Here is a 56,524-nt window from a genome sequence, read left to right as displayed (position 1 = left end):
TGGAACAGGCTCGGCTTGATCCCGTAGGAGGGCGCTCGCGCCTTGATGAAGCTCATCGCCGTTTCCGCCGATTCCTTCATCACGTCGCCCAGCTTGCCGGTCAGCTTGATCGCGCCCTTGCCGGGCACCGTCACGCTCTCGATGGTCAGCAGCTCGCCGCCCACTTCAGTCCAGGCGAGGCCGGTGACCGCACCGATCTGGTTTTCCTCTTCGGAAAGGCCATGACGGTACTTCTGCACGCCTGCGAATTCGTGGAGGTTCTCCGGCGTGATCGTCACGCTGGTCGCCTTGCCTTCCAGGATCTGGCGCAGTGCCTTACGGGCGAGCTTCGCGATCTCACGCTCCAGCGTGCGTACGCCCGCCTCACGGGTGTAACGCTGGATCAGCGCACGCAGGCCTTCCGGCGTCAGCGTGAACTCGCCTTCCTTCAGGCCATGCGCCTCGATCTGCTTGGCGATCAGGTGCCGCTCGGCGATCTCGACCTTCTCGTCCTCGGTGTACCCTTCGAGGCGGATGATCTCCATGCGGTCGAGCAGCGGCTGCGGCAGGTTCAGCGTGTTTGCCGTGCAGACGAACATCACGTCGCTGAGATCGATGTCGATCTCGAGATAATGGTCGTTGAACTTGCTGTTCTGCTCCGGGTCGAGCACCTCGAGCAGCGCCGAGGCGGGATCGCCACGGAAGTCCTGGCCCAGCTTGTCGATCTCGTCGAGCAGGAACAACGGGTTCGCCGCACCGGCCTTTTTCAGGTTGGTGACGATCTTGCCCGGCAGCGAGCCGATATAGGTTCGGCGATGGCCGCGGATCTCGGCCTCGTCCCGCACACCGCCGAGCGACTGGCGGATGAACTCGCGCCCGGTCGCCTTGGCGATCGACTTGCCAAGCGAGGTCTTGCCAACGCCCGGTGGGCCGACGAGACACAGGATTGGCCCCTTCAGCTTGTTGGTGCGTGCCTGAACCGCGAGATACTCGACGATCCGGTCCTTCACCTTCTCCAGCGCATAATGATCCTCGTCGAGGATCGCCTGCGCAGCGGCGATGTCCTTCTTCAGTTTCGACTTCTTGCCCCACGGCAGGCCGAGCAGCACATCGAGATAGTTGCGCACGACAGTCGCCTCGGCGCTCATCGGCGCCATGGTCTTAAGCTTCTTCAGCTCGGCTGTCGCCTTGGTGCGCGCTTCCTTGGAAAGCTTCAGCGTCGCGATCTTCTGCGTCAACTCGGCGACCTCGTCCTGATCGCCGTCCTCGCCCTCATTGCCGAGCTCGCGCTGGATCGCCTTTAGCTGCTCGTTGAGGTAATATTCGCGCTGCGTCTTCTCCATCTGGCGCTTGACGCGGCTCTTGATCTTCTTTTCGACCTGCAACACGCCGAGCTCGCCCTCCATGAAGGCGAACACCATTTCCAGCCGGCGCGCGGGATCGATCTCGACCAGCAGCGACTGCTTGTCGGCGACCTTGATCGAGATGTTGCCGGCAACCGCATCGGCCAGGCGCGAAGCGTCCTCGATCTCGCCAAGCTGCGAGGCCGTCTCGGCCGGCAGCTTGCGATTGAGCTTCGCATAATTTTCGAATTGATCGATCACCGATCGCATCAGCGCGGACACTTCGGTGCCCTCCGCCTCGACGTCGTCGATCATCGCCACTTCGGTGGTCATGTAGCTACCGGCATCGGTCAGCCCGCCCAGCCGGCCGCGCTGCTTGCCCTCCACCAGCACGCGCACGGTGCCATCGGGCAGTTTCAGCAATTGCAGCACGGTGGCGGTCACGCCGATATCGTACAGGTCGTCGGCTTTGGGATCGTCCTCGGCCGGGTCGAGCTGCGCGACGAGAAAGATCTCCTTGTCGGCAGCCATCGCCGCCTCCAGCGCGGCGACCGACTTGTCGCGGCCGACGAACAGCGGCACGATCATGTGCGGAAAAACAACGATGTCGCGCAGTGGCAGAACGGGGAAGGTCTGGGTCATGCAAACTCCGGTGCCGCTTCGAACAGGCGGCATTCCTCGTTTATATGGGGAGTGTGTCCAATCCATCAATCGTCGCGAGATGATCGTGGGGCAAAGCGCCCCGTCACGGCATTTCACGCCCGCATGATCGCTTCTTCATCGTGGCTCGCTGCGGCCCTGCTTCTTTCATCAGGTCCGCCCCTCGCTGCGGCCGGCCTGCCACAGAAAGGCGAGCCGCCCCTTACCGCGCAGACGCAGGTCTCCGGCGGCCCCCGCCCGGCCGAGCAGACTGCGCTCATCTTCGATCACGCCGACCTCTCGATCGAGGTGCGCCCCAAGCAGCACCGCATCGAGGGCTCGGCGCTCCTCTCCTTTACCGCGCGTTCGCCGCTGACGCGCCTGATCATCGATCTCGATCGCAATCTGCCCGTCTCCGCCATCGCGATCGACGGCGAGGCGCTGCCCCGGCGCGCCTGGTCCAATCCGGAGGGCCAACTGGTCATCACCCTCCCGCGCCCGCTCGCTGCCGGGGAGAAGGTCAGCGCGCGGATCAACTATGGCGGCACCCCGCACGTCGCGCTCAACGCGCCATGGGACGACGGCATGGTCTGGTCCACCACCCCCGACGGGCGACCCTGGATCGCCAGCACGACGGAGGGCTATGGCTGCGACCTCCTGTGGCCCTGCCTCGATTTCCCGACCGGCGAGCCAGCAAGCGTCGACCTCCACATCACTGTGCCGCCAAGGCTGAAGGCGCCCTCCAACGGCCGGCTCATCAACGTCGAAACCTTTCCAGACGGTCGCACCCGCTGGAACTGGCAGGCGCGCCAGCCCAATACCTACGCCATCTCGCTGGCGGTCGGCCCGTTCGAGGAGATCACCGGCAGCTACACGAGCCGCTACGGCAACACGATCCCGCTGCACTACTGGCATCTGCCCGGCAAGGCGGCCGAGGCGCGCGCACTGTTCGCCGAATTCGCCCCCACGCTCGATTTCTTCGAACAGGTGATTGGCCCCTACCCCTTCGCCGACGAAAAGCTTGGCGTGGTCGAGACGCCGCACATGGGCATGGAGCACCAGACCATCAACGCCTACGGCAACAACTACGCCAAGGCGCCCGAGGGGTTCGACTGGCTGTTCCAGCACGAGTTTGCGCACGAATGGTTCGCCAACCAGATGACGGCGGCGAATTGGGACGATTACTGGCTCCACGAAGGTTTTGCGCAATATATGCAGCCGCTCTACGGCCGCTGGCGCGAGGGTGAGGCACGCTATCTCATCATGCTCGAGCCGCAGCGCAACCGGATCACCAATGCCGCACCCGTCGTCCGCGACAAGCTGCTGACGGAGGAGGAGGTGTACGAGCCGAGCAAGGGCGGCGCGGGCACCGACATCTATTTCAAGGGCGCCTGGACACTCCACACGCTTCGCTGGCTGATCGGCGACCGCGCCTTCTTCGCCGCCACCCGCCGCCTCGTTTACGGCCGCCCCGATCCGAAGCCCGGCAACTTCAGCCCCCGCTACGCCTCGACCCGCGAGTTCGAGGCGTTGGTACGGGAGGAGTCAGGTCGCGATCTCGGCTGGCTCTTCAACGCCTACCTGCGCCGCGCCGCTTTGCCCGAGCTGGTGCAAACGCGCGAGGGCAACCAGCTCACGTTCGAATGGCGCGCCGGCGGCCCCTTCCCGATGCCGATTGACGTGCAGATCGGCGACCGCATCGAGCATGTGGCAATGGAGGATGGCCGCGCCGTCGTCACCATACCAGCTGGCGCGCATGTCGTGATCGACCCCATGGCCCGGGTGCTGCGCCGCTCCGAGGCGGTGGAACGTTTCCAGGCGTGGCAGGCCCGACCGACAGCGGCCGCTCGCCAATAAAGTCCATCAATACGCAGCGACACCGCCGCATCGCGTCCAATTCACCCGTGCGCGGCCAGGGGAGCGGCAGTGTGAAAGCTGAAGCTATTTCTTAGCGTCGCGGCGCTTCGCCTGCATTTCGCGCAACTCCGCAATTTTGGCGGCTATCTCAGGCTCGCCACAGATCCCCCGATCGAATGCATTCAGCGCCTTCAGGCGAATACAGGCTGACGCCACCTCCTGCCGAGGAATCATGTCGAGCGGTTCGAGGCTCGCATCGCCACGCTTGATCACGTTGCGCAGCTTGGAAAGATAAATGTCCCAGCCTTGTTTTTCATCAGTCCGGGCAAGCGTTTCCTCCGCCTGCCGCCGCAAGCGTTCCGCTTTGCCAAACTGCCTCATCTGGCGGGCGGCATTCGCAGCGCGTGCCTGAAGCCACATCTTGTCCTTGGCGGCAATCGCCGCATCCAACGCACCCACTTTGCTGATGAATGTGTCCTGATACCGCCCCAGTCGCGGATCGCCTTTATTGTCGCCCTCTCCGGCCAACTCGCCCGGCGACACTTGCCATATAGCGGAAAGAAGTAATCCGAGCGCCTGCGGCTTGGGTCGACCCAGTGCCGTGGCTAGCCAGTAAGCACGATAATAGGTCGTATCCGCCTCGATCAAACGCTTGTATTCGGCGGTTGTTATCAGGCCGGCGAGCTTCTGTGTCTCTGCTTTTGAAAACGTATCGAACGCGATCAGTTTATTACTCGGGCATTCGGGAGGCGGAAACGGGAAATGCAGATAACTGTAGGGCCGACCATCGGGTCGCTCGCCGTAGGTGCTGTACATTGACGGCTGCCATGCCGCGAATTGCTCGCCGCCTACCGGACAGGTCATGTACTGCGGGCCGCCATGAAGCGGCGGCAGTAGCGCTGGCGGCTCGGCCGGGGCAGCTTGCAAGAGCAATGCGAGCAACAGCAACCTTCACCTCCCAGTTGGTCCCTGGCGGTGGAGACTATGACGTCAGTTGCGCCGCCACAACGCCGATTTGCGCATGATCATCGCTACAGCCACGCCCATCCGCCTTGACCCCGTGGTTCGGTCGGGAAGCAGGACGTATTTCTCCACGCAAAGCCGCCGCGGCTGAGCAAACAGCCCTCACCCGAACAGCCGCTTGAGGCTGCGCTTCAGCATGACGAACTGCCACAGCGTCCGCCCATGTTCCTCGCGCCCCGCACGATGCGCCTCTGCCATCGTGCGCAGCGCCTGCATGTCGAACCAGCCGGTATCCGCCAGCACGCGCGATCGTGACAGCGCCGCGGCCTCGCCGGCCAAGGCGCCGCGAAACCACGCGCTCACCGGCGTGACGAAGCCCATCTTGGGCCGATAAAGGATCTCGCGTGGCAGATAGCGCTCCATGGCTTTCTTCATCAGCCATTTGCCCTCGCCATGCCGCAGCCGCATGGCCGCGGGCAGCCGCGCGGCGAAGGACACTAATCGATGATCGAGCAGCGGCTCGCGCGCTTCCAGGCTCACCGCCATGCTGGTGCGATCCGTCTTCGCCAGGATGTCGCCGGGCAGCCAGATTTTCATGTCGGCATATTGCGCCCGGTCGACCGGATCGCGCGCCGGCGCATCGCGCATCGCCGCCACATAGCGGTCCTCCGCGCGATGCCCGCCCAGCGCCCGGCGCGCCGCATCGCTGAACAGCCGCGCGCGCATCGACGGCGTGGTAACGCCCACTGACCGCGCATACGCCTCCGCCCCATCGTCGGCGAGCGCCAGCAGCGTCGTCTTGGCGCGCAGCGGCCGCGGTGCCCAATCCGCCTTGGGATAGAGCCGCCCCAAGGTGCCGAATACCTGGCTGCGCAGCGAGGACGGTAGCAGGCCGCGCACCCGCTCCTCCGCCGCCTGGAAGCGATAACGGCGATAGCCCGCCATGATCTCGTCCGCACCATCGCCGGACAACGCCACCGTCACCTTCTCGCGCGCCAACGCGCACACCTGATAGGTTGCCAGTGCCGACGCATCGGCAAACGGCTCGTCGAACGCGGCCACCAAGGTGTCGATGAGGCCGAAATCCTCCGCATTCACCACGCGCGTGGCGTGATCTGTTCGGAAGCGGGCCGAAACGGTCTCGGCATAGCGCCGCTCGTCATGCCCCGCTTCGGCAAAGCCGATGGTGCAGGTCTGCACCGCGCGCGGGCTCGCCTCCGCCATCAGCGCGACCACTGCCGAGCTGTCGACGCCGCCCGACAGGAAAGCGCCAAGCGGCACATCGGCGACCAGCCGCGATCGCACGCCCTCGCGCATGTGCGCGACCAGCTCTTCCTCCAGCGCCCTGGCCGATCCGCTCGCCCGATCGGCGAAGGAGACATCCCACCATTGCACCGGCGCCGGCACCGGCTTGCCCCGCTGCACCAGCAGATAATGCCCGGCCGGCAGCTTGCTGACCCCAGCGACGATGCACGCGTCGTCGGGAACATAGCCGAACGCCAGATAATCCTCGATCGCCCGCACGTCGGGCACCCGGCGCAGCAGCGGATGCGCGAGTAACCCCTTCAATTCGGAAGAGAACGCCAGCGCCCCGTCCGCCAACCGCGCGTAATGGAGCGGCTTCACCCCCATCCGGTCGCGCGCCATGAACAATTGCTGCGTGCGCGCATCGTGGATGACGAAGGCGAACATGCCGTTCAGCCGCTCCAGCATCGCCGGACCCCAGGCCGCCCAGGCGGCGAGCAGCACCTCGGTGTCGCCGCTGGTGCCAAACGCCCAGCCCTTCGCGCCGAGCTCGGCGCGCAGCTCGTGATAATTGTAGATGCACCCGTTGAAGAGCAGCGAGAGCGCCCCGCTCGCATCGTGCATCGGCTGCGGCGAGCCCTCCACGTCGATGATCGACAACCGCCGATGCCCCAGCCCTACGCCGGGCGCAGTCCACACGCCCTCCCCATCAGGGCCGCGCAGCGCCATCGCATCGGTCATCGCCCGGATGCGCGCGGGATCGACGGGCTTCGGCGTCTCGGGATAATAGAGCCCGGCAAGGCCACACATCAGCGCATCACCTCGCCCGACACCTGCTCGATCGACCCCAGCGCTGCACGAAACCGCCGGATCGCCGCCGTGGCGTCCTGCCCCTGCCGCTCCTCGGCCGACAGATGCACCGCCACCGCCGCCGGCTCGCCGCCGATCAGCCGCGCCTTCAGCGTCGCGAGCTTCACCATCACCGGACTGGCCGTCACCGCGCCCGCCACACGGTACCAGGTCACCACAACGCGCTGCACCGGCCCCGGCGCCGTGATTCGCATCGCCGAACCACCGTCGATCGGCGCGAGCGACGCGACCCGCACCCAGCGGTCGCTCTCGCGCAGCACGCCGGTGCCATAGGTGATCACTTCCTTGCCCTCTTCCTGACGCGCGAACACGGCGATCGCCAGGTCCACCGCATGGCCGCGCCCGTCGACGTAGCGGCCGATCAGATTGTGGTCCGCCGCCGGATAGAAGGGCTGCCACGGCGCCCGCTCGCTCAGCGGCGCGCGCTGCCATCCCGGCACGTCGGGCAGATGAAGCTGCGGCGGCAGCGCTTGCGACCGTCCGCCGATCGTCGCCGCCCAGCCGACGAACAGCGCCGCGCTCGCCACCACCAGCGCCGCTGCGCTCAGCGGCCCCGCCACATACCGCCGCGGCGCCGGCAAAGCGGCCGGATCGAACGCCGGCTCATCGGGGGCGCGGTCGAACCAGCGCCAGCCACCCGCCATCACCGCCGCCATCACCAACGCGAAAAACACCCAACCATAGACGATGTGGTCGAAGCCGGTCGCCGCCTCCAGCCCGACGATCTGCGCCGCCAGGATCGTGCCGAACGCGCGCACGCCATTGGCCAGCACCGGCACGACCAGCGCCACGCCCATGAACACCGCCCGCCGCCGCCACGAACGAAAGCAGGTGCTCGCCACCAGCGCGGCAAACGCCACCATCGACAGTACGAACTTCGAGCCCGAGCAGGCCTCCGCCACCTCGAAATAATAAGGACCCGCATGGATCAGCACGCCCTCGACCGCCGCCGGCACGCCTGACAGGTGCAGCAGCGGCATGACGATCGCCACCGTTACTTGCTGCAACGGGGGCTCCAGCCACTCGCCGAACGGCACGGCGAAGAAGGCGTAAGCCAGCGGAAACAGCAGCGCCCGCCCGACATGCGGCCCCAGGATCGTCACCACCGCACCCTGCAGCGTGATGATTAGCCCGAACTGCCGCGCCGCCGCGACACCTGCGGCCTCGCCCAGCAACCATCCGCCGCAGCCCGCCGCCACCAGCGCAAGCCCCGGCCACCACGCCACAGGGGTCAGCTCCGCCAGCGCCTCACGCCGCGACCAGACCAGCCAGCCGACCACCGGCAGGATGAACAGGCAGTGGCCATAGGTCGTGCTGGTCCACCACAGCCGCGCCAGATCGGCCACGTCGCGGTGGAACAGCAACAGGATGCAAAGCGCCACGCCGCCCAACGCCGCCAGATGCACGCGCCAGCGCGCCGCCGGCAGTGCGCCGATCGACAAGGGGATGGCTGTGCTCACACCACCTGCCGCTCGGCATGCAGGCCCAGCAGATCGTCGAGCGGCGTCAGTCGCGCCGTCCAGCCATAGCGCCGGATAACCTGCTCGCGCGCTGCATGGCCGAGCGCGGCCGCGCCGGCTGGATCGTTCAACAAAGCCGTGATTGCGTTGGCATAATCGCGCGCGTCGCCCGCGATGCGGATCGTGCCGGCATGGTCGATGCCCTCCGCCGCCGGCCCGCTCGCCACCACCGGCCGCGCCATCGCCATCGCTTCCAGCACCTTGTTCTGCACCCCGCGGGCAAGCTGGAGCGGCGCGACCACCACATCCGCGGCGGCAAGCCAGCCGCGCACATCGGCGACCTCGCCCGTGACCGTCACGTCTTGCCCTGCCAGCGCGCGTACGCCAGCCGTCGGCGCGCGTCCAACGATCGCGAAATGCGCCCGCGGGATCAGCGGCAGCACCGATCGGGCGAACCAGGTCACGGCATCTACGTTCGGCCGGTAATCCATCTGGCCGGTAAAGACGATCAAGGGGTGCGCGCTGTGGACCGGCGTCGACCGCTGCGGATCGTAGCGCACCGTGTCGATCCCGTTTTCGAGCGCGCGGCTGCCCGGCAGCAATGCCGCCTCTGCCGCGCTGACGAAAAGCGGTGCGGTGACACGGCGGGCCACGCTGCGCTCAAACGCGCCCAACAGCCGCGCCTCGCGTTTCATCATCCAGCGCATGGGGCCGATCGCATCATCGGCGTAGGCATCGAACTTCGCGGAATCGAGGTCAACGAAATCCATGATCGTCAGCGGAACGTCGGCAGGCAGATACTGCGCCATCTGCCCCGAAAAGGCGTACACCGCGTCGATTGGGTGACGCTGCACGATCGCATTCACCGCCGCCGTCACCCGGCGATCGGCAAAGGCGGTCAACGACACCGGCCGCCCCGTCGCCAGCGCTTCCGCCGCCGCGCGCACCTGCGACTTGGTGCGTGGGATGACCACGCATTCGCCCAGCAGCGCGCGATCCTCATCGGTGACCGCAGCATCGTCATCGACGAACGCCACCAGATGCACCCGCGCACGGCCCGACAGGTGTTTCAGGATATTGTAACTGCGGATCCGGTCGCCCCGGTCGGGCGGAAACGGCGCACGATGCGCCAGAAACAGGATATCCACCTCAGCCCAGCCCCCGGCTGATCCACGGGCCGATCAGCGTCGCCACCGGCAGCGGCAGCTTCTTCCAGGTGCGCACCATCAGCGCGTATTTGGGGTTGAGCGGGTTCACCTCGCGCGCCGGCCCGCTCGACCATTTGGCGTAGCGTAGCGGCGTGCCGACGAAGCCCCAGTTCTTCTTGAATGCCGCAGGCCCCGTCCCCGCCTTCGAACGTCCGAAATCGAACTGCGTACAGCCGCGCGCGCGGGCATGTGCCATCAGCGCGAAATACATCCGGTCATTGGCGCGCAAACCACGCGCCGCCTCGGTGCCGCCTCCCCAATAGGGATAAACGGTGCCGTTGAAATACAGGCTTAGCACGCTCGCCACCGCGCGTCCTTCATGCCGCACCGTGAGGACGTCCGCGTCCATCGTCTCCAGCACCGCGCGGAACAGTGCACGCGGAAACACCGGTGTGCCAAGATTGCGCACCGATTCGGCGTAGATGCGGTAATGCTCGTCCGCGAGCGCCAGCCCGCCCGTCACCACCTCCAGATCGTTCGCCAGCGCCTTGCGCACCTCGGCGCGCTGCTTGCGCGGAATAGCGAGCAGTTCGCCCTCGTCATCGGCAGCGATCGGCCGCACGAAGCCGAGATAAGTGGCGTCATCGATCGCCCAATCCGCCGGCAAGGCGCCGCCGCGCAGTTCTACGCTGGGATAGCCGATCGCGCGCGCCGCCGCCGCCAGCGGCTCCACACCCTCACCGATGAGGCCGCCACCCACGGCAAAACCGGCCGACACAAGCGCTTGGCCGAACAATGGCGATCGCACCTCGGTCAACGGCAGATAGCCGACGATCGCTCCGTCACGCTCGGCGATCAGAAACCGCCCGCGCTGCCCGCACCCGCGCGCCACTGCATGCGTCCATGCCGTCAGATGAAAGGGGGTGGCATCAGGGTGCGCCGATACGAAGGCGTCGATCCGCGCTTCCTCGCCCGCCGCCTCACGAACCGTCAGCGCCTGCTGTCCCGCCCCCGGCATCGTCACTGTGCCCGCTCGCGCGCGGCCACCTCGTCCACGCGGCCCCAACGATGCCGCTTCAGCAGCCCGCGCAGCTTGCCGCTCATCGCGCCAAGTCGGCTGTAATGGCGAACCCGCGAGCGCAGCGGCGCCCCCGCCACGCGTGGCTGGCCCGTGTCCACCTCCCAAGGATGAAAATAGAACATGCCGGCATGGCCACCGCCATTCGCCTGCCGCACCGCCAGATCGGTCAGCGCCGCCGGCAGCATGCGGAAGAATCCGCCGCCCACCGCCATGCGCCGCCCGGCAAGCTCGGCCACCGACACCGGAATCTCGATCAGCCCGCTGTCCGCCAGCGGTTTCCAGGTGAAGCGGGGGCTCTCGCGCCAGCCGTAATGATCGTGCACTACCGGCGCGACGCTTGAGGAATAGGCATAGCCCTCCTCCGCCAGCACCGGATGCGCCCAGGGCGTGCGCGTATCGACCGAAAAGCTGGGTGCGCGATAGCCGGTCACCGGCCCCCCGCCGGCATCCTCCAGCGCCGTACGCGCCTTGCGCAGGTCCGCGCGAAACTGCGCCGCATCCATGGTGAAAACGCGCTGGTGGTCCCACCCATGGCTCGCCACCTCATGCCCCGCATCCACGATCCTGCGGATCAGCGCGGGGTGACGCGCCGCCACCCAGCCCAGGGTAAAGAATGTCGCCCGCACGCCCTGCTCGGCGAACAGGTCAAGCACCGCGCCGGTGTTGTTGCAAACGCGGCTTTCCAGCCCGTCCCAATCGCCCTTGCTGATCGTGTTCTCGAACGCGCCGACCTGGAACCATTCCTCCACATCGACCGACATGCCATTCACAATGGCGCCGGCCTGAGCGGGGCCTGTACGCGCAGCGCTGGTCATGTCACGCCGCCGCGCCGCGTACCGCTTCCAGTCCGTTGCGCGGCGCGGGCGCATCGCTCTCCACCCAGTCGACCAGCAGTGTCAGCATCCGGCGAAGCGCCGCATCCTGCTCTTCCACCCGCTGTTCCAGTTGCGCGATGCGCTGCAACAGCTCGGCATTGCCAGCACCCGATCCGCCCGTGTCACCATCGCGCGCCGGCGCCGGGTTGGGCACCGCACGCACCGACGGCGTAACACTCGACGCGCTGGGCAGGTCGCGCGCGGCATCGGCACGCACCGTGTTGACCAGCGCCGCGTCGATCACCTTGGCGTCCGTCACCGCGGCATGCAGCAGCACCCGCCCCATCAGCTGGTTCAGCCGCCGCGGCACGCCGCCGCTCGCGCGATGCAGCACCGGAAAGACGTTGTCCGCGAAGTCCGGCGTTCCGGTCCAACCGGCGATCGACAGCCGGTGCGTGACGTAGCTGGCCACCTCCTCGGGTGCCATCGGCTCCAGATGATGGATCGCGATCACGCGCTGGCGCAATTGCTCCAGCCGCTCCGATCCGTTCAGCCGCTCGCGGAATTCCGGCTGGCCGAGCAGAAAGATCTGCAACAGCGCGCGGCCACCCGCCTGGAAATTGGAAAGCATGCGCAGCTCTTCCAGCGCGGATACCGGCAGCGCCTGCGCCTCGTCGACGATCAGCAGCGTGCGCCGCCCGGTGCGCGCAACGGCATGCAGTCCGCGCTCCACCAGCGTCAGCAATTCCGCCTTAGATCGTCCCGCCGGCTCGATGTCGAGCCCGGTCGCGACCACCCGCAGCAGATCGTCGCCCTCGATCGCCGTCGACACGATGGTGATGACGTTGAGGTTGGCCGGGTCGATCTGCGCCGTCACATGGCCCACCAGCGTGGTCTTGCCCGCGCCGATATCGCCCGTGATGACGATAAAGCCCTCACCCTGGGCCAGACCATAGCCGAGATAGGCCATTGCCTTGCGGTGCGTGGCCGAATCGAACCAGTAACGCGGGTCTGGCGTCAGCTGGAACGGCCGCTCCGTCAGGCCGAAATGTTCCTCATACATGCCGGGCGATCCCTGTTCCTGCTGTCCGCTCAAAATGTGTAACGCGCGCCAAGCAGCGCCTGCGCCGACCATTGATTATCGAAACCATCTTGATCGAAGGTGTAAACGCCGAGCGAGGCAACGGTGCCCAATCGCCCGAACTGCCGCGAATAGGTGCCGGTCGCGCCCAGGTTCAGCACGCCGCTGCTCAGCGGCAGGCCGCTGTCGTAATAATTGGCGAAGACGTTGGCATCGACCTGCGACACGCGGCTCAGCGCGCGCGACCAGAACAGCTGTGCGTAATAGCTTTCGTCCTCCACCCCGATCACCACGGTGCCGGGCACCAGGACCGGCGTGTTCAGCCGACGATTGGCATAGCCTGCGCCCACCCCGTACGAGGTGCGGCCCTCGACCGCAGAGGCGACCGCATCGATCCCGCGCGCGCGATAGGTGGCGGTGGAGATCGACTGAAAAACGTTGTTCAGGCACCCGCCGGCGCCGCCGCCGTTCGCGCCCGGATTGCCGCCGAAGATGCATCCGTTGAACTGCTGGCCGAACGGGTTTGCCGTACCCTGGAACGACGTCGGCATCTGGCGCAACCCGTCGCGCAGCTGCCGGCCGAAGGTTTCGATGCCGTCATACACCAGCACCTGCAGCCCGGTGTTGCGCGCCATTTCCCAGGTCAGCGAACCGAAATAGATGTCCCCGCCGTAGCGATAGCCGGCGTTCGCACGCAGTTCGAGCCGCGGGCTCGGGCGCCAGATCACCCCCGCATCATAGATCAGCCCGTCGGTGTTATAGGCTATCCGCTCGGGCGAGGCTGGGTCGGTGACGAAGCGGCCATTGCCGTCCAGCACCGGGTTGCCCGCCGCATCGAGCAGCGGATCGCGCTGCGTTGCCTTGATCTTCTCGTATCCGGCACCGGCGCGCAGCGCGACCGTCCGGCTCACCGGCAGGGTCACGTCGCCGCGCGCGAAATACCCCTCATACTTCTGGTCGAGCTGCCCGGCGTCGTCGCGTTCATAGGCGCCGCTCACCGTCACGCCGACCGGCAGCACCGTGCCCGCCGCCACGCCGGCGGATGCCTGCGCGATGAAGTTGGTCGAATCGTCGAAATAATCGAGCCGCGGCTGGCCGGGTGCAACGCCCGTGAAGCCAGGCGCCTCGACCTTGGTATAGCCGCCGAACGCCGACGCGGCGATCTGTACCGGCCCTGCCGAGGTGTTCAGCACCGGCCCCGCATACAGCGAATAGACCTGCGTGATGTTGTCGACATTGCCGACCAGATTGCCCGGCGCCGCGCCGCGAATATCGGCGCGCGCCCGCGTGGCGAGTGCACCACCCTCGATCGACAGCCCCCGCGCGACCCGCACCGATCCGCGCGCCAGCCCGGTGTGGATGTCCTGATCGCCCAGATCGTCGCCCCACGCGATGCGGCGCTCGTAGCGATAGCTCACCTGCCCCTCGGCACGCCGTCCGCTGATTGCGGCATCGACGCCCACCGCGATCTGCGAATAGGTCAGCACATCGTCGCCACCATCAAGGTCGGCGTCGAAGACCTGGGTGAGCTCGATATAGGGCGCAACGAAGCGGTCGCGCGCCTGCGCACCACTCGCGGCAAGCGCCATCGCCAGGGCGATGCCGCAGGCCGATGCTTTGTTCGAGAGCCTCAGCACGTGCCTTTTCCTATCCGTAATAGCTGCCGAACCGGCCACCGCCCGGCTCGTAGGAGCGCGAATTCAAGACAAGGCTGATCTGCTCGCACCCATCGAGGAGGTTCACCGCCTCGCGAACTTCGGCCTCCGTGGTGCGATCCGCGCGCACCACCAGCATCACTTGGGCAACCAGCAGCGCCAGCACAGACGCCGGCGACGCGGCCAGCGCCGGCGGCGTATCGAACACAATGATGCGGCGTGGATTGTTCGCCAGTAGCTGGTCGATCACCGCGCCCGTCCGCGCGCTGGCGAGTAATTCGGTGTCGGCATGGCTGCGCTTGCCGGCCGGCAGCAGCGACAGCTGCGGCACGTCGGTCGGCACCACGAACTCCTCGGGGTCGAGCGCACGGTCCGCCAGGATGTCGAGCATTCCGGTGGAATCCTCCAGCCCCAGCGTGTCCATGATGTTCGGCTTGGCAAAGTCGCCGTCGATCAGCAGCACCTCGGCATCGCGCTCGGCCGCCAGACTGATCGCCAGGTTGATGGAGCAGAACGTTTTGCCCTCGCCCGGCTTGGCCGATCCCACCAGGATCGTGCGCGATCGCTCGCCCAGCGGACCCGCCGCCAGCGAGCGCGCACCGAGCAGCAACTGCCGCTTCACCAGCCGGAATTCCTCGGCCAGCGCCCCGATCGGCGCGCCGGGCACCAGCATGCCCTTCTCGGCAAGCAACGCACGATCGATTCGCGCGATGCCGTCCGAGACAAGCGCCGGCTCCTCGTCCTCTTCTGCCCCGGCGCGAAGCTCGGGCGGGATCGCCATCAGCGTCGTCGCCGCTTCGCGCGACAGCGTTTCTGCGCCGTCGGGAGCCGGCGGCGCGGCAGCGATCAGGTCAAAGGGTGCGTCTTCGTGCTTCGCTTGATCGAAATCGCTATCGAACGATCCGTCGACATAGGTCGCGTACGGCAACGCCGATGGAGCAACGACAGACTGCACCGGCTCCGCATCGACCACCACCGCATCGACCGGCTCGACCTTCGGCGCCGCTGCTGCCGCTGGCTCACCGTCGCGCCGCCGCAGGTGCGCGCCAAAGTCATAGACCCGTGCCGCGCGCTCGATCAGCGATTCGTCGTGTTTCTTGTCGGCGTTCGTCATGCCGCTAGACCTCGCTGAAGCATCTCGACGCCAAGCAGCGCCACATAGCCGACCGCCAACGCGCCCGCGCCGCCGATGAAGAGCCGCAAACGCTTGCGCCGCAGCTCGGACTGTTGCCGCGTCAGCATCTCGCCGATCGAGCCGATTACCGGCATGCCGGATGCCTTCTCCAGCCGCTGCGCCGTCGGGAAGGTGGCTTGCAGCTTCGACATCGCAAAGGCGCCGCCGATGCCACCCAGGATGCCGACGATCAGCACGCCGGTCAGCAGCAGCGGCCGGTTGGGCGCGGTCGGCGTGCGCGGCTGGGTCGGCGGATCGATCACGCTGAACTTCACCGCGTCGGTCTGCGTCTGCGCCTGGCTGCGCAGGTTCACCTGCTCACGCTGGGCGAGCAGCCGATCGTACTGATCCTTCAACACGGAATAATTCCGCTCGATCTCGCCCTGCTGCGCCGCCGCTTCGGGATCGCTGGCCAGCTTCGCGCTGAAGCTGTCGAGATCGCTCTGCAACTGCTGCTTGCGCATGCGCAGCGCGGCGACGTTCGCCTGCCGCTCGGCCAGCATCGATTGCAGCGACAGATAGGCGGGGTTGCTCGCCCCGCCGCCGGCGCCACCGGTCGGCTCATTGCGCGCGGCGGCTTGCGCCTGCGCCAGCTGGGCCTTGAGCGCGATCACATCGGGATGGCTATCGGTATAGCCGCGCCCGCGCGCATCGGCGAGCTGGCCTTGTATGGCCGCCAGTCGCGCCCGCGCCGGCCCCGCCTCCACGGTGCCGCCCGCACCCGCAATCGTCGCCGGGGTAGCGGCAAGCTGTCCCTGCATCGCCGCCAGGCTGGAGCTCGCCGCCGACAGATCGGCATCGATTTGGCTCATCTGCGATCGCGCCGCCCCGATCCGGTCACTGACCGAACCGGTGCCCGGCAGCGCGGCGAGATAGCTATTCTGGAACTCGGTCCGCTTCGCCTCGGCATCCTGCAGCTTCGCGCCGAGCGACTGGAGCTGTCCGTCGAGGAACTGCAGCGTCTGCGCGCTTTGCGTGCGATCGTCCGACAGGTTCGTCTCGACAAAGATGTCGATCAGCTTCTGCGTGATGCTCGACGCAAGCTTCGGCGTCGCCGCCGTGCTCACGATCTCGAATAGATTGTCCTGCTGCGCCGTGATCTTGATGGCGTTCTGCAAGCCGGCGGCGCGATCCGCGACTTCACGGTCGGTCGACGCTGTTTTCGCCAGATCGGTGCCGCGCACCACCTTTTCGAGATTTACCGACGAGGTCAGCGTCTGCCGCACCGTGTCGATGTCGCGCTGTTCGTCGCCGGCACGGCTGGGATCGCCCGCCGGCAGCACCGATCGCATCTGCACGAACACGCGCGCGCGGCTTTCGTAGCGGCTCGGGATCTGGCTCACCGCCAGCCAGCCGAGCAGGCAGATGCCCCACGCGACGCCCAGCGCCAGCCAGCGCCTGGTCCACACGGCATGAACCGCGATCCTGACCTCTTCGTACAGCCCCGTCACTGGCGCGCCCCTTAGAACATGCTTTCGGGGATGATGATGACGTCGCCCGGCTCCAGCCGCACGTTCGCCGTCGAATCGCCATTCCGCAGCAGGCGGTTGATGTTGAGCTGATATTCGGTCTGCTTGCCGGTCGCCTTGTTGTACCGGATCAGGCGCGCGCGATTACCGGCGGCATATTCGTTCAGGCCACCGACCGCGATCATCGCATCCAGCAGCGTCATGTTCGCGCGATACGGCAGCGCGGCGGGCTTTTCCGTCGCGCCGACGATGCGGATCTGCTGGCTGTACGTGCCGGAGAAGCTGTCCACGATCACGCTGACGATCGGGTCCTTGATATATTCGCCCAGTGCCAGCTTCATGTCGTCGGCCAGCATGGCAGGCGTCTTGCCCACCGCCGGCATGTCATTGATCAGCGGCGTGGTGATCCGCCCGTCGGGGCGCACCTGCACCTTTGCCGACAGCTCGGGATTGCGCCACACGAAGATCTGCAGCGAGTCGAGCGGCCCGATGATATATTCGTCCCCGGGCTGTTCCTGCTGTGCTACAAAGGAGGCAGGTGGCAATTGCGGCCGCGATCCGCCACCGCTCGCGCAGGACGCAAGCACCGTGGTGGCCAGCAAAGCCGCGGGCAAGGAACGATAGCCTCGCGATAAGCGCATCAAAACACCTCCAACTGCACCGGCAATCGACTGCGCAGCCATGCTGCTTCGTCGGTCGCCGCTACAGATCCTCTTGAAAGTAAGAGGTGAAGATAGCGTTATGCGCGGGTAGCGACTACCTCGATGGGCGCTGGGTGTCCCAAAAAGGCACTGGGACTCGCGGTTGCGCCATAGGCGCCGGCCAGAAAGATCGCGATCACGTCACCAATCTGCACTGGTGGCAACGCCACGCGGTCCGCCAGCCGATCGAGCGGCGTGCACAGGCAGCCGACAACGGACACCTCTTCGTCCGCCGGCATCTCCCCAATCCGATGTGCCACCGCCACCGGATAGTTACGACGCACCACCGTGCCGAAATTGCCGCTCGCGGCCAGCTGATGATGCAGCCCGCCATCAACGATCACAAAGGTTTCGCCGCGGCTCTGCTTCCGGTCCACCACCTGCGTCAGATACACGCCGCACTCACCCACCAGCCAGCGGCCAAGCTCAATCGCATAGCGCGTGCCGACGCGCGTGAGCGGCGACCCCGCCAGTCGCACGCCCAGCGCGGCGCCGATCGCCGCGACATCGACCGGTGTGTCGCCGCTGAAATACGGAATGCCGAATCCGCCGCCCAGATTGACCAGCGGCGGGATGTGCCCAGCCTCCTCGCTCAGCCTTTCCGCCAGCGCCAGCGTCGCCGCCTGCGTCTCGATCAGTGCCTGCGTGTCGAGCGCCTGGCTGCCGGCAAAGATGTGAAAGCCGCGCCAGTCCGCGCCGCCTTGCACAAGCTCCTGCACGAGAGGCGCGACCCGCTCGGCATCGATGCCGAACGGTGACGGCCGCCCGCCCATCTTCATGCCCGAGCCCTTCAGCTCGATATCCGGGTTCACCCGCACCGCCAATCGCGGCGCGACGCCGAGCCGGTCACCGATCGCAAGCGCGCGCGTTGCCTCGCCTTCCGATTCGACGTTCAGCGTCGCGCCGGCGCTGATCGCTGCCGCCAGTTCGCTGTCGCGCTTGCCCGGTCCGGCAAAGCTGATCGATGCCGCCGGCTTCACCACCGTCGCCTTGGCCAGCTCGCCGGCCGAGGCGACGTCCAGGCCATCGACCATCGCGCCGATCGCCACAATCATCGCCGGATGCGGATTGGCCTTGATCGCATAGTGCAAATCGACGCCGGGAAAGGCAGCGCGAAACGCCGCCACCCGCGTCGCAACGATCGTCGGATCATAAACGAACAGTGGCGAGCCATGCTCCCGCACCCAGTCGCTCGCCGAGCGCCCGGCAATCATCAGATCGCCCGATTGCGCCGCAAATTCGGGCGGCAGCGGGCCAAACGGCTTGCTCATTCGCTGATCCTCCCCGCCTGAAACGCCGCGCGCAGCGACGCCCGGTCGAGCTTGCCATTTGGATTGCGCGGCAGCTCGTCACGCCACTCGAACATCGCCGGCTGCATAAAATTGGGCAGCTCGCGCTTCAATCGCTCGCGCAAGGCCGCCTCGCGCGCCGCGTCGCCGCGCAGCACCACCGCGATCGCCTGCCCCAGCCGAGTATCGGGCACCCCGATCGCCACCGCCTCCGTCGCCTCGCCGCCAGCGACGATCGCTTCCTCGATTTCCCCCGGGCTGATGCGGTTGCCGGCGGATTTGATCATCTCGTCATCACGCCCGACGAAGCGGAGCAGGCCATCCGCATCGCGCACCGCCGTGTCGCCCGACCAGACTGCGGTGCCGCCATAGCGCGAAAAGCTCGGCGCCGGGCGAAACCGTTGCGCGGTACGCTCGGGATCCTGCCAGTATCCCCGCGCCACCAGCGGCCCCGCATGCACCAGTTCGCCCGGCTCGCCAGCCGCCGCCGGGCCGCCGTCAGGCCGCACGATCAGCACCTCGGCATGCGGGATCTCGCGTCCAATCGACTCCGGATGCGCATCGACCAGCGCCGGATCGAGAAAGGTCGAACGGAACGCCTCGGTCAGCCCGTACATCGGGTACAGGTCCGCCTGCGGAAACCGCGCGCGCAGGCCGCGCACCAGCCGCACCGTCAGCGCCCCGCCAGAATTGGTCAGCCGCCGCAGCCGCGCCGCCGTCTCGGCCGGCCAGTCGGTCTCGAGCAACTGCACCCACAAGGGCGGCACACCCGCCAGCGTGGTTGCCCCGACGCGCTCCACCGCCTTCACCACGTCGCGCGGTGTCAGATAATCGAGCGGCGCCACCGCCGCCCCCGCCAGCCAGCTCGAAAACAGCTGGTTCTGCCCGTAATCGAAACTGAGCGGCAGCACACCCAGCACCACATCGTCACGCTGGAGCCGCAGGTAATGCGCGACGCTGTTCGCCCCCAGCCACAGATTGGCATGGCTCAGCATCACGCCCTTGGGTCGCCCGGTCGATCCCGACGTGTAGAGAATGGCCGCAAGCGCATCGACGGCCGCCCCGGAGCGCGGCAGCACGTCACCCACGCCGACCGCCTCGTGCACCGCGACACTCGCAACATCATCCGCCAACAGCGTCGCGGCGCGCGCGGGCTGCGTCAGCAGCAGGCGCGCGCCGCTGTCCGCCAGGATGTGCGCTACCTGCGCGCGCTTCAGCAGCGGGTTGATCGGCACATGGATCAGCCCCGCACGCGCCGCAGCCAGCGGCATCAGGCACGCTTCGCGCGTCTTGGGCAGCCACGTCGCCACCCGATCGCCCGCCGCCAGCCCCTGCGTCACCAGCCACCCGGCCATGCGCCCAACCTGTTCCTCCGCCGCGGCAAAGGTCAGCGTGCCGGCGCGCTCGGCCAGCGCAGGCGCATCGCCATCGCCCATCAGCACATGGTCGATTGGCTTGGGAGTCGGATCGAGAGGCACCATCGGGCCGCCATAGCGCCGGGACGTTGCGGATTTCATCCCCCCGGCTTAACGCGACCGCGAGAAAGTTAAGGGGACGCAGGTGATTCCGGAAAGCAAACCCGAAGTCGATGCAACGGTGCGCGCCGTATTGAAGGACGTGCTCGCCTTGTCGGACGATCAGGTCGCGTCCTTTGACGACACCACGCCCTTGTTCGGGGCGTTGCCGGAACTCGATTCGATGGCGGTTGCCGGCGTGCTGACCGAGATCGAGGATCGCCTCGGCATCGTCATCGACGATGACGAGGTGGACGGCGACATGCTCGAAACCTTTGGGGCGCTCACCACCTTCGCCGCCAGCAAGACGCTCGCCTGAGCCATGGCGGGCACGCCCGCCGTGCGGATCGACCATTACGAATGGCCCGGCGGCCGCGAGGCGATGCTCCGCCTCGGCCCGCCCGGTGCGCCGACGGTAATCGCCGCGTTGCCCTTCTTTGAGGAGGGCAATCGCACGCGCGCCGCGATGGTCGACGTGCTCCGGCGGCTCGCCGCGCATGGCATTGCCGGCGCGCTGCCCGATCTCCCCGGCACCGGCGAAAGCCTGACCGACACCGCCGACGCCACACTATCCGCTTGGCGCAACGCCTTCGCCGCTGCCTGCGCGCATCTCGGCGAGCCCGTCCACATCTGCGCCTGGCGCTCGGGCGCGCTCATCGACGGCGAAGCGCCAGCCGCCAGCCGCTGGTACCTCGCCCCGCAGTCTGGCGAGGCGCTAATCCGCGAACTGTCGCGCTTGCGCCATCTGTCGGGTGGGACGGACATCGCCGGCAACGCCATTTCCGAAGATCTCATAGCGGCGCTCGCACCCGCCGAGCCAATCACCACCGGCAGACTGCGGGTCGCCCGACTGCAGGGCGACGCGAAGCCGGCGGATTGCCTGCTGCCCGGCCGCCCCCTGTGGCGCGGCAGCGAGCCGGACACCGATTCCGCGCTCCAGCAGGCCGTGGCCGACGACATCGCTGCGTGGATCAAGAGCATGCTCGCCTGATGCGCGGCGCTCAAACAATATGAGCCGCTGCATTCTCACCTTCCCCGTGGCAGGTGAAACGCTGGTCGGCACGCTTGACGACGCGCTCGGCACCACCGGCCTCCTCATCGTCTCGGGCGGCAACGAAGTCCGTGCCGGCGCGCATCGCGGCATGGCGATGCTTGCCGCGCGGCTGGCGAAGGCCGGCACCCCGGTGTTCCGCTACGACCGGCGCGGCGTGGGCGATTCGTCGGGCGACAACCGAGGCTTTCGCGCGGCGCAGGACGACCTGCTCGCCGCCGCCGCCGCCTTCCGCGCCGCCGCGCCGCACGTCACTCGCGTGGTCGGGTTCGGCAATTGCGACGCCGCCACCACGCTCGCCTGGTGGGGGCGCGACGCGGGCTGCGACGCGCTCGTCCTCGCCAATCCCTGGACCGTCGAAGCCGCACAGGCGCTGCCACCGCGCGCGGCGATCAAGGCGCATTACCTGGCGCAGCTGCGCGATCCGGCCGCGTGGAAGCGGATCGCCACCCGCGGCCTGTCGCTCGGCAAGCTGATCCGCGGGCTAAGCCGCGTCGCCACGCGCGAACAGCCAAGCGACCTGGCGCAGCGCACCCTCGCCGCCATCGCCGCTTGGGGCACCGACGCCACTTTGGTGCTCGCCCGCGGTGACGGCACGGCGATCGCTTATGCCGATGCGGCGCGGCATGCGGGCATGACCCCGCACACCGTCACCATCGACACCGGCTCGCACAGCTTCGCGCGCCCGGGCGATGCCGCCGCGCTCGAAGCCGTGATCCGACAGGCGCTCAGCGCGCCTTGATGAACGCGCGAATGTCGTTGGACAGCTTCCGCAGATCCTCGTCGCGCACGTACATCATGTGCCCGGCATGGTACCAATGCCAGGTGATCCGCCCGTCGTTCGGAATACCGGTGCGATTGAGCGAATATTCTGCGCCGAAGAACGGCGTCGCAAAGTCGTAATAGCCCTGCCCGACAAACACGCGCAGGCCACTGTTCTCACGCAGCGCGCGGCCGATGTACGGCGCGACGTTCAGATAGCCTTCACCACCGCGCGGCCCGCCTATCTTCCAGTCCCAGTCGCCCACGCCGCCGATCGACGAATAGGTCACGTCGGGCGAGTATTTCAGCGTCTCGCGCGCGTAGGCGTTCATCGCTGCGGTATAGGCGCCGTCGATCGCATAGAAGCTGGGGTCATTGTCAGGCGTCTCGCCGGCGTCGTCGTAATCCTTGCCGAGATAGCGCGTGTCGAGCCGCCCGATCGTCTGTCCGCGGTCGCGCAGCAGTTCCTTGTAGAAACGCCCTGGCGATAGCCGCAGGTCGGCGCGCGCCAGATAGTCCTGCGACACGCCGGTGTAGCGCGACAGCTGCGGCAGGATCTGCTGGCGCTCCGCGGCGCTCAGCGCATTGCCCTTCAGCAGTGCGGACGCATAAGGGCCGATCGCAAATGCCTTCGCCTCAGCGACGAATTCCTCGACCGTCGCGGGGCGGTTCGGGACCTTGTTATGGTACCAGGCGGTCGCCGCCATCGACGGCAGGTTGGTGACATAGCCAAGCTCGTTGCCGGGCGAATCGGCCGCGGCGCTGAAATCCAGGATCGAGGAAATCAGGATAATGCCGTTCACCGCAACGTCGGTGTAGGTTCCTTCCAGCTCGTTGATCACTGCCGCCGAGCGCGTAGTGCCGTAGCTTTCGCCGCCGATGAATTTGGGCGCGTTCCAGCGGCCGTTCTCGTTCAGCCACAGGCGGATAAAGGCGGCCATGGACTTGGCGTCCTTAGTCACGCCCCAATAATCCTTGGGGTCGGTCTTGCCGAGCGCCCGGCTGAAACCGGTGCCAACCGGATCGATGAAGACGATATCGGTGACGTCCAGCAGCGAATCGACATTGTCGATGATCGGATAGGGCGGTGCGCCATCGTCGCGCGCATCCGACGGGATCACCACGCGCTTTGGCCCGAACGCGCCCATATGGAGCCACAGCGAGCCTGATCCCGGCCCGCCGTTCCACAGGAACGTCACCGGCCGCTTGGGATCGGTCGGTCCTTCCTTGATGTAGCTGTAGGAGGTGATCGCCGCGAGCGGCTTGCCCTCCTTGTCCTTCAGATACGTTTCGCCGGCGATCGCGCGATAGTTGATGCGCGTACCGCCAAAGGTGCCGCTGTGCCGGGTGACGGAAACGACGGGTGGCGGGATGGCGACATCATCGGTCCGCGCCTCGCGCTTCGTCTCCGGCTTGTCACCGCCGCGGTCTTGCGCGGCCAGCGGTGCTGCAACCAGTGCGGCGCTCAGCGCCAATGCGATCCTGAACTTCAAGCGATCCCCCAAAACTTCGTCACGCCGGGCTTTTCCCGACATCCAGTGTTCCGCGTCCGTGACGCGCGTGCCGCAGAGTGCGGCACCCTGGATGCCGGCACAAGGCCGGCATGACGATTTTAGGGATGTTATTCTGCCGCTTCTGCCATTTTCTCGAAATCCGCCTCGGCAAGGAAGCGCTCCGCATCCAGCGCGGCCATGCAGCCCGTGCCCGCCGCCGTCACCGCCTGGCGATAGGTCTTGTCCATCACGTCGCCGCACGCGAACACGCCCGGCACGCTGGTGCGCGTCGAGCCGGTCTCGACCTTCAGATAATGATCCTCGTCGAGCTCCAGATGCCCGCGGAACAGCTCGGTCGCCGGATGGTGCCCGATCGCGACGAAGCCGCCCTCGACCTCAAGCCGCGAATGCTCGCCCGTCACCGTATCCTCCAGGTCGAGCGCGACCAGCCCGGCAGTGCCGCCGCCGTCGACGAATTCGCGCACTTCCTTGTTCCACAGCACGGTGATGTTGGGATGCGCGAACAGCCGCTCCTGCAGGATCCGCTCGGCGCGCAACGAATCGCGGCGGTGGATCAGCGTCACATTGTCCGAATGGTTGGTGAGGTACAGCGCCTCCTCGACTGCGGTATTCCCGCCGCCGATCACCGCCACCTTCTTGCCGCGATAGAAGAACCCGTCGCAGGTCGCGCAGGCGCTGACGCCCTTGCCCTTCATCGCGTCCTCGCTCGGCAGCCCCAGCCACTTGGCCTGCGCGCCCGTCGCGATCACCAGCACGTCGCCCTCATACACGTCGCCGCTATCGCCGATCAGGCGGAACGGGCGGCGCGTCAGGTCGACCTCGACCACCGTGTCCCACATCAGCTGCGTGCCGACATGCTCGGCCTGCTTCTGCATCTGCTCCATCAGCCAAGGGCCCTGGATCACGTCGGCGAAGCCCGGGTAGTTCTCGACATCGGTGGTCGTCATCAGCTGGCCGCCGGGCTGAATGCCCTGCACCAGGATCGGCTTCATGCCGGCGCGTGCGCCGTAGATCGCCGCGGAAAGACCGGCCGGGCCGGAGCCCAGGATGAGCATGCGAGTCGAATGTGTCGTCATGCGCCCGATGTAGGGTGGCGCGCTGGCCAAGGGAACCATCCTGCCACGCCGCTCTTGTGACAGGGCGACCGCGCGCGCATGTCTGCGCCGACCGCCTCCACCAAACATCGCAGGTTTGCCCCAGCCATGACCGACTTCGCTCAGTTCCTCGCCCCCGATCATGGCCAGCCCGCCCGCCTGATCCACTGCGTCCACCCCGACAGGTTCAGCGACTGGCTCGCGCAGCAACCCGCCCGCACCCGCACCGCGGTCGCCGCCAACAAGGTGGTCGGCAAGCCCGGCAACCGCGCGATCCTGCCGGGCGACGGCGCGGAGGACTGGGCGATGCTGCTCGTCTGCAACGAGGCGGAAAGCTCGCCCTGGCGGATCGCCTCGCTCGGCGATGGCCTGCCCGAGGGGACGTACCGGCTGGCGGACGGCGAGCCGGGCGCTGCGATGCTCGGCTGGGCGCTCGCGCAGCACAAGTTCACCCGCTACCGCGCCGCCGAGCCGCACGGCGCCCGCGTGCTGCTCACCGGCGAGCCCGCGCGGATCGAGGAAACCGTCCGCCTCGCCGAGGCGACCGCGCTGGTCCGCGATCTGGTCGACACCGGCGCCTCGGACATGGGGCCGGGCGAGCTGGAGGAGACCGTCACGGCGCTGGGCAAGAAGCATGGCGCCAGCGTCACCTGCGTGCGCGGTGACGCGCTCGCCGACGGCTATCCCATGATCCACGCCGTCGGCCGCGCCGCCGCCAAGCACCGCGCCCCGCGGCTCATCGAGCTGGAATGGGGCGATCCCGCCCACCCGCGCATCGCGCTCGTCGGGAAGGGCGTATGCTTCGATTCGGGTGGGCTCGACATCAAGCCGTCCGCCGGCATGCGGCTGATGAAAAAGGACATGGGCGGCGCCGCGCACATGATCGCGCTCGCCGGCCTCGTCATGACGGCCAAGCTGAAGGTCCGGCTGCACCTCCTGATCCCGGCGGTAGAGAATGCTATCTCGGCCGACGCCTTCCGCCCCGGCGACGTACTGCGCACGCGCCACGGCCTGACGGTCGAAAACACCAATACCGATGCCGAGGGACGGCTGATCCTCGCCGATGCGCTCACCAAAGCGGCCGAAGGCGCGCCGGAACTGATCCTCGATTTTGCCACGCTCACCGGCGCGGCGCGCGTCGCGCTCGGCCCCGATCTGCCCCCCGTCTTCGCCAATGACGAAACGCTCGCCGCCGACTTCCTGGAGGCCGGCACGGCAGCGCACGACCCCTTGTGGCGCCTGCCTTTATGGGACGGCTATGACGACATGCTGCGCTCGGACGTCGCCGACATGGTGAACGCGCCCGATGGCGGCTTCGCCGGCGCGGTCACCGCCGCACTGTTCCTGCGCCGCTTCGTACCCAAAACCGTCGCCTGGGCGCATGTCGACACCTTCGCCTGGCGCCCGGCAGCCAAGCCGGCGCGCCCCAAGGGCGGCGAGGCCCTGGGCCTGCGCGCCGCCTGGGGCGTGCTGAAGAAACGCTACGGCTAAGCGCTGATTGCAGGTCAGCCGACCGCGGCCGCGATGATGGGCGCGAACTTCGCCGCGGTGAGGCTCGCGCCGCCCACCAGCGCGCCGTCCACTTCGGCGGCATGCAGCAGACCCGCCGCATTGTCCGCCGTCACCGACCCGCCGTACAGCAGCCGGATCGCACCGCCCTGCTCCGTGCCCAGCGCCGCGACCAGCGCACTGCGAATGGCGGCATGCATCGCCTCCACATCGGCTACCGTCGCCACCTTGCCGGTGCCGATCGCCCAGATCGGCTCATAGGCGATCGCCAGCCAGCCGCCGTCGGCGCCATCGGGCAAGGACGCGCGCACCTGCGCCGTCACCACCTGCTCCGCCTCGCCCGCCTCGCGCTGTTCCAGCGTCTCGCCAACGCACAGGATCGCGTCGAGGCCATGGCGGCGGCACGCCTCGGCCTTCGCCTTCACATCGGCATCGCTTTCGCCCTGCCCCTGCCGCCGCTCCGAATGCCCGACGATCGAAAAGGCAGCGCCCGCTTCCTTGATCATGGGCGCAGAAACGCAGCCGGTATGCGCACCGCTATCGGCGGCATGCACATCCTCGGCGCCGATCGGAAAGCCGGCGCGCTCAGCAGCGGGATGGATCAACGTCGCGGGCACCGCCACCGCCACGTCGACGCGCGCATCGATCGCCTTGGCGATGGCATCCAGCTCGGCAAGCGCCGCCAGATTGCCGTTCATCTTCCAGTTACCCGCCACGAACTTGCGCCGCATGCGCTCTCCCCTTGTTGGTTGCGCCGTTGCGGTAACGAAGCGCCGCCCTTAAAGCGAGCGCCGTTCAACGGATTGGCGCTGCATGCTCGGGTTCTTTCGTCGTATCATTCATTCGCGCCTCGGCGTGGTCGTCACCATGGTGGTGCTCGGCGTCATCGCGCTCGCCTTTGCGCTGGGCGACATCACCGGAATCAGCGCCGGTGCCGCCAGCGGCAAGACCGTCGCAAAGGTCGGCGGCGAAAGCATCTCGGAAAGCGATCTCACCCGCCGCGTGCAGGATGAGCTGCGCGGCGCGCAGCAGCGCAACCCCGCGATCGACATGAGCCAGCTGATCGCCGCCGGCGGCGTCGAGGGCGTGCTCGATCGCATGCTGAACGGCATCGCACTCCAGGAATTCGGCAAGGATCAGGGCATGGCGGTCAGCCGCGCGCTGATCGGCAGCGAGCTGCGCAACATTTCCGCGCTGCAGGGCCCGACCGGCAAGTTCGACCAAGCGATCTATGAGCAGGTGCTGGCGCGCAACCGGCTTACCGATGCGCAGGTCCAATCGGATATCGCCCGCGAAACCATGGTGCAGTTCCTGCTGCGCCCGCAGCTGGGCGCCAGCCAGGTGCCGCAATCGCTGTCGCTCCCCTACGCCTCGCTGCTGCTGGAGCGTCGTGCCGGCCAGGTCGCGATGATCCCCGCCGCCGCCATGCCGACCGGCGCCGCGCCGACCGATGCCGAGATCCAGGATTGGTACAAGCGCAACGTCTCGCGCTACTCGCTGCCCGAGCGCCGCGTCGCGCGCTACGCGGTCGTCACGCCAGAGATGGTAAAGGCGCGCGCCACGCCGACCGATGCGGAGATCGCCGCCGCCTATAACGCAGACAAGTCACGCTGGGCAGCGCGCGAGACGCGCACCGTGTCGCTCGTCACCGTGCTCGACCAGAAGGCCGCCGACGCGCTCGCCGCCAAGGTCCGGGCCGGCACCTCGATCGCCGATGCCGCGCGTGCTGCCGGTTTGGAGGCGCGCCGTCTCGAAAAGCAGGACAAGGCCGCGCTGACGCAGGCCACCTCCGCCGCCGTCGCCGACGCGCTGTTCGGCGCACAGAACAATGCGGTCGTCGGCCCCGTGCGCGGCTCGATCGGCTTTGTCGTCGGCAAGGTGGAGAATGTCGCGCAGGTCGCCGGCACCGCGCTGGCACAGGCTCGCCCGACCATCGTGGAGGAATTGACGCAGAAGAAGACGGCAGACGCGATGGCGTCCATCCGCGACGCGCTGGAAGATTCGATCGCCGACAATGCGAACTTCTCCGAGCTGGTCGCCGATCAGAAGCTCACCGCCGCCACCACGCCGCCGCTCACCGCCACCGGTGGCAACCCGGAGAAGCCCGATGCGCAGCCTGACGCTTCGCTGATCCCGATCCTCGCCGCGGCCTTCCAGTCGGAAGAGGGCGACGATCCGCAGGTCGTGCAGACCGCAGCGGACGGCAGCTTCGCGCTGGTCGCGCTTGATCGCATCGTGCGCGCCGCGCCGCGCCCGCTCGCATCGGTCCGCGCTCAGGTGGTCGAGGATTTCACCGCCGATCGCGCCCGCCGCGCGGCGCGCACCGCCGCCACCAAGGCGCTGGCCGCGATCAACAAGGGCGCCTCGCTCGACAAGGCACTGTCCGACGCCGGCGTGCGTGGCGGCAAGGTCGAGCGGCTGGTCGCCGCCCGCTCGCAGATCAACGCCGATCCGCGCGGTCCCAATCCGGTGCTGGCGCTCATGTTCAGCATGAAGGGCGGCACCGCCAAGATGCTCGAATCGCCCGCCGGCAACGGCTGGCTGATCGTGAAGCTGGAGCAGATCACGCCCGGTGACGCCGCCAAGATGCCCGAGGTGCTCAAGGCGACCCGCCAGGATCTCGGCCGCGTGGTCGGCGGCGAATATGCGCAGCAGTTCACCGAAGCGGTGAAGAAGGCGCTGGGCGCAAGCCGCAACCCCGATGCGATCGCCCAGGTAAAGGCGTCGCTGTCCGGCCAGGGTGGCTCCAATCCGTAACGCGGCGGCTCTCGAGGCGCTGGCACAGGGGCGGCCGGCGCTCGTCTGGCGCCGCCGCATCGCCGACACCGAAACGCCGGTCGCCGCCGCGCTGAAGCTTATCGAGCCCGGCCGTGGCGATTTCCTGCTCGAATCGGTCGAGGGCGGCGCCGTGCGCGGGCGGCACAGCCTGATCGGCCTCGCCCCCGATCTCGTCTTCCGCGCAGAGGGCAACAGCGCCGCGATCAACCGCGACTGGCTCACCGATCGCAACGCCTTCGCCCCCTGCGAAGCGCCGACGCTTGCAGCTTTGCGCGATCTGGTCGCCTCGTGCCGGATGGACGTGCCCGTCGAGCTGCCGCGCGCGCTCGCCTGCCTCGTGGGCTATTTCGGCTATGAGACGATCGGGCTGGTCGAGGATCTGCCCGCGCCCAAGACGGACGCGCTCGGTCTGCCCGACATGATGTTCGTCCGCCCGACGGTGATCCTCGTCTTCGATCGCCTGGCCGACACCTTGTTCCTCGTCGCCCCCGTCTGGCCTCAGGCTGGCGGCGATGCCGCGGCGACCGTGCAGGCGGCCGAGGAGCGGCTCGACGCCATCGAGGCGCGGCTCGAGGCGACCACCCTGCCCCCGCGCGTGCGCGGCGACGCGGCCGATATCGCGCTCACCCCCGTGCTGCCCGAGGGCCGCTATGGCGAGATGGTGCGCGCGGCGAAGGACTATATTGTCGCCGGCGACATCTTTCAGGTCGTGCTAGCGCAGCGCTTCACCGCGCCCTTCACGCTGCCGCCGTTCGAGCTCTACCGCGCGCTGCGCCGCATCAACCCCTCCCCCTTCCTCTACCATCTCGACCTGCCCGGCTTCGCGCTCACCGGCTCCAGCCCGGAGATCCTGGTGCGCGTGCGCGACGGCGAGGTGACGATCCGCCCAATCGCCGGCACCCGCCCGCGTGGCAAGACGGCCAGCGAGGACGAGGCGAACCGCGCCGCCCTGCTCGCCGACCCCAAGGAGCGCGCCGAGCATCTGATGCTGCTCGATCTCGGCCGCAACGACGTGGGCCGCGTCGCTGCCGCCGGCTCGGTCAGCGTCACCGACAGCTATACCGTCGAATTCTACAGCCACGTCATGCACATCGTCTCGAACGTGGTCGGCACGCTCGATCCGAAGCATGACGCGATCGACGCGCTCTTCGCGGGCTTCCCCGCCGGCACGGTCAGCGGCGCGCCCAAGGTCCGCGCGTGCCAGATCATCGCGGAGCTCGAGGGCGAGAAGCGCGGCGCCTATGCCGGTGGCGTTGGCTATTTCTCCCCTGACGGCTCGATGGACTCGTGCATTGTCCTGCGCACCGCGGTGGTGAAGGACGGCACCATGCACGTCCAGGCCGGCGCCGGCATCGTCGCCGACAGCGATCCCGCCTATGAGCAACGCGAGTGCGAGGCCAAATCGGGCGCGCTCCTCGCCGCCGCGCGCGAGGCGATCGCGCAGGCGAGCGGCAGCGGCTTCGGGCAATAGAACGACGCGACATAACGACTGGGAGTGGAGCCAATGCTGACCGTTCATCACCTCGGCCTCTCACAGTCCGAGCGCGTCGTGTGGCTGTGCGAGGAACTCGGCCTCGATTACGACTTCAAGCGATACGACCGCCGCGCCGACAACCGGCTCGCGCCCGACGCGTACAAGGCGCTCCACCCGATGGGCATCGCCCCCATCATCACCGACGGCGATCTGGTGCTCGGCGAAAGCGCCGCGATCTGCGAATACATTAACACCGTCCATGGCGGGGGCCGTCTCGCGCCGCCGCCGGGCGACGCGGAATATGCCGATCACCTGTTCTGGTTTCACTGGTCCAACGCCACCTACATGGCGACCAAGATGATGGTCGGCGTGATCGGCTACGGCGGCGGCGATCCGCAACGCGTGCCGTTCGTCATCGAGCGCGCCCGCCGCGCGAACGTGCTGATGGAGGCTCGGCTCGGCACCACGCCCTTCTTCGGTGGCCGCAACCTGACGCTGGCCGACATCATGATGGTCTATTCGCTCACCACCTCGCGCGCGTTCGGCGCCGGCGCGCCGATGGACGATCTGCCCAACACCCGCGCTTACCTCCGCCGCATCGCCGAGCGCCCCGCCTATCAGCGCGCGATGGCGAAGGCGGAGCCCGGCATGGCGCCGATGATCGACTGACTCGCCACGCGCGCGCCGGGCTTCCCAGCAGCCCAGGCGCGCGATACGCTTCGGCCATGCGCTTCCTTCCCCTGCTCGCCCTCCTCGCGGCGACCTCCGTCGCGTCGCAAACCACCCAGCCGGTCGCGACGCCCGCCAATCCGGCGCCCGCCCCCGCCCGCTGGCCGACGAAGGAAGGCGACGTCACGCTGCCCGCCTTCCGCTTCAAGACGGGCGAGACGATGGACGTGCGCATGCACTACACCACGCTCGGCACCCCGCGCCGCGGCCCGGACGGGCAAATCAACAACGCCGTGATGGTGCTCCACGGCACCGGCGGCAGCGGCAAGCAATTCCTCTCGCCGCAATTCGCCGACGAGCTCTACGGCCCGGGCCAGCCGTTCGACATCACCAGACATTACGTCATCCTGCCCGACAACATCGGCCACGGCGCCTCGTCCAAGCCGTCCGACGGCAAGCGCATGGCGTTTCCGAAATACGACTATGACGACATGGTCGCCGCGCAAAAGGCGATGCTCGACAAGCTCGGCGTCACGCGGCTGCAAGTAATCCTGGGCACCTCCATGGGCTGCATGCACGGCTTCGTGTGGGGCGAAACCTACCCGGGCTTTGCCGAGCGGCTCGCGCCCTTCGCCTGCCTCCCCGTGCCGATCGCCGGCATGAACCGGATGTGGCGCAAGATGCTGATCGACGGGATCAAGGCCGATCCCGCGTGGCAGGGCGGCAATTACACCAGTCAGCCCGAACAGGGCCTGCGCACCGCCGCCAGCCTCTCGATCATCGCCGGCAGCAACCCGCTGGCGCTACAAAAGCAATATCCTACCCGCGCCGCTGCCGAGGCGTTCCTCGCCGAGGCTTTCGCCAAGAACAGCGCGAACCGCGACGCCAACGATTACATCTATCAGGTCGACGCCTCGCGAAACTACGACCCCTCGCCGATGCTCGAAAAGATCACCGTGCCCGTACTGTGGATCAATTCGGAAGACGATTTCATCAACCCGTCGGGCTATGGCATCACCGAGCCCGCCGAAAAGCGCATGCCGCGCGCCACCTTCCGCCTGATCGCCGCCACGCCCGAAACAAAGGGGCATGGTACGCACACCTGGGCCAAATTCTGGAAGGCCGATCTCGCACGGCTGATGGCTGAACCGGTGACGCCCGCCCGTTGATCGCCTGCTGCCGGGGCGCTGGGGATCAGCGCTGCGGCTCGTCGTCCAGCTCGATATCGGTGCGCGATTCGGGGATAGCGGCCTCCGCCTCGCGCTGCGCCTGCCGGCGTTCGGCCGCCCAGGCCTGCCCGGCAACGATGCCGCAGCCGCTTTGGCCGCCGGTGCCGACCGGCGAACAGGTGTTGGGCAATCCGCCTGCCACCCGGCCGACGCGATCGACGGTCGCCGCACGGTTGATCCAGCTCTGGTTCTGCGCGGGCACTTCGGGCGCCTGACGCAAGGCCTTGGGCACGCGAAACTGTTCGTTGGGATCGAGCCGGCTGCACACCACGATCTCGTCGCTGGCAGCGGTCGGGCATTTCTCTTCCCCGGTCAGCGTCACCTGCCGGATGCGCTGCGGCGGCTGGCCGGTTTCCGCCTGGGCGCTGGGCTGCGGCTCGGATTGCGCCATGGCGCCGGCTGGGGCGACGGCGGCCAGCACCGCTGCGGATAGAACAAGGGAGCGAACCATCGAAACACGACCTCCTGGGTGATCATACAACGTCTGCGGTGCGCGCTTTCTCCCGCATGAACGGCATCCCCCATGGACGCCTACGCAATATTACATCCGCGCAACAGTCGTTGCGGCCGGCCCGCGTTGCTTTATGGACCGGCGCCATGATCCTTGTCGTCGACAATTACGACAGCTTCACCTGGAACCTCGTCCATTATCTGATGGAGCTGGGCGCCGAGGTGCGTGTCGAGCGCAACGATGCGCTGACGGCGGCGGAGGCGCTGGCCTCCAACGCCACGGGTTTTCTCGTTTCGCCGGGGCCGTGCACGCCCAACGAGGCGGGCATCAGCCTCGATCTGGTCGCCGCCTGCGCCGAGGCGCGCCGGCCGCTGCTCGGCGTCTGCCTGGGCCATCAGGCGATCGGCCAGCATTTCGGCGGCCGCGTCGTGCGCGGCGGGCTGATGCACGGCAAGACCAGCCCGATCAAGCATGACGCGACCGGCGTTTTCGCTAACCTCCCCTCGCCCTTCACCGCCACGCGCTACCATTCGCTGATCGTGGAGGACGTGCCCGACGTGCTGGTGCCTAACGCCCATGCGGCCGACGGCTCGGTCATGGGGCTGCGCCATCGCGAGCTGCCGATCCACGGCGTCCAGTTCCATCCGGAAAGCATCGCCACCGAGCACGGCCACGATCTGCTCGCCAACTTCGTCGCGCTGACCGGCGCCAAGGCGGCGGCATGACCACCATCTCCCTGCTGCCCGATCCTGTCAGCCCGCTGTCGCGCGAAAGCGCCGCGCAGGCGTTCAGCGACATTCTCGACGGCCGCGTCAGCGAGGAAGCGATCGCGCGCTTCCTCGTCAACCTGTCGACCCGCGGCGAAACGTCGATCGAGATCGCCGAGGCCGCCCGCGCGCTGCGCGATCGCCTGATCCCGATCAGCGCCCCGGCGGGTGCGATCGACGTCTGCGGCACCGGCGGCGACGGGCATCATACGCTCAACGTCTCCACCGCCGTCAGCCTGGTGGTCGCCGCCTGCGGCGTGCCGGTTGCCAAGCACGGCAATCGTGCCGCTTCGTCGAAGGCGGGCGCGGCCGACACGCTGGAGGCGCTCGGCCTCGACATGGAGCGTGCCGGCGCGATGGCCGAGGAAACGCTCAACGAACTCGGCATCTGCTTCCTGTTCGCGGCAAACCATCACCCCGCGATGAAGCGGATCACGCCGATCCGGCGCCAGATCGGCAAGCGTACCATCTTCAACCTGATGGGCCCGCTCGCCAATCCGGCGCATGTCACGCGTCAGCTGATCGGCATCGCGCGCCCCGATTACGCCCCCGTCTATGCCGATGCGCTGGAACAGCTCGGCACCGAGGCCGCGCTCGTCGTATCGGGAGAGGAAGGGCTGGACGAGGTGTCGGGTGCCGGCCCCACCATCGCCGTCGCCATGGGCTCGGCAAAGATGAGCGGGCGCATCGTGCCCGAGGACGCTGGCGTTCAGCGCCACCCGATCGACGCCATCCGTGGCGGCGATCCGGCGTATAATGCGACGGCGCTGCGTCAGCTGCTCACCGGTACGCCGGGCGCCTATCGCGACGCCGTCCTCCTCAACGCCGCCGTGGCGCTGACGCTCGTCGGCGAGCCGCTGGAAAACGGCGCCCGCCGCGCGGCCGAGGCGATCGACAGCGGCGCGGCCAATGACCTGCTCGACCGCTGGATTGCCTGGGCATGACCATTCTCGATTCCATCCTCGCCACCAAGCGCGAAGAAGTCGCCGAACGCCGCGCCGCACGCTCGATCGCCGATCTCGACGCGCTCGCGCAGGCGCAAACCGCGCCGCGCGGCTTCAAGGCGGCGCTCGATCGCGTCGCCCGGGCTGACGGCGCGACGATGCCAACCTACGCCCTGATCGCCGAGATCAAGAAGGCCAGCCCCTCCAAGGGCCTGATCCGCGCCGACTTCGATCCGCCGGCCCACGCCCGTGCCTATCAGCAGGGCGGCGCCACCTGCCTCTCGATCCTTACCGATCATCAATATTTCCAGGGTCACGAGGATTATCTGATCGCCGCGCGCGCCGCGTGCGACCTTCCCGTGATCCGTAAGGATTTCCTGGTCGATCCGTGGCAGGTCGCCGAGGCGCGCGCGATCGGCGCAGACGCGATCCTCATCATCATGGCCGCGCTGGACGACACGGCCGCCGCCGAGATCGAAGCAGCCGCCATCGAACGCGGCATGGACGTGCTGGTCGAGGTGCATGACGCCGACGAGTTGGAGCGCGCCCTGTCGCTCCGCTCGCGCCTGATCGGGGTCAACAATCGCGACCTGCGCGATTTCTCCGTCAGCTTCGATCGCACCTATGAACTCGTCGGCCGTGCGCCGGCGGGCTGCACCTTTGTTGCCGAAAGCGGTCTCAACACCCGCGCCGATCTTGATGCCATGGCCCAGCATGACGTGCGCTGCTTCCTCATCGGCGAATCGCTGATGCGGCAGCCCGACGTCGCTGCCGCCACCCGCGCGCTGGTCGGATGAGCGGCCTTACCCATCTCGACGAGGCCGGCGCCGCGCGCATGGTCGATGTCGGCGGCAAGACCGAAACCTCGCGTGAGGCCGTCGCCGAGGGCCGCATCACCATGTCCGCCGAGGCCGCGCAGGCCATCGCCGCCGGCGCGGTGGCAAAGGGCGACGTGCTCGCCGTGGCGCGCGTCGCCGGCATCATGGCGGCCAAGCGCACCAGCGAGCTGATCCCGCTGTGCCATCCGCTGCCGCTGACCAAGGTGACGATTGATCTGAGCGTCGAGGCGGACGGCGTGTCGGCCACCGCCACCGTCGCCACCGCTGGCCGCACCGGCGTCGAGATGGAGGCGCTCACCGCCGTCTCCACCGCGCTGCTGACGATCTACGACATGGCTAAGGCGCTCGACAAACGCATGGTCATCGGCGGCGTTCGCCTGCTGACGAAACGCGGCGGCAAGTCGGGCGATTTCACCGCCTGAGCGCTCGTACGCGCGGAAACGGGCTGTCACCCGCGCCGACAATCTGCCACGTCGCGGCGTATGAGCGAATTGCTTCCCGTCGCCGAGGCGCAGGCCCGCCTGTTTGCCGCCAACCCGCCCGTCGCCACCGAAGTGCTGCCGATTACTGAGGCGATCGGTCGCTGGATTGCCGCTCCGATCTTGGCCGAACGCACCCAGCCCGCGCACGACCTGTCGGCGATGGACGGCTACGCCCTGCGCTGGGCGGACATGCCCGGACCATGGCGCGTCATCGGCGAAAGCGCCGCCGGCCGCCCCTTCCCCGGCGTGGTGCGTGACGGCGAGGCCGTCCGCATCTTCACCGGCGCCGCGATGCCAGATGGCGCCGATACCGTGCTGGTTCAGGAGGAGGCCGAGCGTGATGGGGAGCGCCTGATTCTCGACGGGGCCGGCCCTCCGCGGAAAGCGGCCAATGTTCGCCATAAGGGGCTGGATTTCTCCAAAGGTGATCCATTAGTGGCCGCCGGTGACCGCCTGACGGCCGCCCGTATCGCGGTCGCCGCCACCGGCGGTGCCCGCAACGTCACCGTCCGCCGCCGTATCCGCGTCGCGATCGCCGCCACCGGCGACGAATTGATTGAACCCGGCTCCGGCACCTCTCCGGACGCACTTCCCGAATCCAACCGATTGCTGCTGCGCGCACTTCTGGCTGACGTCCCGGCCGAGATCATAGACCTGGGTATCCTCCCCGATCAGCAGGACGTGCTGACCAAAGCCTTCGCAACGGTCGACGCCGATCTGCTGGTAACAACCGGCGGCGCCTCCGTCGGGGATCACGACCTGGTCCGGCCCGCACTCCTTGCGGCCGGGGCCTCGATCGACTTCTGGCGCGTCGCGCTTCGCCCGGGCAAGCCGCTAATGGCGGGACGACGCGGGGATCTGGCGGTGCTTGGCCTACCCGGTAATCCCGTATCCGCCTTTGTTACCACGCTTTTGTTCGTGAAGCCGCTGGTGGCGCATCTCGCCGGCGCCCATCGTCCGCTACCCACTACCACGCGCGCGATCCTGGGCGAGGCCCTCCCTGCGAACGGCCCCCGAACGGACTATATGCGCGCCGAATTGCGCGACGGCCGCGCCTTTGTCGCCACCATCCAGGACAGCTCGATGCTTCTCACCCTGGCACGCGCCGGCTGCTTGATTGTCCGCGCCCCGCACGATCCGGCGCGAGAATGCGGCGAATCGGCGGAAATCTTCATGATTGGTTGACGAGGCTTCCTACGTTCCTTAAAGGTTCTGCGTCTGTTCGCGGCGGAGGCGATGCGATGCTTACCAAGAAACAGCATGAGCTGATCTGTTTCATCAATGATCGACTGGCCGATACCGGCGTGTCCCCCTCGTTCGAGGAAATGAAGGAGGCGCTGGATCTCAAATCCAAGTCGGGCGTGCACCGTCTGATCTCGGCGCTGGAGGAACGCGGCTTCCTGAAGCGCCTGCCCAATCGCGCGCGCGCGCTGGAAGTCTTGAAGGTGCCGGAGCGTACCGAAGCTAAGGGCAGCATCACGCCGGCCACAACGCGCCGCATCGTTCCCGAACCCGCCAACGACGTGGTTGAAGTGCCGCTGCATGGGCGCATCGCCGCAGGCGTGCCGATCGAAGCGATCGAGGGCGCTAGCTCGCTCCCCGTCCCTGCCGCGCTCCTTGGTTCGGGCGAGCACTTCGCCCTTGAAGTTGCCGGTGACTCGATGGTCGAGGCGGGTATTCTCGACGGCGATTTCGCTTTGATCCGCAAGCAGGAAGTCGCGCGCGATGGAGAGATCGTCGTGGCACTGATCGAGGACAGCGAGGCAACGCTTAAGTTCTTCCGCCGTGAGGGCGCGATGATCCGGCTCGACCCCGCCAACCGCGCCTACGATCCGCAGCGCTATGCACCCGCGCAGGTTCGTGTGCAGGGAAGGCTTGCCGGCATTCTACGTCGTTACTCCTGATTTGGTTGTCGGCACGTGAAGCGCTTGGCGATTAGGTTGGCTTGTTAGGCAGTCATGAATCCACTGCCATTAGCGGTTGGGACGTGGCCTTCCGTTGTTAGCGTCGGGTGTGTTTGACAGCTGAGAAGACGATAAATGCCTGGTTTGATTGACGGCAGCCGGTTGCCAAGCGGTCGCGATCCACGGGTGCGCATCACCCGGATCAAGGACGGTTCGCACGTCGCCGCTCGCGAGCGTGATGGCCGCGCCGCCGACCTGAGCAAGTGTTTCGCGGTCCAGGCGCAGCCAGCGCGGCGTGCAGCCGCGTGGCAATCGCCGTTCGCTGATCACGATATCCGACGCGCGACAGACGGCGATCATGTCACCGATTGGCACCAGATAATTGCTCTTTGTCGCTAAAACGCGCCACTCGCGCCCGCCAGCCCGAACGCTCGTTCGGCATAGATCGCGGCTGCACCTCGCCTCAGCCTGCTCTGACAGAGCGACCGGTAGTTCCTCTGCACCAGCCGCCTCCGCCAGCATGGTGCGAGCATAATCGCCAGCGCGATCACGCAGCAAAGCCAGTCGACCATCCGGTAGCCGCACCGCGACGTGGCGGCCATCGCCCGTGACCAGCACATCAGGCGCCGGCGTCAGCACCGTCCAGCCCGCCCCGATGATCATTGGTATCATGCCGAGCCGCCGCAAGCGCGTGCGCCACAAAGCCATCCACAACCCGCCGGCGACAATAAGACCAAAGGCCGCGAGCGGCATGACCGGCAGCGCCGTTGTTGCGCCGGGCGCACGTGCGGTGACATGGGCAATCCACAACAGCAGATCGAGCATTTGGCCCACGATCCACCAGATCGGCGCCCCGATCTGGACGGCATCAAGCGTGAGAGCGATGGCTTCCAACGGCATGATAACAAAGGTTGTCAGGGGGATGGCGAAGATATTGGCCAACGCGCCGTAGATTCCGGCCATGTGGAAGTGAAACACCGCAATCGGCATCAGCGCCACTTCGACGACCAGCCCGGTTAGTAACAGCGATGCCGCGCCCCGCGCCACGCGCCTAGCCCATCCGTCGTCACGAGGCGCAAACCAGCCGCGAACCCGCGGATGTTCGGCAAGCGCGATGATCGCAGTGACAGCGGCGAACGATAGCTGAAAGCTTGGTCCGGCGAGCGTTTCCGGCCACAGCAGCAGCACGAATAGCGCGCCCGTTGCGACAAGGCGTAGCGTCAGCGCTTCGCGCCCAAGCGCCATGGCAACGAGCACCAGCAAGGCCGCGACGCAGCTACGCACCGTTGGCACCTCGCTACCGGTGAGCCAGGTATAGCCCAGCGCAGCAGCAGCGCCGCATGCCGCGGCGATCAGCGGAACACGCCCGCTGACCGCCAGCCGCATGTTGAGCGCAAGCAATCTGGTCGCGAGCAGCATGGTGATACCGACGGCGGCGGTAATGTGCAGTCCGCTGACGGACAGGAGGTGCGCTAGGCCGGAGCCACGCATCGCGTCCTGATCCTCATTGCCAATTCCCCCCGTATCGCCGGTCGCGAGCGCTGCGGCGATGCCACCGCCACTGCCGTCGACCCGCGACTGGATGTGGCGGGCAAGGCGCGTGCGGACAGGCTCACCAACGCTGCCGCCCGAGAGGATTGTCACTTTCCCAAGTGCGCGACCGGTCGCGCCAATGCCTTCGAACCAGGCGACGCGCGCAAAGTTGTAGGCCCCCGGCACAGCGGGCGGCGGCGGCGGCATCAATCGCGCGCGCAAGCTGACGCGAGCGCCTGGAGACAATCCGCTGGGAAGGTCTTTCTCGGCAACGTTTACCCGAATACGCAACGGCCGCTCGGCCGGCGCGCGATCGCGCCACTGCAGGTCGGTGAGTCGCAGACGGACCAGCCCGCGTGCCGGCAGATGATCCACCTGCTCGACCCGTGCGGCCACCTGAGCGACGATAGGCCGCTGAAGCACCGGCGCCCGCGCACGCTCCGCCTTGGCCCATACCAGCGCAAGCCCGAGGGTAAACGCCACCGCGCCGATCGCAAGCGCTCGGCCCGCTCGCCCGCCCCGCCCAAGCGCCAGGGCAAGCAGCGCGATCGCCACCCCTACAAGCAGGGCGGCCTGCCACTGCGTCTGGCTCGGCAGCACAAACCAGGTTGCTACCCCTGCCCCCACCATGACGGGCAGCCATAACGGCAGCTGGTCGCGCTCCGCCTCCAGCCACCGCGCGAGACCGGCCCGCGCGGTTTGTAGCGCCGGGGGGTGCGTGCTAGGGGCTGGCGCGGCCTTTGTTGCCATGTCGTTCTTCAGCCTGGGAGCTTGTGCGCTTGAGCGCAACCACCGAAAATCGCGACCCCGGTGTCGTCACCCGATTCGCCCCGTCGCCGACGGGGTTCCTGCATCTTGGCGGCGCTCGTACCGCCCTGTTCAACCTGCTGTATGCGCGCCACCACGGCGGCAAGTTCCTGCTGCGCATCGAGGATACCGATCGCGCGCGGTCGACGCAGCCGGCGATCAACGCGATCCTGTCCGGCATGCGCTGGCTCGGGCTCGACTGGGACGGCGAAGAAGTCTTTCAGTCGACCCGCGCCGCGCACCACGTCGAGGTGGCCGAGGCGATGATCGCTGCCGGCGCGGCCTATCGCTGTTACATGACGGCGCAAGAGATCGATGCGATGCGTGCCGAGGCGCAAGCCAAAAAGCAGCCGCTGCGCATCCGCTCGCCCTGGCGCGACCGGGTCAACGACGATGCCGCCGCTCCCTTCGTCGTGCGGCTGAAGGCGCCGACCGAGGGCGCGACGACGATCGAGGACCGCGTGCAGGGCAGCGTGACGGTGCAGAACGCGGAGCTGGACGACCTGGTCCTGCTTCGGTCGGACGGCACGCCCACCTATATGCTGGCGGTGGTGGTCGACGACCACGACATGGGCGTCACCCACATCATTCGCGGTGACGACCACCTGAACAACGCGTTCCGCCAGTTGCCGATCATCAAGGCGATGAGCTGGCCAGAGCCGGTCTATGCACACATCCCGCTTATCCACGGCAGCGACGGCGCGAAGCTGTCCAAGCGGCACGGCGCGGTCGGGATCGAGGCGTATCGCGACGATCTCGGCATCCTGCCCGAGGCGCTGGACAATTACCTGCTGCGTCTGGGCTGGGGCCATGGCGACCAGGAGATCATCAGCCGCGCGGAGGCGGTGGAATGGTTCGATCTCGGCAGCGTCGGCAAGTCGCCGTCCCGCTTCGACCTGAAGAAGCTGGAGAACCTGAACGGCCATTACATCCGCAGCGCCGACGACGCGCGGCTGGCCGACCTTGTCTCCGCGAAACTGGAGCTGGATGCTGGCGACAAACGCCGCGCGCTGATCGCTGCGGCGATGCCCGCGCTGAAGCCGCGCGCGGCCAATCTGAACGAACTGGCGGACGGCGCAGGTTTCCTGCTTGTGTCCCGTCCGTTGCCGATCGCGGCCGATGCAGAGCCGCTGCTCTCGGGCGAGGCCCCGACCACGCTGGCCAAGGTGCATGCTGCCCTTGACGCGGTGCACAAGTGGGATACGGAGACGCTCGAAGACGCGGTGCGGCAGGTTGCCGAAGCGCAGGGCTTGAAGCTCGGCCAGGTCGCCCAGCCGCTCCGTGCCGCACTCACCGGCCGCCGGACATCTCCCGGTATCTTCGACGTGCTCGCGCTGCTCGGCCGCGACGAAAGTCTCGCCCGCATCGCCGATCATGCCGCGGATCACACGGCCGCCCAGGGGAAGGATGAACACGATGACTGACGCCAAGCTGTCCCTCGCGGATAAGGACTTCGGCTATCCGGTGCTGTCCGGCACGGTCGGCCCGGATGTGGTCGACATCCGCAAGATGTATGGCCAGACCGGTGCCTTCACCTACGATCCGGGCTTCACCTCGACCGCCTCATGCCAGTCGAAGCTGACCTATATCGACGGCGATGAAGGCGTGCTGCTGCACCGCGGCTATGCGATCGGCGACCTTGCCGAACAGTCGAGCTTCATGGAAGTCGCCTATCTGCTGCTGAACGGCGAGCTGCCGAACGGCGACGAGCTGAACAAGTTCGAAGGCACGATCACGCGCCACACCATGCTGCATGAGCAGCTGGCGACCTTCTATCGCGGGTTCCGCCGCGACGCGCACCCGATGGCGATCATGTGCGGCGTGGTCGGCGCGCTGTCCGCCTTCTACCACGATTCCACCGACATCCACGATCCCACACAGCGCATGATTGCGTCGCACCGGCTGATCGCCAAGATGCCGACGATCGCGGCGATGGCATACAAGTATAGCGTCGGGCAGCCGTTCCAATATCCGGACAACTCGCTGAGCTACACCGGCAACTTCCTGAAAATGACCTTTGGCGTGCCGGCCGAGCCTTACGAGGTGAACCCGGCGGTCGAGCGGGCGATGGACCGCATCTTCATCCTGCACGCCGATCACGAGCAGAACGCCTCCACCTCGACCGTCCGCCTGGCCGGTTCGTCGGGCGCCAACCCGTTCGCGTGCATCGCAGCGGGCATCGCCTGCCTGTGGGGCCCGGCGCATGGTGGTGCCAACGAAGCGGCGCTCAACATGCTGCAGGAAATCGGCACGCCGGATCGCATTCCGGAGTTCATCAACCGCGCTAAGGACAAGAACGATCCGTTCCGCCTGATGGGCTTCGGCCACCGCGTGTACAAGAACTACGATCCGCGCGCGACGGTGATGCAGAAGACGGTGCGCGAAGTATTCGATGCGCTGAAGGTCAACGATCCGCTGTTCGAGACCGCACTGCGGCTGGAAGAACTGGCACTGAGCGACGATTACTTCATCGAAAAAAAGCTGTTTCCGAACGTCGACTTCTATTCGGGCGTGATCCTGTCGGCGATCGGTTTCCCGACGTCGATGTTCACCGTGCTGTTCGCCCTGGCCCGCACGGTCGGCTGGGTCGCGCAGTGGAACGAGATGATCACCGATCCCGACCAGAAGATCGGCCGTCCGCGTCAGCTATACACCGGGCCGACCGCGCGCGACTACGTTCCCGTCGGGCAGCGCTGAGGTGCGGCGCTGGCGCCCGGTGCTGTTCGCACTGGGCGCGGTGCTGGCCGTGCTCGGCCTGCTCTTCATCGGGCAGGGGCTGGGCTACGTACAATGGCCGCGGTCGAGCTTCATGCTCGACCAGCGCGTCTGGGCCGATCGCGGCGCTGGTGTAGCGGTGATCGGCCTTCTTCTAATCCTTGTGGCGCGTCGGCTGCGCTGACCGGCAAGCTAAGCAGCGGCCGGTTCAGCGCTCAAAGGCATAGCCGATGCTGAGCAACGCTTGCGCCCCCTTATAGTCGAACAGATCATTGTCGCTGTCGCGCCGCTGATAGGAGCCGCGCAGGCTGAACGTCACCTGGCGCTTCGTATAAGCAAGCCGAATGGCCGCAGTGTCGAGACGATCTTTCGTAATTCCGAACGCAGATCGTGGAGCCAGCCGGAAAACACGATCGGCGCGCGACACGCTAGCGGTGACCTGCACCAACGGTGTCAACGCATAGCTGAGCGATCCAGCATAGTTCGTCTGCCGAACGGTCTCGGCAGAGAAGCCGGGAGAAATGGTGATCGCGCGATCAGTCTCAGTTGTGAGTAACAGTCGCCCGCCGAGGCAAAGCGTGGCGGAAACATCCCAGTTCAGGCCATCGAAATTCTTGGCGCCAGGCGGGTTCACGGCCGACGCGAGATCCGCATAGCTGAGCGAGGCGACGAGTTGCAGCCGCGTGCCGAGGCGCCGATCCACCCGCAAACCGGCATTGGTGATGCTGACGCTGGACAATCGTCCGGGGAAGAACTGCCGCTGCCGGTCATAGATGACATCACGCCGCCGTGCGAACAGCGCGATGATCCCGACGGAAGGGTGAACATAGTTCAACGCACTCCCGTAACGGGTCTCCCGCACCTCCTGCTGGCGCGCGCCCCGCGTATCAGTCCGGGTGTTTACATATCCGATGTGGCCGCTGGGGCGCAGGCCGAACTGTGGGCCACAAGTCACTCCACCGAGTGCCTCCTTCACCGTCTGCACGTTCCTGGCCGCAGCATCGATCACGCCATCAGGAGCGCCAAGATCGATGAGATCGATCTGACGACGCGAATAAGCGAGTTCCGGCGCAACCGCGCAGAACGCCACCGGCACCTGCGACTCCGTCCTGATCGATAGCCGCTCTCGGTTCAGGCTGTGATTCCGCGCATAGGCATCATAGCCGGCACTGCCTTGGACGGTGATCAGCGCACCTCCGCGCGGCAACACCATGTTCAGCGCAGCTGTCGGTGCAGCCCGAACATCCTCGTTCTTGATCCCGCGCAGTGCCGCGCTGGCGTCGCTGCCACGCGACACATTACTATCGTAGAAGATATCCTGCGACACCGTCAAAATCACGGCACGTTCGGGTGTTTCGAACATGCGCTCGGGCAGGGACGCGATCTGTGCGCCGGCCTGATACGGCAATAGAAGCGCGCTGCCCGTCAGCAGCGTTGCGAGGCCCGCCCTCAAGCGGTGCGCTCCTGCGGTGAAGCCCGCCATCGATTGCGCCAGCGTCGTTGCAGCACGCGTCGCATGGTGCCGAGCAGATTATGGCCGGCATCGTATAGCCGGGCGGAGCGTGCCGCAGTGACAACATCCAGGTTCCGCATGACCGGTACGGGCTGCAGGCAGGCGCGAACCGCGGTCGTCCGGGCAATGATCATTCTTTTGCGCTGCGCTTGCGCGGGTTGCATGCGCTCCACGTCCGCAATTGCGAGCGGTGCGGCCTGGATTGCGCCGGCCTCCTGGGCGGAGCGCAACAGCGCTTCCCCGACTGTCGTGCGGCTCATGATAAGGCTGCGCCCATCCTGCTCCTCGAAGGTCGGATATCCTGCGGCATCGCCGTACCACGCGTCCGCGCAGGCTATGTCAGCGGCACCGCCCACTGCGTCCGGACAGATCTTGCAGCGAAACTGGACCTGTCGGCTGAGATGCCGGCCCCAACTGTCGGCATAGGACATCTCACCCGATCGACCGTCCGCCGTGCTCGCCACGGTGAGCCCGGGCCAGCCCTGCCCCCGATAGCGAAATGCGGTGATCTCGTCAGGCGCCAGCCCCATGGCCCGCACGATCTCGTCTGCGCCTGCGCTACTGGGCAGCCCACCGCAGAAGAACGAGAACATGAGTGGCACGGCCGTCGCCACCCTGCTGTCATATCGCTCAAGCTGCCGGAGCGCCGACACGTCACAGGGCTTACCGACGAAGGCGAACCGCCCGCCCTCGCCAAGCGCTTGATCGATCGCCGCCAATGGCGATGATGCTGCGTAGCGCGAGCCGGCGCCCGCCAGCACCTCTTTGCGCGTGGTGGACCAGCGCATACGGTTGCCGGTCGGACGCGCCGGATCTGCCTCAACATGCAACACGCGGTCGACCAGCTTGCGCTCCAAGGCGTGGATCAGCAGCGCCGACAAGGCGCCGCCTGACGCGCCCGCATACCGAACCACCGGGTCGCTCGCGGCTCCCGTCACTGTCGATTGCCAAGGTCCCCAAAACGGGTGCCGTCGTCCCCCGGACCGCCATGGCGCAACTTTGCTGCCCGGACAGCAGCCCGCGATCCGCGCCTCGGCGCCACGCGAGATCGGGCGTTGCTGAATCGGCCGCGCGAAGCCGGGCTCCTGCGTGGTCATCGCGATCGCCCCTGAGGAAAGACCGGCGCAGAGTCCGCAGCCACTGCACAAGTCAGCCGCCAGCACGCGGGCGATGGTGGGCGACGGTGGCTTCATGCCGCCATGCTCACTGCCAGAAACGTCGACCGCAGCGTCTCTCGGTAGTCGGCCAGCAGCGTACCGACCTTGGCCATGCCCGCTTTTTCCGCCGCGGCCAGGGCGAGGCGCCGCTCCAGCGCCTTCAGTACGAAGGCGACCGCCTGTGCTTCATCCATCCCGGCGACCGGGATCATGGTGTCGTAGCCAAGCAAACCGAAAAGGCCGGAGAACTTGCGGCTGTACGCCACCGGCACGACCGGCACCCCGCTTGAGAAGGCGGCAATACACGCATGCATGCGCGCTGCGATCAGCAGATCCAGCCCCGATATGTAACTCTTGGCATCCGAAGGCGACGCGAAGGTCGCCACCCGCACCGCACGTGGAAACATCTTGGTAAGGCGATCGCACAACGCATCATCGTCGTCCGTGGCATCGCGGTTGCTCGAAGCATGTGGAACGAGGTGAATTTCGACATCGTCGCGCTCGTGCAGCGCAGTCAGCAATTGACGGGTGAATGCCGCGTAATCGTACGACAAGCCGAAACGATTGGTGCCCCTTTCAGCTTCGCTGAACAGCAAGCCCGATGGATTGACACCGACCCGCAGCCGCGCGCCGCCCCGGTCATGCGAGCGATCCTCGAACGGCAGTTCGAACGCGACATCCACTGCCAATCGCACATCAGCCGACGGTGCCATGTCCTGCGCCACGTCACGCGATAGCTCATCCCGCGCGAACACCGCCCGGCTGCGCCGCATGACAACGGCCGCAGGCGCCATGTAGCCGCGCCGGGTGAACGGACCGATCGTCTGCGGCGAGAGGATCAGCGGCTTGCCTCGTGCAAGCGCCATCAGCTTGCTGATCATCAGGAAGGAAAAACGGCGCGGTCCGTAAATGTCGGCGAAACTGTCGCCGGCTCCGATATCGAGGACACAATCCACCTCCCGCATCGCGCGCCAGATCGATCCGCCCGGACGCAGCGACCGCCAATCGATCGGCACCACGCGGCTGTTCGGCAGGGAGATCGACGGCTGTTGATCGTCGCGCGCGCCCATGATTACGAAGCGCGGCGCGAGGCCGCTTCCCTCGGCCACCTCGCGCGCAATCGTCAGGTTGGCGACGGTGAGCGCCCCCACACCAAGATTGCCAGAGTTGATGGAGTGCCACAGCAATCCGATCGTGATCGGCCGCCCCGCGTCGCCCGACGTGCGCCGATCGCCGTCAACACTTGCTCGACCATGCATTGTTGTGCGCGCCCCCGTCATTGCGGGCGACGCAGCGGCTGGTGCCACGGCTATCACGCGCTTCGGCGACGTGTTTGCCGCAACTTCGACGCAGATGTGCGGATTGGCTCCGCTTTCGATCTATCTACAACGAAGGTGCTCCATCCCGCCGGCGTCGATCTCCGTCGGGTCCGCAAAGCACTTTTCAGCAAGACGATGGCTCGCTAGCCCTGATGGGATGAGTTCTCCTTACCCCCAAGCACTTGCGTTCGAACACCCAGAAGACCTTGCTCGCTGGTTCGTCGAGAACCACGAAACCAGTAGTGAATTGTGGATACGCATCTACAAGGCCGGGTCGGAGCAGCCTTCGGTGACATGGACGGACTGCGTCGTGGAGGCGATCCGGTTCGGGTGGATCGATGGCCTGACGCGGTCAGGTGGCACGAGCTACTATCTCCAGCGGCTGACCCCGCGCCGCGCGGGCTCGAACTGGTCGATCAAGAACCGCGAGCACACCACCAGACTGATCGCCGAAGGACGCATGTTGCCGGCCGGCCTGGTGCATGTGGAGGCAGCGCAGGGCGACGGACGCTGGGAAACCGCTTACGCCGGATCGGCCGACATGGTCATGCCGCAGGATCTGCTGGATGCACTCGCCGCCATGCCCGAAGCAGAGGCGTTTTTCCGCACGCTCGACCGGAAGAACCTGTATCCGATCTACTACCGTCTTCAGACGGCCAAGAGGCCGGAGACACGATTGCGGCGCATGAAGAAAATTCTCGATTATCTCCAGCGCGGCGAGCATTTCCACTAAACTGTTTGACACGGCCGTGATTGGCGACGTGCATGCGCGCCTGAACAGAGCTTGAGGAGCAAAGCAGGGCAGAAACCCTCGCGAACGCCACAGCCGCTGACGCGCCGGCGATCATTCCCACTCGATCGTGCCGGGCGGCTTCGAAGTATAGTCATAAGTAACGCGGTTGATGCCACGTACTTCGTTGACGATGCGGGTCGAAATGCGTGGCAGGAAGCCGCCGGGGAACTCGAACGCCTGCGCCGTCATGCCGTCGGTCGATGTCACCGCACGCAGCGCCAGCACGCTGTCATAGGTCCGCCCGTCACCCATCACCCCGACCGAGCGAACCGGCAGCAGCACCGCGAACGCCTGCCATATCGCATCATAGAGACCCGCATTGCGGATCTCCTCCAGATAGATCGCGTCCGCCTTGCGCAGGATGTCGCACCGCTCTTTGCTCACCTCGCCCGGAATACGGATCGCGAGGCCCGGCCCCGGGAACGGATGCCGGCCGACGAAAATGTCGGGCAGCCCGAGCTCACAACCAAGCTCGCGCACCTCGTCCTTGAACAACTCGCGCAGCGGCTCGACGAGCTTCATGTTCATGCGCTCGGGCAGGCCACCGACATTGTGGTGGCTCTTGATCGTCACCGACGGCCCGCCGGTGAAGCTGACGCTTTCGATGACATCCGGATAGAGCGTACCCTGCGCCAGGAACTCCGCCCCGCCGATCTTCTTCGCCTCGTCTTCAAAGACCTCGATGAACGTCTTGCCGATGAACTTGCGCTTGGCCTCCGGGTCGGTAACGCCGGCAAGGCCGTTCATGAACAGCGCCTCCGCGTTCACATGGACCAGCGGAATATTGTAATGGCCGCGGAACAGGCTGACGACCTGGTCTGCCTCGCCAGCGCGCATAAGACCGTGGTCGACGAAGACGCAGGTCAACTGGTCGCCGATCGCTTCGTGGATCAGTACCGCGGCCACTGCAGAGTCGACGCCGCCCGACAGACCACAGATCACCCGGCCGGTGCCGACCTGCGCGCGGATCTCTGCAATCTTGGTTTCACGAAACTCGGCCATCGTCCAGTCGCCAGCAAGGCCGCAGACGTGGCGCGCGAAATTCTTGATCAGCTTGCCGCCATCGGGGGTGTGCACCACCTCCGGGTGGAACTGCATGCCGTAATAGCGACGGCTTTCGTCCGCGGTGATGGCGAACGGTGCGCCCGACGACGAGGCGACAGGCGTGAAGCCGGGGGCGAGCGTCGCGACGTGGTCGCCGTGGCTCATCCACACTTGGTGCCGCTCGCCCTCGTTCCACAGACCATCGAACAGCCCGCAACCCGAATCGACCTGCACGAACGCTTCGCCGAACTCGCCCGAAAAGCCCCGGTCCACCTGTCCGCCGAGCTGCGTGTTCATCACCTGCTGGCCATAGCAGATGCCAAGCACCGGCACGCCGCTGTCGAACACCGCCTGCGGGGCGCGCGGGCTTCCCTCGTCCACGACTGAGGCGGGACCGCCCGACAGGATCACACCCTTCGGCTTCATCCGCTCGAACGCTTCCGCCGCCGATTGGAACGGTGCGATCTCGCTGTACACGCCCGCCTCGCGCACGCGGCGTGCGATCAGCTGGGTCACCTGGCTGCCGAAATCGACGATAAGGATGCTGTCGGGGTGTTCCATGGCGGGCCTGTAGCGGGGTGCGGGTGCGGGTGAAAGGGGGTTGGCTCGCGTTTGCGCCGTATCAGCACAAACGAAAAGGGCCGCTCCATGATGGAGCGGCCCCTTCCTGTTCCGACCGGAGCGACTGCCCCGGATAGGTCGAAACGGTTTACGCCGCTTCGTCGAAATCCTCGTCGGTCATCACCGGACCCGAGTCCTGGCCCTTGGCAGCGACGTCACGGTCGACGAACTCGATGATCGCCATCGGCGATGCGTCCGACGCGCGAATGCCGGCCTTGATGATGCGGGTATAGCCGCCGTTACGATCGGCGTAGCGCGAAGCCAGCGTGTCGAACAGCTTCACCAGCTGCGCATCGTCGAGCAGGCGCGCGTGCGCCAGACGACGGTTGGACAGGCCGCCCTTCTTGCCCAGCGTCACCAGCTTCTCGATGTACGGGCGAAGCTCCTTTGCCTTGGCGAGCGTGGTGGTGATCTGCTCGTGCTTGATGAGCGCGGCCGACATGTTGCGGAACAGCGCGGCGCGGTGTGCCGAGGTACGCTGAAGCTTACGACCGCCTACACGGTGACGCATGGTAAATCCTTCTCGTTCGTCAGGGGGCCGTCTTACGGAACCCCAAGCCGGGTGGGACGTGTGGGCCACCCTGTGTGCGTCACCCCGGCTTTTGGCCTGGGCCCCGGTAACTTGCTGGCCGGCTGGCGGCGTGGCGGAGCCACGCCGTCGGACCTCGCTATGCGAGGCCGGCCGGGCTTTCGCCGTTACGCGGATAGCATGCTATCCGCGTGCGGCTCAGCCCATGATTTCCTGCTCGAGCTTTTTGGCCATCTCTTCGATGTTCTCCGGCGGCCAACCCGGGATTTCCATCCCAAGCCGCAGGCCCATCGACGACAGCACTTCCTTGATTTCGTTCAGCGACTTGCGGCCGAAATTCGGCGTCCGCAGCATCTCCGCCTCGGTCTTCCCGACCAGATCACCGATGTAGATGATGTTGTCGTTCTTAAGGCAGTTGGCCGACCGCACCGACAGTTCAAGCTCGTCGACCTTCTTGAGGAGGTAACGGTTGATCTGCTGCGTGTCGCTGACCGGCTCCGCGCCAGCAGCCGGGGAGGCAACGCCGACCGGGGCCGAACGCGCAACGGCCGAGTCGTCGAAGTGCACGAACAGCGCAAGCTGGTCCTGAAGGATGCGGCCAGCATAGCCAAGCGCGTCTTCCGGAGTCACCGTGCCGTCGGTTTCGACAGACAATGTCAGCTTGTCATAGTCCAGGTCCTGACCGACGCGGGTCGGATCGACCTTGTAGCTGACCTGGCGAACCGGCGAATAGAGCGAGTCGACCGGGATCAAACCGATCGGCGCATCGGCCGGGCGGTTGACGGTGGCCGGGACATAGCCCTTACCCACGTCGGCGGTCAGCTCCATGTTGAAGGTCGCACCTTCGTCGAGGTGGCAGATGACCAGATCCGGGTTCATCACCTCGATGTCACCAGACACCGCGATGTCGCCGGCCTTCACTTCGGCCGGTCCGGTTGCGGACAGCTGAAGACGCTTCGGGCCTTCGCCCTGCATCTTGAGCGCGATCTGCTTCACGTTCAGGACGATGTCCGTCACGTCCTCGCGCACGCCGGCGAGGCTGGAGAATTCGTGCAGCACGTTCTCGATCTTGATCGAGGTGACGGCCGCACCCTGCAGGCTCGACAGCAGCACGCGGCGCAGCGCGTTGCCCAGCGTCAGGCCAAAGCCACGCTCCAGCGGCTCGGCGACGAAGGTCGCCTTGCGCTTGCCATCGCCGCCCTTCTTCTCGAGCGCGTTGGGCTTCTTAAGTTCCTGCCAGTTCTTTGCGTTGACGGACAAGGCTCGTGTCCCCTGATGTTGGGCCAGTCGTGGGGCGCGACCAGCCGGGAAATAAAAAGCACCCCGACTCGTCAGCCGGGGGCCAGAACCATCAGACGCGGCGACGCTTCGACGGACGCACACCGTTGTGCGGGATCGAGGTCACGTCGCGAATCGACGTGATCTGAAAACCGACCGCCTGCAGCGCGCGAAGCGCCGACTCGCGGCCCGAACCCGGACCCTTCACTTCGACTTCCAGGGTGCGCACGCCATGCTCGGCGGCCTTCTTGCCCGCGTCCTCGGCAGCGACCTGCGCCGCGTAAGGAGTGGACTTACGCGAACCCTTGAAGCCCATCATGCCGGCGGACGACCAGCTGATCGCATTGCCCTGGGCATCAGTGATGGTGATCATGGTGTTGTTGAAGCTGGCGTTAACGTGCGCCACGCCGGCGGTGATGTTCTTGCGCTCGCGACGGCGAATACGCTGCGGTGCCTGTGCCATTTGGTAATCCTGACCTTTGTTTCAAGCGGAGGCCGGGAGGCGACATGCCTGCAACCAGCCCCGCGACAGAAGAAGAAGCGCGGTGCTTACTTCTTCTTGCCTGCGATCGGCTTCGCCTTGCCCTTGCGGGTGCGCGCATTGGTGTGCGTGCGCTGGCCACGAACCGGCAGGCCCTTGCGGTGACGCAGGCCGCGGTAGCAGGCGAGGTCCATCAGACGCTTGATGTTCATCGCGGTCTCGCGACGAAGATCGCCTTCCACGGTGTAGCCGGCGTCGATCGCCTCGCGGATCTGAAGCACTTCCTGATCCGACAGGTCCTGCACACGGCGCTCCGGCGCGATCTCGAGCTTCGTGATCAGCTCCTGCGCCTTGGCCGCGCCGATGCCGTGAATGTACTGCAACGCGATCAGAACGCGCTTGTTGGTCGGGATGTTGACACCCGCGATACGTGCCATGAATTCTTTCTCCTCGTGCTCCACGAGGTGCGGCATGGATCACGCACCCCATCTCTCAGCATGACTTCCACCACGCAGGAAAGCGGCAGGCGCGAACGACGCCGCCGGTAACCGGAGTGCTGGAATGGCGTGCAGTTAAGCGCGCGCAAACGCCATGTCAAGCGAACGGTTCCCCGCGGGAACGTACTTCATCGTCGCATTGCATCCACCGACACCCCGACACGAAGCCGGGATGACGGCCATTGTGTCACTTGCCGTCGAGGATCGCCTCGATGGCACGGGTCACATCCGCAATGTCGGCCATGCCGTCGACCCGGCGAACAAGCCCGCGCGCGTCGTAGATCGGCAGAATCGGCGCCGTCTTGGCGCGATACTCCGCCATGCGCGTGCGAACGGTTTCTTCGTTGTCATCGGGGCGCCGCTTGAACTCGTGCGCGCCGCACACGTCACACGCGCCCTCGACCTTGGGCTGCTTAAACCTGTCGTGATAGCCGGCGCCGCAATTTGCACAGGTGAAGCGGCCGACGATCCGCTCGACCAGCGCGTCCTCGTTCACCTCAAGCTCGATGACCTGATCGAGCGTACGGCCGCGCTCGCTTAGCAGCAGATCCAGCGCCTCGGCCTGCGCCGCGGTGCGCGGATAGCCGTCGAAAATGGCCCCCTGGCTATCGGAGAGCCGATCGAGGTTCTCACCGATCAGCGCCGACACGATCGCATCGGAGACCAGCTCCCCGGCGTCCATCACCGCTTTCGCCTTGAGCCCCACCGGCGTGCCCGCCTTGACCGCGGCGCGCAGCATGTCGCCGGTCGAGAGCTGCACCATGCCACGCTCGGCGACCAGCCGCTCGGACTGGGTACCCTTGCCGGCACCCGGCGGCCCAAGAAGAATGATGTTCACGCGAAAAGCCCTCCCCTGTTCGGTCGCGACCGCGCCTCAGCGCAGCCGGCCACCCTTCAGCTTCGCCTTTTTGATGAGATCGCCATACTGGTGCGCCAGCAGGTGCGACTGGATCTGCGTCACCGTGTCCATCGTCACGTTGACGACGATCAGCAGGCTGGTACCGCCCAAATAGAACGGGATCGACAGCGCCGACACCAAATACTCCGGCAGCAGGCAGATCACCGCCAGATAGGCCGCGCCGATCACCGTGATGCGCGTCAGCACATAGTCGAAATACTGTTCGGTATTCTTGCCGGGGCGGATGCCCGGAATGAACCCGCCGTAGCGCTTCAGGTTCTCGGCCGTTTCCTCCGGGTTGAACACAACCGCGGTGTAAAAGAACGAGAAGAAGATAATGCCGGCGCCGTAGAGCAGCATGTAGAGCGGGCTACCGTGCTGAAGATATTGGTTCAGCGTGATGATCGCATCGCCCCACCAGCTGTCACCCGACACGGCGGTCCCAGCGAACTGCGTCACGGTCAGCGGCAGCAGCAGCAGCGACGACGCGAAGATTGGCGGGATCACACCGGCGGTGTTGATCTTCAGCGGCAAGTGGCTGCGATCGGCCTGAACGCCGCGCGCCGTCTGGCGCTTGGGATATTGGATCAGGATACGGCGCTGCGCACGCTCCATGAAGCAGATGAACAGCACGAGGCCGACGACCGCCAGGATGATCGCGATCACGACCGCCGGACTGACCGAGCCGGTGCGCCCACCCTCAAGCAGGTTGACCAGCGTCGTCGGCAGATGCGCCACTATTCCGGCCATGATGATGAGCGAGATGCCGTTGCCGATGCCGCGGCTGGTAATCTGCTCGCCGATCCACATCAGGAACATCGTCCCGCCGATCAGCGAGATGACCGCGGCCACACGAAACAGCATGCCCGGCTCGACCACCGCACCACCAGCCTCAAGGCCCGTCGCGATGACATAGCCCTGGATCGCCGTCAGCAGCACCGTGCCATAGCGGGTGTACTGGTTCAGCTTCTTGCGGCCGCTCTCGCCTTCCTTCTTGATCGCTGCCAGCTGCGGCGACAGCGACGTCGCGAGCTGTACCACGATCGATGCCGTGATGTACGGCATCACGCCAAGCGCGATCAGCGACGCACGCTCTAGCGCACCGCCCGAAAAGGTGTTGAAGAAGTCGAGCACCCCGCCCTTGGTCTGCTGCGCCAACGCAGCAAGCCCGGTCGGATCGATGCCAGGCAACGGCACATAGCTGAGCAGTCGGAAGACGATCAGCGCGCCGATCGTGAACCAAAGCCTCTTCTTGAGATCGGTCGCCTTCGCGAACTTCGCGAGGCTCATGTTTTGCGCCATCTGGTCGGCTGCGGATGCCATATTAGCCTTGGGCCTTGGTCTGAAACAGAAACGGCGGGGAAGGTGCTGCTGCCCCTGCCCCGCCGCTCATATAGTCGCGCTCGAAGGCTTGTCTAACCCAACGAGCAATTTCCACTCCGGCAATCGCCGGAGCCGAACCGGGAGCAGCTGGCGCGCGCCTCCGGCCAAGCCGAAGGCGCCGACGCTCAGTTGCCGGCTTCCGCCTTCTTGGCGAGCCGCGCCTCGCGCGCCTTGCCCTTCTTGGCAGCAGCCTTCTCGGCAGCCGGGGTCACGTCGATGACGTTGACCGACCCACCGGCCTTTTCGACCGCCTCACGCGCACCAGCCGACACGCCGGCAACGGTGAAGTTCAGCTTGGCCGAGATCTCGCCCTTGCCGAGGAGGCGCACGCCGTCTTTGCCACCACGCGCCAGGCCAGCAGCCTTCAGCGCGGCGTGGTCGACGTCCGTCGCGGTCAGCTTGCCCGAATCGACAGCCTTCTGGATCGCAACCAAGTTCACCTCGGCATAATCCTTGGCGAAGATGTTGTTGAAGCCACGCTTCGGCAGACGCATGTGGAGCGGCATCTGACCGCCCTCGAAGCCTGCGATCGACACGCCTTCGCGGCTCTTCTGGCCCTTCTGGCCACGACCACCGGTCTTGCCCTTGCCAGAGCCAATGCCGCGGCCGACGCGAATCTTGCGGTGGCGGGCGCCTTCGTTGTCGCGGAGTTCGTTCAGTTTCATGTGTGCACTCGCTTTCGCTGTGTTCGCGCTGATAAAAAAGGAAGGGGGCCCGTTAGCCCCCTTCCCCCTATTTGTCACTAGCCGATGTAGCGGACGATCAGTCCTGAACCTCGACCATGTGCTGCACCTTGCGGATCATGCCGCGCACCTCGGGGCTGTCTTCCAGCTCCGACACGCGGTGCATCTTGTTGAGGCCCAGGCCAACGAGCGTCGCGCGCTGGTCCTTGGTGCGACGGATCGGCGATCCGGTCTGCTTGACCTTGATGGTTGCCATGTCGGCTTACTCCGTGACGGCCGCAGCTTCGGCAGCGGCGGTCTGCGCATCAGCGCCATGGCCGCGACCGAGCAGGTCGGCGATCTTCTTGCCACGACGCTGGGCAACCGACTTCGGCGAAGTCTGGCTGTTCAGCGCCTCGAACGTGGCGCGGATCATGTTGTACGGGTTGGACGTGCCGACCGACTTGGTCACCACGTCGGCAACGCCGAGCGACTCGAAGATGGCGCGCATCGGACCACCGGCGATGATGCCGGTACCCTGCGGCGCCGAACGAACCGTGACGCGGCCGGCACCGAAGTGACCGTTGCCGTCATGGTGCAGCGTGCGGCCTTCCTTGAGCGGCACGCGCACCATTGCCTTCTTGGCAGCGGCGGTTGCCTTGGAGATCGCCTCCGGCACTTCGCGCGCCTTGCCGTGACCGAAGCCGACACGACCCTTGCCGTCACCAACGACGACCAGCGCCGCGAAGCCGAAGCGCTTGCCGCCCTTCACCGTCTTGGACACGCGGTTGATGTGGACGAGCTTCTCGATCAGCTCCTCGCCACCATCGTCCTGACCGCCGCGACGGTCATCACGACGACCACGGTTGCCGTCACGGCCGCCACGATTGCCGCCCGGGCCACCACGACCACGGCCGCCACCCGGACCGCCGCGACCACGACCGCCACCGGCATAACCGCCGCCCTGCTGGGGCGCGTCATTGGTGTTGGTGGGGGCAGCTGCGTCCTGCTGCGCCGTTTCCGGCGTGTTGTTTTCGTCAGCCATGTTTTAGAACTCCAGTCCGGCCGCACGCGCGGCTTCCGCCAGCGCCTTCACCCGGCCGTGAAAGAGGAAGCCGCCACGGTCGAACACGACCTGCGTGACGCCGGCAGCCTTGGCTGCCTCGGCGATCCGCGTACCGACCGCGGTTGCCGCGTCGATGTTGGCGGTGGCACCCTCGTGGCCCTGCAGCGTCGACGCCGCAGCAACGGTGCGCCCCTGCGCATCGTCGATCACCTGCGCGTAGATGTGCTTGCCCGAACGATGCACCGACAGGCGCGGACGCGTGCCGCTGCGTGCACGAAGCGCCGTACGGTTGCGGCGACGCCGCTTTTCGAAAAGCGAAAGGCCCTTGGTCACTTCTTCTTTCCTTCCTTACGGAAGATGAACTCACCCGCGTACTTGATGCCCTTGCCCTTATACGGCTCGGGCTTGCGCCAGCGGCGGATCTCGGCGGCCAACTGGCCGACCTTCTGCTTGTCCGCGCCCGAAATCTCGACCGTGG

53 protein-coding genes (2 of these 53 cut by a window edge) are annotated in these 56,524 nt (G+C 66.7%); 19 read left to right on the top strand and 34 right to left on the bottom strand.

What is annotated here, in order from left to right; genetic code table 11:
• On the bottom strand, positions 1-1,964 hold the 5' portion of the coding sequence (lon, locus tag SPDO_RS08375; protein ID WP_088366976.1) for an endopeptidase La. Its footprint begins 433 nt before the window's first position; 1,964 of the gene's 2,397 nt are visible here — the first part of the coding sequence; it begins with the start codon at positions 1,962-1,964; its stop codon lies beyond the left edge, outside the window.
• Positions 1,965-2,087: 123 nt separating this feature from the next.
• Here lon and SPDO_RS08370 point away from each other — a divergent pair, with 123 nt between their 5' ends.
• Positions 2,088-3,818 carry a M1 family metallopeptidase gene (locus SPDO_RS08370; RefSeq protein WP_088366975.1) on the top strand — a complete coding sequence of 577 codons (1,731 nt, stop codon included), beginning with the start codon at positions 2,088-2,090 and terminating at the stop codon, positions 3,816-3,818.
• An 84-nt stretch (positions 3,819-3,902) separates the two neighbouring features.
• Here the strand turns inward: SPDO_RS08370 and SPDO_RS08365 are convergent, their stop codons facing one another.
• The 13 genes from SPDO_RS08365 to SPDO_RS08305 form a co-directional block, all read right to left on the bottom strand.
• Positions 3,903-4,766: a hypothetical protein gene (locus SPDO_RS08365; protein ID WP_143559615.1), complete on the bottom strand. Its 864-nt coding sequence runs from the start codon at positions 4,764-4,766 to the stop codon at positions 3,903-3,905.
• A gap of 177 nt (positions 4,767-4,943) precedes the next feature.
• Positions 4,944-6,836, bottom strand: a complete 1,893-nt coding sequence (locus SPDO_RS08360) for an XrtA/PEP-CTERM system amidotransferase (protein WP_088366973.1) — start codon at positions 6,834-6,836, stop codon at positions 4,944-4,946.
• On the bottom strand, positions 6,836-8,356 hold the full coding sequence (xrtA, locus tag SPDO_RS08355) for an exosortase A (RefSeq protein ID WP_342746663.1): 1,521 nt from the start codon (positions 8,354-8,356) through the stop codon (positions 6,836-6,838). The genes SPDO_RS08360 and xrtA overlap by 1 nt, the downstream gene beginning before the upstream one ends.
• Complete coding sequence (locus tag SPDO_RS08350; protein WP_088366972.1) at positions 8,353-9,504, bottom strand: TIGR03087 family PEP-CTERM/XrtA system glycosyltransferase; 1,152 nt, start codon at positions 9,502-9,504, stop codon at positions 8,353-8,355. The genes xrtA and SPDO_RS08350 overlap by 4 nt, the downstream gene beginning before the upstream one ends.
• Before the next feature lies 1 nt (position 9,505).
• Positions 9,506-10,522: a FemAB family XrtA/PEP-CTERM system-associated protein gene (locus tag SPDO_RS08345; RefSeq protein WP_088366971.1), complete on the bottom strand. Its 1,017-nt coding sequence runs from the start codon at positions 10,520-10,522 to the stop codon at positions 9,506-9,508.
• A gap of 2 nt (positions 10,523-10,524) precedes the next feature.
• On the bottom strand, positions 10,525-11,400 hold the full coding sequence (locus tag SPDO_RS08340; RefSeq protein ID WP_245829291.1) for an XrtA system polysaccharide deacetylase: 876 nt from the start codon (positions 11,398-11,400) through the stop codon (positions 10,525-10,527).
• Position 11,401: 1 nt separating this feature from the next.
• Positions 11,402-12,463 (bottom strand): ExeA family protein, encoded by a 1,062-nt coding sequence (locus tag SPDO_RS08335; protein WP_088366970.1) that lies wholly within the window; start codon positions 12,461-12,463, stop codon positions 11,402-11,404.
• Positions 12,464-12,492: 29 nt separating this feature from the next.
• A complete protein-coding gene (locus tag SPDO_RS08330; RefSeq protein ID WP_245829290.1) occupies positions 12,493-14,118 on the bottom strand; it encodes a porin family protein in 1,626 nt (541 codons plus the stop codon).
• 10 nt (positions 14,119-14,128) lie between these two features.
• The gene (locus tag SPDO_RS08325) at positions 14,129-15,250 is read right to left on the bottom strand and encodes an AAA family ATPase (RefSeq protein ID WP_342746662.1); all 1,122 of its coding nucleotides are present in this window, start codon (positions 15,248-15,250) and stop codon (positions 14,129-14,131) included.
• A complete protein-coding gene (locus tag SPDO_RS08320; RefSeq protein WP_088366969.1) occupies positions 15,247-16,761 on the bottom strand; it encodes an XrtA system polysaccharide chain length determinant in 1,515 nt (504 codons plus the stop codon). The genes SPDO_RS08325 and SPDO_RS08320 overlap by 4 nt, the downstream gene beginning before the upstream one ends.
• A gap of 11 nt (positions 16,762-16,772) precedes the next feature.
• The gene (locus tag SPDO_RS08315) at positions 16,773-17,420 is read right to left on the bottom strand and encodes an XrtA/PEP-CTERM system exopolysaccharide export protein (RefSeq protein ID WP_088366968.1); all 648 of its coding nucleotides are present in this window, start codon (positions 17,418-17,420) and stop codon (positions 16,773-16,775) included.
• Between the two features lie 98 nt (positions 17,421-17,518).
• Complete coding sequence (locus tag SPDO_RS08310) at positions 17,519-18,751, bottom strand: pyridoxal-dependent decarboxylase, exosortase A system-associated (RefSeq protein ID WP_088366967.1); 1,233 nt, start codon at positions 18,749-18,751, stop codon at positions 17,519-17,521.
• Entirely contained in the window at positions 18,748-20,250 is a 1,503-nt protein-coding gene (locus tag SPDO_RS08305) for an AMP-binding protein (protein ID WP_088366966.1), read from the bottom strand. The genes SPDO_RS08310 and SPDO_RS08305 overlap by 4 nt, the downstream gene beginning before the upstream one ends.
• Positions 20,251-20,329: 79 nt before the next feature.
• Between SPDO_RS08305 and SPDO_RS08300 the strand changes: the two genes are divergently transcribed.
• From SPDO_RS08300 to SPDO_RS08290, 3 genes are read left to right on the top strand one after another with little or no spacing between them, the layout of a single operon-like run.
• Complete coding sequence (locus SPDO_RS08300) at positions 20,330-20,602, top strand: acyl carrier protein (RefSeq protein ID WP_088366965.1); 273 nt, start codon at positions 20,330-20,332, stop codon at positions 20,600-20,602.
• A 3-nt stretch (positions 20,603-20,605) separates the two neighbouring features.
• Positions 20,606-21,274 (top strand): alpha/beta hydrolase family protein, encoded by a 669-nt coding sequence (locus SPDO_RS08295; protein WP_088366964.1) that lies wholly within the window; start codon positions 20,606-20,608, stop codon positions 21,272-21,274.
• A gap of 19 nt (positions 21,275-21,293) precedes the next feature.
• Entirely contained in the window at positions 21,294-22,076 is a 783-nt protein-coding gene (locus SPDO_RS08290; RefSeq protein ID WP_088366963.1) for a hydrolase 1, exosortase A system-associated, read from the top strand.
• Here the strand turns inward: SPDO_RS08290 and SPDO_RS08285 are convergent.
• Both SPDO_RS08285 and trxB read right to left on the bottom strand, forming a co-directional pair.
• Positions 22,063-23,631 carry a S10 family peptidase gene (locus SPDO_RS08285; RefSeq protein WP_088366962.1) on the bottom strand — a complete coding sequence of 523 codons (1,569 nt, stop codon included), beginning with the start codon at positions 23,629-23,631 and terminating at the stop codon, positions 22,063-22,065. The two genes, SPDO_RS08290 and SPDO_RS08285, sit on opposite strands and share 14 nt — an antisense overlap.
• 86 nt (positions 23,632-23,717) lie before the next feature.
• Positions 23,718-24,686 carry a thioredoxin-disulfide reductase gene (trxB, locus tag SPDO_RS08280; protein ID WP_088366961.1) on the bottom strand — a complete coding sequence of 323 codons (969 nt, stop codon included), beginning with the start codon at positions 24,684-24,686 and terminating at the stop codon, positions 23,718-23,720.
• A 126-nt stretch (positions 24,687-24,812) separates the two neighbouring features.
• On the opposite strand from trxB, the gene SPDO_RS08275 reads away from it, so the two are divergent.
• Positions 24,813-26,195, top strand: coding sequence for a leucyl aminopeptidase family protein (locus tag SPDO_RS08275; protein WP_088366960.1), 1,383 nt, complete (start codon positions 24,813-24,815; stop codon positions 26,193-26,195).
• 14 nt (positions 26,196-26,209) lie between these two features.
• Here SPDO_RS08275 and tpiA read toward each other — a convergent pair whose 3' ends face one another.
• On the bottom strand, positions 26,210-26,944 hold the full coding sequence (tpiA, locus tag SPDO_RS08270) for a triose-phosphate isomerase (protein ID WP_088366959.1): 735 nt from the start codon (positions 26,942-26,944) through the stop codon (positions 26,210-26,212).
• Between the two features lie 82 nt (positions 26,945-27,026).
• Between tpiA and SPDO_RS08265 the strand changes: the two genes are divergently transcribed.
• Genes SPDO_RS08265 through SPDO_RS08250 form a run of 4 tightly spaced genes read left to right on the top strand, consistent with a single transcriptional unit; the run spans position 27,027 to position 32,303 of the window.
• Positions 27,027-28,970 (top strand): peptidylprolyl isomerase, encoded by a 1,944-nt coding sequence (locus SPDO_RS08265; protein ID WP_088366958.1) that lies wholly within the window; start codon positions 27,027-27,029, stop codon positions 28,968-28,970.
• On the top strand, positions 28,954-30,462 hold the full coding sequence (trpE, locus tag SPDO_RS08260; protein ID WP_088366957.1) for an anthranilate synthase component I: 1,509 nt from the start codon (positions 28,954-28,956) through the stop codon (positions 30,460-30,462). The genes SPDO_RS08265 and trpE overlap by 17 nt, the downstream gene beginning before the upstream one ends.
• Before the next feature lie 33 nt (positions 30,463-30,495).
• Complete coding sequence (locus SPDO_RS08255) at positions 30,496-31,134, top strand: glutathione S-transferase family protein (RefSeq protein ID WP_088366956.1); 639 nt, start codon at positions 30,496-30,498, stop codon at positions 31,132-31,134.
• Positions 31,135-31,190: 56 nt separating this feature from the next.
• Entirely contained in the window at positions 31,191-32,303 is a 1,113-nt protein-coding gene (locus SPDO_RS08250; RefSeq protein ID WP_088366955.1) for an alpha/beta fold hydrolase, read from the top strand.
• 25 nt (positions 32,304-32,328) lie between these two features.
• Here SPDO_RS08250 and SPDO_RS08245 read toward each other — a convergent pair whose 3' ends face one another.
• A complete protein-coding gene (locus SPDO_RS08245) occupies positions 32,329-32,814 on the bottom strand; it encodes a hypothetical protein (protein WP_088366954.1) in 486 nt (161 codons plus the stop codon).
• A gap of 146 nt (positions 32,815-32,960) precedes the next feature.
• Between SPDO_RS08245 and SPDO_RS08240 the strand changes: the two genes are divergently transcribed.
• The 6 genes from SPDO_RS08240 to lexA are packed head-to-tail and all read left to right on the top strand — an operon-like array spanning position 32,961 to position 37,750.
• Positions 32,961-33,539, top strand: coding sequence for an anthranilate synthase component II (locus tag SPDO_RS08240; RefSeq protein ID WP_088366953.1), 579 nt, complete (start codon positions 32,961-32,963; stop codon positions 33,537-33,539).
• On the top strand, positions 33,536-34,525 hold the full coding sequence (gene trpD, locus SPDO_RS08235) for an anthranilate phosphoribosyltransferase (protein WP_088366952.1): 990 nt from the start codon (positions 33,536-33,538) through the stop codon (positions 34,523-34,525). The genes SPDO_RS08240 and trpD overlap by 4 nt, the downstream gene beginning before the upstream one ends.
• The gene (gene trpC, locus SPDO_RS08230) at positions 34,522-35,322 is read left to right on the top strand and encodes an indole-3-glycerol phosphate synthase TrpC (protein WP_088366951.1); all 801 of its coding nucleotides are present in this window, start codon (positions 34,522-34,524) and stop codon (positions 35,320-35,322) included. Before trpD ends, trpC begins: the two co-directional genes overlap by 4 nt.
• The gene (moaC, locus tag SPDO_RS08225) at positions 35,319-35,786 is read left to right on the top strand and encodes a cyclic pyranopterin monophosphate synthase MoaC (RefSeq protein ID WP_088366950.1); all 468 of its coding nucleotides are present in this window, start codon (positions 35,319-35,321) and stop codon (positions 35,784-35,786) included. The genes trpC and moaC overlap by 4 nt, the downstream gene beginning before the upstream one ends.
• A gap of 60 nt (positions 35,787-35,846) precedes the next feature.
• Positions 35,847-37,031, top strand: coding sequence for a molybdopterin molybdotransferase MoeA (locus SPDO_RS08220; protein ID WP_088366949.1), 1,185 nt, complete (start codon positions 35,847-35,849; stop codon positions 37,029-37,031).
• A 56-nt stretch (positions 37,032-37,087) separates the two neighbouring features.
• Positions 37,088-37,750 carry a transcriptional repressor LexA gene (lexA, locus tag SPDO_RS08215; protein ID WP_088366948.1) on the top strand — a complete coding sequence of 221 codons (663 nt, stop codon included), beginning with the start codon at positions 37,088-37,090 and terminating at the stop codon, positions 37,748-37,750.
• 69 nt (positions 37,751-37,819) lie between these two features.
• Here lexA and SPDO_RS08210 read toward each other — a convergent pair whose 3' ends face one another.
• Positions 37,820-40,033 carry a ComEC/Rec2 family competence protein gene (locus tag SPDO_RS08210; RefSeq protein WP_088366947.1) on the bottom strand — a complete coding sequence of 738 codons (2,214 nt, stop codon included), beginning with the start codon at positions 40,031-40,033 and terminating at the stop codon, positions 37,820-37,822.
• Between the two features lie 29 nt (positions 40,034-40,062).
• Between SPDO_RS08210 and gltX the strand changes: the two genes are divergently transcribed.
• The 3 genes from gltX to SPDO_RS08195 are packed head-to-tail and all read left to right on the top strand — an operon-like array spanning position 40,063 to position 42,989.
• The gene (gltX, locus tag SPDO_RS08205; protein WP_088367053.1) at positions 40,063-41,514 is read left to right on the top strand and encodes a glutamate--tRNA ligase; all 1,452 of its coding nucleotides are present in this window, start codon (positions 40,063-40,065) and stop codon (positions 41,512-41,514) included.
• Entirely contained in the window at positions 41,507-42,787 is a 1,281-nt protein-coding gene (locus tag SPDO_RS08200; RefSeq protein ID WP_088367052.1) for a citrate synthase, read from the top strand. The genes gltX and SPDO_RS08200 overlap by 8 nt, the downstream gene beginning before the upstream one ends.
• A 1-nt stretch (position 42,788) precedes the next feature.
• Positions 42,789-42,989 carry a hypothetical protein gene (locus SPDO_RS08195; RefSeq protein WP_088366946.1) on the top strand — a complete coding sequence of 67 codons (201 nt, stop codon included), beginning with the start codon at positions 42,789-42,791 and terminating at the stop codon, positions 42,987-42,989.
• Between the two features lie 24 nt (positions 42,990-43,013).
• On the opposite strand, the gene SPDO_RS08190 is transcribed toward SPDO_RS08195, so the two are convergent.
• The 3 genes from SPDO_RS08190 to SPDO_RS08180 all read right to left on the bottom strand — a co-directional run bounded on the left by SPDO_RS08190 (position 43,014) and on the right by SPDO_RS08180 (position 46,755).
• Positions 43,014-44,288 carry a hypothetical protein gene (locus tag SPDO_RS08190; protein ID WP_088366945.1) on the bottom strand — a complete coding sequence of 425 codons (1,275 nt, stop codon included), beginning with the start codon at positions 44,286-44,288 and terminating at the stop codon, positions 43,014-43,016.
• Positions 44,255-45,415, bottom strand: a complete 1,161-nt coding sequence (locus SPDO_RS08185) for a Coenzyme F420 hydrogenase/dehydrogenase, beta subunit C-terminal domain (RefSeq protein WP_158212164.1) — start codon at positions 45,413-45,415, stop codon at positions 44,255-44,257. The genes SPDO_RS08190 and SPDO_RS08185 overlap by 34 nt, the downstream gene beginning before the upstream one ends.
• Positions 45,416-45,507: 92 nt before the next feature.
• A complete protein-coding gene (locus tag SPDO_RS08180; RefSeq protein ID WP_088366943.1) occupies positions 45,508-46,755 on the bottom strand; it encodes a polysaccharide pyruvyl transferase family protein in 1,248 nt (415 codons plus the stop codon).
• A gap of 196 nt (positions 46,756-46,951) precedes the next feature.
• Here SPDO_RS08180 and SPDO_RS17165 point away from each other — a divergent pair, with 196 nt between their 5' ends.
• Positions 46,952-47,527, top strand: a complete 576-nt coding sequence (locus tag SPDO_RS17165) for a YdeI/OmpD-associated family protein (RefSeq protein ID WP_088366942.1) — start codon at positions 46,952-46,954, stop codon at positions 47,525-47,527.
• 111 nt (positions 47,528-47,638) lie between these two features.
• Here SPDO_RS17165 and guaA read toward each other — a convergent pair whose 3' ends face one another.
• The 12 genes from guaA to rplF form a co-directional block, all read right to left on the bottom strand.
• Positions 47,639-49,192 carry a glutamine-hydrolyzing GMP synthase gene (gene guaA / locus SPDO_RS08170; RefSeq protein ID WP_088366941.1) on the bottom strand — a complete coding sequence of 518 codons (1,554 nt, stop codon included), beginning with the start codon at positions 49,190-49,192 and terminating at the stop codon, positions 47,639-47,641.
• Positions 49,193-49,340: 148 nt separating this feature from the next.
• Complete coding sequence (gene rplQ, locus SPDO_RS08165) at positions 49,341-49,763, bottom strand: 50S ribosomal protein L17 (protein ID WP_088366940.1); 423 nt, start codon at positions 49,761-49,763, stop codon at positions 49,341-49,343.
• Positions 49,764-49,979: 216 nt separating this feature from the next.
• Positions 49,980-51,041 (bottom strand): DNA-directed RNA polymerase subunit alpha, encoded by a 1,062-nt coding sequence (locus tag SPDO_RS08160; RefSeq protein ID WP_088366939.1) that lies wholly within the window; start codon positions 51,039-51,041, stop codon positions 49,980-49,982.
• Between the two features lie 91 nt (positions 51,042-51,132).
• Positions 51,133-51,522 carry a 30S ribosomal protein S11 gene (gene rpsK, locus SPDO_RS08155; protein ID WP_019516037.1) on the bottom strand — a complete coding sequence of 130 codons (390 nt, stop codon included), beginning with the start codon at positions 51,520-51,522 and terminating at the stop codon, positions 51,133-51,135.
• 86 nt (positions 51,523-51,608) lie between these two features.
• Positions 51,609-51,977: a 30S ribosomal protein S13 gene (gene rpsM / locus SPDO_RS08150; protein ID WP_088367051.1), complete on the bottom strand. Its 369-nt coding sequence runs from the start codon at positions 51,975-51,977 to the stop codon at positions 51,609-51,611.
• A 247-nt stretch (positions 51,978-52,224) separates the two neighbouring features.
• Entirely contained in the window at positions 52,225-52,875 is a 651-nt protein-coding gene (locus SPDO_RS08145; RefSeq protein ID WP_088366938.1) for an adenylate kinase, read from the bottom strand.
• A gap of 36 nt (positions 52,876-52,911) precedes the next feature.
• Positions 52,912-54,258 carry a preprotein translocase subunit SecY gene (secY, locus tag SPDO_RS08140; protein ID WP_088366937.1) on the bottom strand — a complete coding sequence of 449 codons (1,347 nt, stop codon included), beginning with the start codon at positions 54,256-54,258 and terminating at the stop codon, positions 52,912-52,914.
• Positions 54,259-54,443: 185 nt separating this feature from the next.
• Positions 54,444-54,983 (bottom strand): 50S ribosomal protein L15, encoded by a 540-nt coding sequence (gene rplO, locus SPDO_RS08135; protein ID WP_088366936.1) that lies wholly within the window; start codon positions 54,981-54,983, stop codon positions 54,444-54,446.
• A 97-nt stretch (positions 54,984-55,080) separates the two neighbouring features.
• A complete protein-coding gene (gene rpmD / locus SPDO_RS08130; protein ID WP_076743394.1) occupies positions 55,081-55,257 on the bottom strand; it encodes a 50S ribosomal protein L30 in 177 nt (58 codons plus the stop codon).
• A 6-nt stretch (positions 55,258-55,263) separates the two neighbouring features.
• On the bottom strand, positions 55,264-56,025 hold the full coding sequence (rpsE, locus tag SPDO_RS08125) for a 30S ribosomal protein S5 (protein ID WP_088366935.1): 762 nt from the start codon (positions 56,023-56,025) through the stop codon (positions 55,264-55,266).
• A gap of 3 nt (positions 56,026-56,028) precedes the next feature.
• A complete protein-coding gene (rplR, locus tag SPDO_RS08120; RefSeq protein WP_088366934.1) occupies positions 56,029-56,379 on the bottom strand; it encodes a 50S ribosomal protein L18 in 351 nt (116 codons plus the stop codon).
• Positions 56,376-56,524, bottom strand: the 3' end of a protein-coding gene (gene rplF / locus SPDO_RS08115; RefSeq protein ID WP_088366933.1) for a 50S ribosomal protein L6. The gene runs 385 nt beyond the window's last position; 149 of the gene's 534 nt are visible here — the last part of the coding sequence; its start codon lies beyond the right edge, outside the window — the gene reads right to left on this strand; its stop codon occupies positions 56,376-56,378. Before rplF ends, rplR begins: the two co-directional genes overlap by 4 nt.

This window comes from Sphingomonas dokdonensis (assembly GCF_002197685.1).
Classification (GTDB): Bacteria; Pseudomonadota; Alphaproteobacteria; order Sphingomonadales; family Sphingomonadaceae; genus Sphingomonas; species Sphingomonas dokdonensis.
This window is presented reverse-complemented; position numbering and strand designations above follow the sequence as displayed.

What these genes read in the sequence shown, in the direction of transcription:
- rplO (WP_088366936.1), bottom strand. Translation starts at nt 54,983, where the DNA reads ATGAAACTGAACGAACTCCGCGACAACGAAGGCGCCCGCCACCGCAAG.
- rpsE (WP_088366935.1), bottom strand. Translation starts at nt 56,025, where the DNA reads ATGGCTGACGAAAACAACACGCCGGAAACGGCGCAGCAGGACGCAGCT.
- SPDO_RS08315 (WP_088366968.1), bottom strand. Translation starts at nt 17,420, where the DNA reads ATGCGCTTATCGCGAGGCTATCGTTCCTTGCCCGCGGCTTTGCTGGCC.
- SPDO_RS08360 (WP_088366973.1), bottom strand. Translation starts at nt 6,836, where the DNA reads ATGTGTGGCCTTGCCGGGCTCTATTATCCCGAGACGCCGAAGCCCGTC.
- SPDO_RS08180 (WP_088366943.1), bottom strand. Translation starts at nt 46,755, where the DNA reads ATGACGGGGGCGCGCACAACAATGCATGGTCGAGCAAGTGTTGACGGC.
- SPDO_RS08275 (WP_088366960.1), top strand. Translation starts at nt 24,813, where the DNA reads ATGACCGACTTCGCTCAGTTCCTCGCCCCCGATCATGGCCAGCCCGCC.
- rpsK (WP_019516037.1), bottom strand. Translation starts at nt 51,522, where the DNA reads ATGGCACAGGCACCGCAGCGTATTCGCCGTCGCGAGCGCAAGAACATC.
- SPDO_RS08335 (WP_088366970.1), bottom strand. Translation starts at nt 12,463, where the DNA reads ATGTATGAGGAACATTTCGGCCTGACGGAGCGGCCGTTCCAGCTGACG.
- SPDO_RS08200 (WP_088367052.1), top strand. Translation starts at nt 41,507, where the DNA reads ATGACTGACGCCAAGCTGTCCCTCGCGGATAAGGACTTCGGCTATCCG.
- secY (WP_088366937.1), bottom strand. Translation starts at nt 54,258, where the DNA reads ATGGCATCCGCAGCCGACCAGATGGCGCAAAACATGAGCCTCGCGAAG.
- rpsM (WP_088367051.1), bottom strand. Translation starts at nt 51,977, where the DNA reads ATGGCACGTATCGCGGGTGTCAACATCCCGACCAACAAGCGCGTTCTG.
- SPDO_RS08250 (WP_088366955.1), top strand. Translation starts at nt 31,191, where the DNA reads ATGCGCTTCCTTCCCCTGCTCGCCCTCCTCGCGGCGACCTCCGTCGCG.
- lexA (WP_088366948.1), top strand. Translation starts at nt 37,088, where the DNA reads ATGCTTACCAAGAAACAGCATGAGCTGATCTGTTTCATCAATGATCGA.
- SPDO_RS08370 (WP_088366975.1), top strand. Translation starts at nt 2,088, where the DNA reads ATGATCGCTTCTTCATCGTGGCTCGCTGCGGCCCTGCTTCTTTCATCA.
- rpmD (WP_076743394.1), bottom strand. Translation starts at nt 55,257, where the DNA reads ATGGCAACCATCAAGGTCAAGCAGACCGGATCGCCGATCCGTCGCACC.
- SPDO_RS08185 (WP_158212164.1), bottom strand. Translation starts at nt 45,415, where the DNA reads ATGACCACGCAGGAGCCCGGCTTCGCGCGGCCGATTCAGCAACGCCCG.
- moaC (WP_088366950.1), top strand. Translation starts at nt 35,319, where the DNA reads ATGAGCGGCCTTACCCATCTCGACGAGGCCGGCGCCGCGCGCATGGTC.
- SPDO_RS08345 (WP_088366971.1), bottom strand. Translation starts at nt 10,522, where the DNA reads ATGCCGGGGGCGGGACAGCAGGCGCTGACGGTTCGTGAGGCGGCGGGC.
- SPDO_RS08255 (WP_088366956.1), top strand. Translation starts at nt 30,496, where the DNA reads ATGCTGACCGTTCATCACCTCGGCCTCTCACAGTCCGAGCGCGTCGTG.
- SPDO_RS08325 (WP_342746662.1), bottom strand. Translation starts at nt 15,250, where the DNA reads ATGACGAACGCCGACAAGAAACACGACGAATCGCTGATCGAGCGCGCG.
- trpC (WP_088366951.1), top strand. Translation starts at nt 34,522, where the DNA reads ATGACCATTCTCGATTCCATCCTCGCCACCAAGCGCGAAGAAGTCGCC.
- SPDO_RS08220 (WP_088366949.1), top strand. Translation starts at nt 35,847, where the DNA reads ATGAGCGAATTGCTTCCCGTCGCCGAGGCGCAGGCCCGCCTGTTTGCC.
- rplQ (WP_088366940.1), bottom strand. Translation starts at nt 49,763, where the DNA reads ATGCGTCACCGTGTAGGCGGTCGTAAGCTTCAGCGTACCTCGGCACAC.
- SPDO_RS08285 (WP_088366962.1), bottom strand. Translation starts at nt 23,631, where the DNA reads ATGTCGGGAAAAGCCCGGCGTGACGAAGTTTTGGGGGATCGCTTGAAG.
- SPDO_RS08190 (WP_088366945.1), bottom strand. Translation starts at nt 44,288, where the DNA reads ATGGCGGGCTTCACCGCAGGAGCGCACCGCTTGAGGGCGGGCCTCGCA.
- SPDO_RS17165 (WP_088366942.1), top strand. Translation starts at nt 46,952, where the DNA reads ATGAGTTCTCCTTACCCCCAAGCACTTGCGTTCGAACACCCAGAAGAC.
- SPDO_RS08310 (WP_088366967.1), bottom strand. Translation starts at nt 18,751, where the DNA reads ATGAGCAAGCCGTTTGGCCCGCTGCCGCCCGAATTTGCGGCGCAATCG.
- trxB (WP_088366961.1), bottom strand. Translation starts at nt 24,686, where the DNA reads ATGACGACACATTCGACTCGCATGCTCATCCTGGGCTCCGGCCCGGCC.
- tpiA (WP_088366959.1), bottom strand. Translation starts at nt 26,944, where the DNA reads ATGCGGCGCAAGTTCGTGGCGGGTAACTGGAAGATGAACGGCAATCTG.
- SPDO_RS08240 (WP_088366953.1), top strand. Translation starts at nt 32,961, where the DNA reads ATGATCCTTGTCGTCGACAATTACGACAGCTTCACCTGGAACCTCGTC.
- SPDO_RS08290 (WP_088366963.1), top strand. Translation starts at nt 21,294, where the DNA reads ATGAGCCGCTGCATTCTCACCTTCCCCGTGGCAGGTGAAACGCTGGTC.
- SPDO_RS08265 (WP_088366958.1), top strand. Translation starts at nt 27,027, where the DNA reads ATGCTCGGGTTCTTTCGTCGTATCATTCATTCGCGCCTCGGCGTGGTC.
- guaA (WP_088366941.1), bottom strand. Translation starts at nt 49,192, where the DNA reads ATGGAACACCCCGACAGCATCCTTATCGTCGATTTCGGCAGCCAGGTG.
- SPDO_RS08245 (WP_088366954.1), bottom strand. Translation starts at nt 32,814, where the DNA reads ATGGTTCGCTCCCTTGTTCTATCCGCAGCGGTGCTGGCCGCCGTCGCC.
- SPDO_RS08340 (WP_245829291.1), bottom strand. Translation starts at nt 11,400, where the DNA reads ATGACCAGCGCTGCGCGTACAGGCCCCGCTCAGGCCGGCGCCATTGTG.
- SPDO_RS08210 (WP_088366947.1), bottom strand. Translation starts at nt 40,033, where the DNA reads ATGGCAACAAAGGCCGCGCCAGCCCCTAGCACGCACCCCCCGGCGCTA.
- SPDO_RS08295 (WP_088366964.1), top strand. Translation starts at nt 20,606, where the DNA reads ATGGCGGGCACGCCCGCCGTGCGGATCGACCATTACGAATGGCCCGGC.
- SPDO_RS08305 (WP_088366966.1), bottom strand. Translation starts at nt 20,250, where the DNA reads ATGGTGCCTCTCGATCCGACTCCCAAGCCAATCGACCATGTGCTGATG.
- trpD (WP_088366952.1), top strand. Translation starts at nt 33,536, where the DNA reads ATGACCACCATCTCCCTGCTGCCCGATCCTGTCAGCCCGCTGTCGCGC.